At 66.4% G+C, this 57,671-nt stretch carries 48 protein-coding genes and 1 tRNA gene (2 of these 49 cut by a window edge); 18 read left to right on the top strand and 31 right to left on the bottom strand.

The annotated features are described in order from the left end of the window. From WDLP6_RS10125 to WDLP6_RS10100, 6 genes are all read right to left on the bottom strand, one after another. Positions 1–522, bottom strand: partial view of a hypothetical protein gene (locus WDLP6_RS10125; protein WP_162592225.1) — the 5' portion only. The gene continues 123 nt to the left of window position 1, outside the view; only the first 522 of its 645 coding nucleotides appear in the window; the start codon lies at positions 520–522; its stop codon lies off the left edge, out of view. After that, entirely contained in the window at positions 519–1,619 is a 1,101-nt protein-coding gene (gene zapE, locus WDLP6_RS10120) for a cell division protein ZapE (protein ID WP_162592224.1), read from the bottom strand. The genes WDLP6_RS10125 and zapE overlap by 4 nt, the downstream gene beginning before the upstream one ends. 1 nt (position 1,620) lies before the next feature. Then, on the bottom strand, positions 1,621–3,051 hold the full coding sequence (gene lpdA / locus WDLP6_RS10115; RefSeq protein WP_162592223.1) for a dihydrolipoyl dehydrogenase: 1,431 nt from the start codon (positions 3,049–3,051) through the stop codon (positions 1,621–1,623). A 10-nt stretch (positions 3,052–3,061) separates the two neighbouring features. After that, positions 3,062–4,339 (bottom strand): 2-oxoglutarate dehydrogenase complex dihydrolipoyllysine-residue succinyltransferase, encoded by a 1,278-nt coding sequence (gene odhB / locus WDLP6_RS10110; RefSeq protein WP_162592222.1) that lies wholly within the window; start codon positions 4,337–4,339, stop codon positions 3,062–3,064. A 61-nt stretch (positions 4,340–4,400) separates the two neighbouring features. Further along, positions 4,401–7,271, bottom strand: a complete 2,871-nt coding sequence (locus tag WDLP6_RS10105; protein ID WP_162592221.1) for a 2-oxoglutarate dehydrogenase E1 component — start codon at positions 7,269–7,271, stop codon at positions 4,401–4,403. Positions 7,272–7,440: 169 nt separating this feature from the next. Further along, entirely contained in the window at positions 7,441–9,405 is a 1,965-nt protein-coding gene (locus WDLP6_RS10100) for a propionate--CoA ligase (RefSeq protein WP_269475593.1), read from the bottom strand. A 90-nt stretch (positions 9,406–9,495) separates the two neighbouring features. On the opposite strand from WDLP6_RS10100, the gene WDLP6_RS10095 reads away from it, so the two are divergent. Both WDLP6_RS10095 and WDLP6_RS10090 read left to right on the top strand, forming a co-directional pair. Further along, a complete protein-coding gene (locus WDLP6_RS10095; protein ID WP_162592219.1) occupies positions 9,496–10,581 on the top strand; it encodes a TRAP transporter substrate-binding protein in 1,086 nt (361 codons plus the stop codon). Further along, positions 10,578–13,610, top strand: coding sequence for a bifunctional diguanylate cyclase/phosphodiesterase (locus WDLP6_RS10090; RefSeq protein ID WP_162592218.1), 3,033 nt, complete (start codon positions 10,578–10,580; stop codon positions 13,608–13,610). Before WDLP6_RS10095 ends, WDLP6_RS10090 begins: the two co-directional genes overlap by 4 nt. A gap of 27 nt (positions 13,611–13,637) precedes the next feature. Here the strand turns inward: WDLP6_RS10090 and WDLP6_RS10085 are convergent, their stop codons facing one another. Beyond that, a complete protein-coding gene (locus WDLP6_RS10085; RefSeq protein WP_162592217.1) occupies positions 13,638–14,237 on the bottom strand; it encodes an isochorismatase family protein in 600 nt (199 codons plus the stop codon). 140 nt (positions 14,238–14,377) lie between these two features. Between WDLP6_RS10085 and WDLP6_RS10080 the strand changes: the two genes are divergently transcribed. Together WDLP6_RS10080 and WDLP6_RS10075 are read left to right on the top strand one after the other, a co-directional pair. Beyond that, positions 14,378–16,030: a 4-hydroxyphenylacetate 3-hydroxylase family protein gene (locus tag WDLP6_RS10080; RefSeq protein WP_162592216.1), complete on the top strand. Its 1,653-nt coding sequence runs from the start codon at positions 14,378–14,380 to the stop codon at positions 16,028–16,030. Between the two features lie 6 nt (positions 16,031–16,036). Beyond that, complete coding sequence (locus tag WDLP6_RS10075; RefSeq protein WP_232077017.1) at positions 16,037–16,822, top strand: alpha/beta fold hydrolase; 786 nt, start codon at positions 16,037–16,039, stop codon at positions 16,820–16,822. 5 nt (positions 16,823–16,827) lie between these two features. Here WDLP6_RS10075 and WDLP6_RS10070 read toward each other — a convergent pair whose 3' ends face one another. After that, a complete protein-coding gene (locus WDLP6_RS10070; protein ID WP_443083451.1) occupies positions 16,828–17,295 on the bottom strand; it encodes a PQQ-dependent sugar dehydrogenase in 468 nt (155 codons plus the stop codon). A 253-nt stretch (positions 17,296–17,548) separates the two neighbouring features. Here WDLP6_RS10070 and WDLP6_RS10065 point away from each other — a divergent pair, with 253 nt between their 5' ends. Continuing rightward, the gene (locus WDLP6_RS10065) at positions 17,549–18,100 is read left to right on the top strand and encodes a C40 family peptidase (protein WP_162595039.1); all 552 of its coding nucleotides are present in this window, start codon (positions 17,549–17,551) and stop codon (positions 18,098–18,100) included. Positions 18,101–18,175: 75 nt separating this feature from the next. Here WDLP6_RS10065 and lpdA (WDLP6_RS10060) read toward each other — a convergent pair whose 3' ends face one another. The 4 genes from lpdA (WDLP6_RS10060) to aceE are packed head-to-tail and all read right to left on the bottom strand — an operon-like array spanning position 18,176 to position 25,004. Continuing rightward, on the bottom strand, positions 18,176–19,999 hold the full coding sequence (lpdA, locus tag WDLP6_RS10060) for a dihydrolipoyl dehydrogenase (RefSeq protein WP_162592215.1): 1,824 nt from the start codon (positions 19,997–19,999) through the stop codon (positions 18,176–18,178). Further along, positions 19,996–20,586: an MFS transporter gene (locus WDLP6_RS10055; protein ID WP_162566871.1), complete on the bottom strand. Its 591-nt coding sequence runs from the start codon at positions 20,584–20,586 to the stop codon at positions 19,996–19,998. The genes lpdA (WDLP6_RS10060) and WDLP6_RS10055 overlap by 4 nt, the downstream gene beginning before the upstream one ends. Continuing rightward, entirely contained in the window at positions 20,583–22,241 is a 1,659-nt protein-coding gene (gene aceF, locus WDLP6_RS10050) for a dihydrolipoyllysine-residue acetyltransferase (protein ID WP_162592214.1), read from the bottom strand. The genes WDLP6_RS10055 and aceF overlap by 4 nt, the downstream gene beginning before the upstream one ends. Before the next feature lie 36 nt (positions 22,242–22,277). Then, on the bottom strand, positions 22,278–25,004 hold the full coding sequence (aceE, locus tag WDLP6_RS10045) for a pyruvate dehydrogenase (acetyl-transferring), homodimeric type (RefSeq protein WP_162592213.1): 2,727 nt from the start codon (positions 25,002–25,004) through the stop codon (positions 22,278–22,280). Positions 25,005–25,210: 206 nt separating this feature from the next. Here aceE and WDLP6_RS10040 point away from each other — a divergent pair, with 206 nt between their 5' ends. From WDLP6_RS10040 to WDLP6_RS10020, 5 genes are all read left to right on the top strand, one after another. Further along, complete coding sequence (locus tag WDLP6_RS10040; protein WP_162592212.1) at positions 25,211–27,754, top strand: PAS domain-containing sensor histidine kinase; 2,544 nt, start codon at positions 25,211–25,213, stop codon at positions 27,752–27,754. Further along, positions 27,751–28,380, top strand: a complete 630-nt coding sequence (locus tag WDLP6_RS10035; protein ID WP_162566867.1) for a response regulator transcription factor — start codon at positions 27,751–27,753, stop codon at positions 28,378–28,380. The genes WDLP6_RS10040 and WDLP6_RS10035 overlap by 4 nt, the downstream gene beginning before the upstream one ends. Before the next feature lie 77 nt (positions 28,381–28,457). Beyond that, positions 28,458–29,315, top strand: a complete 858-nt coding sequence (locus tag WDLP6_RS10030) for a bifunctional methylenetetrahydrofolate dehydrogenase/methenyltetrahydrofolate cyclohydrolase (RefSeq protein ID WP_162592211.1) — start codon at positions 28,458–28,460, stop codon at positions 29,313–29,315. A 45-nt stretch (positions 29,316–29,360) separates the two neighbouring features. Next, positions 29,361–31,409 carry a M3 family metallopeptidase gene (locus tag WDLP6_RS10025; RefSeq protein WP_162592210.1) on the top strand — a complete coding sequence of 683 codons (2,049 nt, stop codon included), beginning with the start codon at positions 29,361–29,363 and terminating at the stop codon, positions 31,407–31,409. 60 nt (positions 31,410–31,469) lie between these two features. Continuing rightward, complete coding sequence (locus tag WDLP6_RS10020) at positions 31,470–32,102, top strand: glutaredoxin family protein (protein ID WP_162592209.1); 633 nt, start codon at positions 31,470–31,472, stop codon at positions 32,100–32,102. A 12-nt stretch (positions 32,103–32,114) separates the two neighbouring features. Here WDLP6_RS10020 and rpiA read toward each other — a convergent pair whose 3' ends face one another. Beyond that, the gene (gene rpiA, locus WDLP6_RS10015; protein WP_162592208.1) at positions 32,115–32,816 is read right to left on the bottom strand and encodes a ribose-5-phosphate isomerase RpiA; all 702 of its coding nucleotides are present in this window, start codon (positions 32,814–32,816) and stop codon (positions 32,115–32,117) included. 40 nt (positions 32,817–32,856) lie between these two features. Here rpiA and WDLP6_RS10010 point away from each other — a divergent pair, with 40 nt between their 5' ends. Beyond that, entirely contained in the window at positions 32,857–33,924 is a 1,068-nt protein-coding gene (locus tag WDLP6_RS10010) for a quinone-dependent dihydroorotate dehydrogenase (RefSeq protein ID WP_162592207.1), read from the top strand. Positions 33,925–33,956: 32 nt separating this feature from the next. On the opposite strand, the gene WDLP6_RS10005 is transcribed toward WDLP6_RS10010, so the two are convergent. From WDLP6_RS10005 to uvrB, 13 genes are all read right to left on the bottom strand, one after another. After that, positions 33,957–34,670, bottom strand: a complete 714-nt coding sequence (locus tag WDLP6_RS10005) for a phage holin family protein (RefSeq protein ID WP_162592206.1) — start codon at positions 34,668–34,670, stop codon at positions 33,957–33,959. 75 nt (positions 34,671–34,745) lie between these two features. After that, the gene (locus WDLP6_RS10000) at positions 34,746–35,054 is read right to left on the bottom strand and encodes a glycine zipper domain-containing protein (RefSeq protein WP_162566860.1); all 309 of its coding nucleotides are present in this window, start codon (positions 35,052–35,054) and stop codon (positions 34,746–34,748) included. Between the two features lie 135 nt (positions 35,055–35,189). Continuing rightward, a complete protein-coding gene (locus tag WDLP6_RS35030) occupies positions 35,190–35,426 on the bottom strand; it encodes a hypothetical protein (protein ID WP_232077016.1) in 237 nt (78 codons plus the stop codon). A gap of 116 nt (positions 35,427–35,542) precedes the next feature. Continuing rightward, positions 35,543–35,617: transfer RNA gene (locus WDLP6_RS09990), tRNA-Val, on the bottom strand. A gap of 62 nt (positions 35,618–35,679) precedes the next feature. Further along, positions 35,680–36,399 carry a DNA polymerase III subunit epsilon gene (gene dnaQ / locus WDLP6_RS09985; RefSeq protein WP_162592205.1) on the bottom strand — a complete coding sequence of 240 codons (720 nt, stop codon included), beginning with the start codon at positions 36,397–36,399 and terminating at the stop codon, positions 35,680–35,682. Then, positions 36,399–36,737, bottom strand: coding sequence for an ISC system 2Fe-2S type ferredoxin (fdx, locus tag WDLP6_RS09980; RefSeq protein ID WP_162592204.1), 339 nt, complete (start codon positions 36,735–36,737; stop codon positions 36,399–36,401). The genes dnaQ and fdx overlap by 1 nt, the downstream gene beginning before the upstream one ends. 8 nt (positions 36,738–36,745) lie before the next feature. Next, positions 36,746–38,602, bottom strand: coding sequence for a Fe-S protein assembly chaperone HscA (gene hscA, locus WDLP6_RS09975; protein ID WP_162592203.1), 1,857 nt, complete (start codon positions 38,600–38,602; stop codon positions 36,746–36,748). A 4-nt stretch (positions 38,603–38,606) separates the two neighbouring features. Then, entirely contained in the window at positions 38,607–39,125 is a 519-nt protein-coding gene (hscB, locus tag WDLP6_RS09970) for a Fe-S protein assembly co-chaperone HscB (RefSeq protein ID WP_162592202.1), read from the bottom strand. A gap of 160 nt (positions 39,126–39,285) precedes the next feature. Continuing rightward, a complete protein-coding gene (gene iscA, locus WDLP6_RS09965; protein ID WP_012747263.1) occupies positions 39,286–39,609 on the bottom strand; it encodes an iron-sulfur cluster assembly protein IscA in 324 nt (107 codons plus the stop codon). 1 nt (position 39,610) lies between these two features. Beyond that, positions 39,611–40,027, bottom strand: a complete 417-nt coding sequence (gene iscU, locus WDLP6_RS09960; RefSeq protein WP_162566855.1) for a Fe-S cluster assembly scaffold IscU — start codon at positions 40,025–40,027, stop codon at positions 39,611–39,613. A gap of 22 nt (positions 40,028–40,049) precedes the next feature. Then, the gene (locus WDLP6_RS09955; RefSeq protein ID WP_162592201.1) at positions 40,050–41,270 is read right to left on the bottom strand and encodes an IscS subfamily cysteine desulfurase; all 1,221 of its coding nucleotides are present in this window, start codon (positions 41,268–41,270) and stop codon (positions 40,050–40,052) included. Positions 41,271–41,352: 82 nt separating this feature from the next. Further along, positions 41,353–41,889, bottom strand: a complete 537-nt coding sequence (gene iscR / locus WDLP6_RS09950) for a Fe-S cluster assembly transcriptional regulator IscR (RefSeq protein WP_162566853.1) — start codon at positions 41,887–41,889, stop codon at positions 41,353–41,355. Between the two features lie 216 nt (positions 41,890–42,105). Next, positions 42,106–44,238 (bottom strand): excinuclease ABC subunit UvrB, encoded by a 2,133-nt coding sequence (gene uvrB, locus WDLP6_RS09945; protein WP_162592200.1) that lies wholly within the window; start codon positions 44,236–44,238, stop codon positions 42,106–42,108. 107 nt (positions 44,239–44,345) lie between these two features. Between uvrB and WDLP6_RS09940 the strand changes: the two genes are divergently transcribed. The 4 genes from WDLP6_RS09940 to WDLP6_RS09925 all read left to right on the top strand — a co-directional run bounded on the left by WDLP6_RS09940 (position 44,346) and on the right by WDLP6_RS09925 (position 48,374). Then, on the top strand, positions 44,346–45,542 hold the full coding sequence (locus tag WDLP6_RS09940) for an amino acid aminotransferase (RefSeq protein WP_162592199.1): 1,197 nt from the start codon (positions 44,346–44,348) through the stop codon (positions 45,540–45,542). Positions 45,543–45,677: 135 nt separating this feature from the next. Next, the gene (locus WDLP6_RS09935; RefSeq protein ID WP_162592198.1) at positions 45,678–47,093 is read left to right on the top strand and encodes a polyhydroxyalkanoate depolymerase; all 1,416 of its coding nucleotides are present in this window, start codon (positions 45,678–45,680) and stop codon (positions 47,091–47,093) included. 13 nt (positions 47,094–47,106) lie between these two features. Continuing rightward, a complete protein-coding gene (locus WDLP6_RS09930) occupies positions 47,107–47,748 on the top strand; it encodes an RnfABCDGE type electron transport complex subunit B (protein WP_162592197.1) in 642 nt (213 codons plus the stop codon). Continuing rightward, entirely contained in the window at positions 47,745–48,374 is a 630-nt protein-coding gene (locus tag WDLP6_RS09925) for a LysE family translocator (protein ID WP_162592196.1), read from the top strand. Before WDLP6_RS09930 ends, WDLP6_RS09925 begins: the two co-directional genes overlap by 4 nt. A gap of 96 nt (positions 48,375–48,470) precedes the next feature. Here WDLP6_RS09925 and WDLP6_RS09920 read toward each other — a convergent pair whose 3' ends face one another. From WDLP6_RS09920 to scpA, 5 genes are read right to left on the bottom strand one after another with little or no spacing between them, the layout of a single operon-like run. Next, positions 48,471–48,950 carry a VOC family protein gene (locus tag WDLP6_RS09920; RefSeq protein ID WP_162592195.1) on the bottom strand — a complete coding sequence of 160 codons (480 nt, stop codon included), beginning with the start codon at positions 48,948–48,950 and terminating at the stop codon, positions 48,471–48,473. Next, positions 48,947–50,995: an acetyl-CoA carboxylase biotin carboxylase subunit gene (locus tag WDLP6_RS09915; protein ID WP_162592194.1), complete on the bottom strand. Its 2,049-nt coding sequence runs from the start codon at positions 50,993–50,995 to the stop codon at positions 48,947–48,949. The genes WDLP6_RS09920 and WDLP6_RS09915 overlap by 4 nt, the downstream gene beginning before the upstream one ends. Positions 50,996–51,009: 14 nt before the next feature. Continuing rightward, on the bottom strand, positions 51,010–52,542 hold the full coding sequence (locus WDLP6_RS09910) for an acyl-CoA carboxylase subunit beta (RefSeq protein ID WP_162566845.1): 1,533 nt from the start codon (positions 52,540–52,542) through the stop codon (positions 51,010–51,012). Positions 52,543–52,552: 10 nt separating this feature from the next. After that, positions 52,553–53,620, bottom strand: coding sequence for a methylmalonyl Co-A mutase-associated GTPase MeaB (gene meaB, locus WDLP6_RS09905; protein WP_162592193.1), 1,068 nt, complete (start codon positions 53,618–53,620; stop codon positions 52,553–52,555). Positions 53,621–53,622: 2 nt separating this feature from the next. Then, positions 53,623–55,782: a methylmalonyl-CoA mutase gene (scpA, locus tag WDLP6_RS09900; RefSeq protein ID WP_162592192.1), complete on the bottom strand. Its 2,160-nt coding sequence runs from the start codon at positions 55,780–55,782 to the stop codon at positions 53,623–53,625. Positions 55,783–55,906: 124 nt separating this feature from the next. Here scpA and WDLP6_RS09895 point away from each other — a divergent pair, with 124 nt between their 5' ends. The 3 genes from WDLP6_RS09895 to WDLP6_RS09885 form a co-directional block, all read left to right on the top strand. Beyond that, positions 55,907–56,554 (top strand): GntR family transcriptional regulator, encoded by a 648-nt coding sequence (locus tag WDLP6_RS09895; protein ID WP_162592191.1) that lies wholly within the window; start codon positions 55,907–55,909, stop codon positions 56,552–56,554. A 175-nt stretch (positions 56,555–56,729) separates the two neighbouring features. Then, positions 56,730–57,467 carry an SDR family NAD(P)-dependent oxidoreductase gene (locus WDLP6_RS09890; RefSeq protein WP_162592190.1) on the top strand — a complete coding sequence of 246 codons (738 nt, stop codon included), beginning with the start codon at positions 56,730–56,732 and terminating at the stop codon, positions 57,465–57,467. Positions 57,468–57,507: 40 nt separating this feature from the next. Continuing rightward, positions 57,508–57,671 carry the 5' portion of a transporter substrate-binding domain-containing protein gene (locus WDLP6_RS09885; protein ID WP_162592189.1) on the top strand. Its footprint extends 679 nt past the window's final position, so 164 of the gene's 843 nt are visible here — the first part of the coding sequence; the start codon lies at positions 57,508–57,510; the stop codon falls past the right edge of the window.

The following is a 57,671-nucleotide window of genomic DNA, read 5'->3' as shown; positions in this document are numbered from 1 at the left end:
CGCCTGTGCACGGCGGTTCGCCGCATCGGCCTCGTGCTCAGCATGCTCACGCTGCTTGTTGTCGAACTCCCGTTGCCGTTCGGCTGTCTCGGAGGCCGCCGCCGCCCGGCTCGTTGCGTGGTCGGCCGCGCGCTGCTCGCGGTCCTGCTGCGACTTGATCGACTGCTCGCGCTTGTCCGCCGCATCTGGCGGCCGGGTGCCGTTCCTGTTCTGTTCGAGCCGATCGAGTTCGGCGGCGCCGCGACGCTTGCGCTCGATGTCGTTGATCTCGGTTTCCTGGCGCTTGATGTTGTCGGTCTCCACACGACGCTGGCGCCGCGCCTCCTCCAGGCAGCCCTCGACCGCGAACTTCTTGTAGCAGGCGGCTTCCTCCTTGGAGAACTTCGCCTCGGCCGCCCTGCGCTCCTGCGCCAGCCGATCGCGCTCGGCCCCCAGGTCGGTGTTGCCGACCGTGGCGCTGGTCTGCGCCCACAGCGGCGCGACAGACAGGCCGATCAACAGGGCAAGGACAATGTTCTTCATGTGAGTCGGGTGTCGACGATGCGGCGCTCGAGCGCAAGGAATTCCGCCGACTGCATTTCGTTGAGCCTGGAGACGGTGCGTGGAAATTCGTGGGCCAGCGGACCCTCGGTGTACAAGACCTCGGGCGGCACTTCGGCAGACATCATGAGCTTCACGCGCCGATCGTAGAACACATCCACCAGCCAGGTGAAACGACGTGCTTCAGAGGCCATCCGCACCGGCATGTGCGGCACGTCCGACAGCAGCACGGTGTGGAACTGCGTCGCGATCTCGAGGTAGTCGTTCTGCGAGCGCGGGCCGCCGCACAGGGTCTTGAAGTCGAACCAGACCACGCCGCCCGCCTTGCGCCGCGCGTGGATCTCGCGCGATTCGATGTGCAGCACCGGATTCTCGTCGGCGCTTTCGGCGAGACGCTCGAAGGCCTTGCGCATCTCCTTGTCGGCCGCCGCACCGTTGGGCGTGAGGTAAAGCCGCATCTCGCCCAGCGCGAGCCCGCGGTAGTCGACGCCGTTGTCGACGCTGATGACTTCGAGACGCTCGTTCAGCAGTGCGATGGCCGGCAGGATGCGGCCGCGGTGCAGGCCGTCCGGATAGAGATCGTCGGGCTTGAAGTTGGAGGTGGTGACGAAGCCCACGCCGTTGTCGAACAGCGCCACCAGCAGCCGATGCAGGATCATCGCGTCGGTGATGTCGGCGACGTGAAACTCGTCGAAGCAGATCAGCTTGTAGCGTTTCGAGATGCGCAGCCCGAGCTCGTCGAGCGGATTGACGGTGCCCTGCAGCTCGGCCAGCTCGCGGTGCACCTCGCGCATGAACTCGTGGAAATGCAGGCGCGTCTTTCGCCTGAGCGGGACCGCGTTGTAGAAGCAGTCCATCAGGAAGCTCTTGCCGCGCCCGACCCCGCCGTACATGTAGACCCCGCGCGGGATCTCCGGCCGGTTGATCAGTTTCTTGAACGCATTCGAGCGCTGAGCCTTGTAGTCGGCCCATTCGTTCGCGCAGCGCTCGAGCGCCTCCACGGCGCGCAGCTGCGCGGGGTCGCTCTTGTAGCCCCGCGCAGCAAGCTCCGCCTCGTAGGCTTGCCGGACGCTCGACACCTCAGAAGTTCAGCGTGCGTTTGTCGACGGCAAGGGCCGCTTCCTTGGTCGCCTCCGACAGCGAGGGGTGCGCATGGCAGATGCGTGCGATGTCCTCGGCACTGGCCTTGAACTCCATCGCGACCACGGCCTCGGAGATCAGCTCGCTGACCATCGGGCCGACCATGTGCACGCCGAGGATCTCGTCGGTCGTGGCATCGGCCACGAACTTGACCATGCCCGTCGTGTCGCCCAGCGCGCGCGCGCGGCCGTTGGCCAGGAAGGGAAAGCTCCCCGCCTTGTAGGCACGGCCGCTGGCCTTGAGCTGCTGCTCGGTCTGGCCGACCCATGCGATCTCGGGCGAGGTGTAGATCACCCACGGGATGGTGTTGAAGTTGACGTGCCCATGCTGGCCCGCGATGCGTTCGGCCACGGCCACGCCCTCTTCCTCGGCCTTGTGCGCGAGCATCGGGCCGCGCACCACGTCGCCGATGGCCCAGACGTTGGGCAGGTTCGTCCTGCATTCGTCATCGACGACGATCGCGCCGCGCTCGTCGAGCTTCAGTCCGACCGCGTCGGCCGCCAGGCCGGTGGTGTTGGGCACGCGGCCGATGGAGACGATCAGCTTGTCGACCTCGAGCGACTGGGCGCCGCCCTTGGCGTCGGTGTAGGCAATGCTGACGCCCTTCTTGCCGGACTTGATCTCTCCGACCTTGACGCCGAGTTCGATCTTCAGGCCCTGCTTGTCGAAAGCCTTCTTGGCTTCGCGCGCGATCTGTTCGTCGACCGCGCCGAGGAAGGTCGGCAGCGCTTCGAGCACTGTGACCTCGGCGCCGAGCCGGCGCCAGACCGACCCCATCTCCAGCCCGATCACGCCAGAGCCGATCAGCCCCAGCTTCTTCGGCACGCCGCCAATGCGCAGTGCGCCGTCGTTCGACAGGATGTTCTCTTCGTCGAAGGCTGCGCCCGGCAAGGGCCGCGCGTTCGATCCCGTCGCGACGATGACGTGCTTGCCCGTGATGCTTTCCTCGGCGGCACCGGCGACCTTGACCTCGTAGCCGCCCTCGGCCGCCTTCACGAACGAGCCGCGGCCATGGAAGAAGCTGATCTTGTTCTTCTTGAAGAGATACACGATGCCGTCGTTGTTCTGCTTCACGACGGCATCCTTGCGTGCCAGCATGCGGTCGAGGTCCAGCGTCAGGCCTTCGACCTTGATGCCGTGGTCTGCAAAACTGTGACCAGCATGCTCGTAGTGCTCGGACGACTGCAGCAGCGCCTTGGACGGGATGCAGCCGATGTTGGTGCAGGTGCCGCCCAGCGCCGGGCCGCCCTTGCCGTTCTTCCACTCGTCGATGCAGGCGACATTGAAGCCGAGCTGCGCCGCGCGAATCGCCGCGACATAGCCGCCGGGGCCACCACCGATGACGATGACGTCGAATTGCTTGTTGGACATCCGGTGCTCCTCAGATGTCGAACAAGAGGCGCGACGGATCTTCGAGCGCTTCCTTCATCGCGACCAGTCCCAGCACGGCTTCGCGGCCGTCGATGATGCGGTGGTCGTAGCTCATCGCGAGGTAGTTCATCGGACGCACCACGATCTGGCCGTTCTCGACCACGGCGCGGTCCTTGGTCGCGTGCACGCCGAGGATGGCCGATTGCGGCGGGTTGATGATCGGCGTCGAGAGCATCGAACCGAAGGTGCCGCCGTTGGAGATCGAGAAGGTGCCGCCGGTCATTTCCTCGATGCCGAGCTTGCCGTCCTTGGCCTTCTGGCCGTATTCGGCGATCTTCTTCTCGATGTCGGCAAAGCTCATCTGGTCGGCATTGCGCAGGATCGGCACCACCAGGCCGCGCGGCGAACCGACCGCGATGCCGATGTCGAAGTAGCCGTGATACACGATGTCGTTGCCGTCCACCGAGGCGTTGATCACCGGGTACTTCTTGAGCGCATGCACCGCGGCCTTGACGAAGAAGCTCATGAAGCCGATCTTGACGCCGTGCTCCTTGGTGAAGGCGTCCTGGAACTTCTTGCGCATCTCCATGACCGGCGCCATGTTCACCTCGTTGAAGGTGGTCAGGATCGCATTGGTCGATTGCGATTGCAGCAGACGCTCGGCGATGCGGGCGCGCAGGCGGCTCATCGGCACGCGCTCTTCGGGGCGCTCGCCGAGGTCGGGCGCGCGCGCGGGAGCGGCGACCCGCGGCAGCGCAGTCTTCGGTGCGCCGGTCGGAATGACCGCGGCCGGTGCCGGTGCCGGCACCTTGGCCGGCGTGCCGCCTGCCACCGCACCGAGCACGTCGCCCTTGGTCACGCGGCCGTCCTTGCCGGTGCCGGCCACGTCGCGGGTCTGCAGGTTGTTGTCGGCCAGCAGCTTGGCCGCTGCGGGCATCGCCACGTCGGACTTCGACCCTCCGGTCGATGCAGCGGCAGCGGCCTGCGCCGGAGCGGCCGCAGGAGCAGCAGCGGGTGCCGCGGCGGGCGCTGCTGCGCCGGCCTTGCCTTCGGTGTCGATCTTCGCGATCACCTGCTCGGCCGCGACCGTCGCGCCGTCGGGCTGGACAATCTCGGCCAGCACGCCGGCATACGGCGCCGGCACTTCGAGCACCACCTTGTCGGTTTCGATCTCGATCAGGATTTCATCGATGGCGACGGCTTCGCCGGCCTTCTTCTTCCAGGTGAGCAGGGTGGCTTCGGCCACCGATTCGGACAGCTGGGGGACTTTGACTTCTACGATAGACATGGGGAGGCAGCTCCGCTTCGCGTTCTTGTGTTGAATGAGAGAGATGAAGAAACCGCGCGACTCACTTGGTCAGCACGAAGCCCTTGAGCTTGCCGAACGCACCGTCGACCAGCGCCTTCTGTTGTTCCTGGTGAAGATGCGAGTAGCCGACCGCCGGCGAGGCCGAGGCCGCGCGGCCCGAATAGCCCAGGCGCTGGCCTTCCTGCATGTTCTCGTGGATGTAGTGCTGCACGAAGAACCAGGCGCCCTGGTTCTGCGGCTCGTCCTGCGACCAGACCACGTCCACCAGATTGGGGTACTTCTTGAGCTCGGCGGCGAAGGCCTTGTGCGGGAAGGGATAGAGCTGTTCGACGCGCACGATCGCCACGTCATCGCTGCCCCGTTCCTCGCGCTTCTTGGCCAGGTCATAGTAGACCTTGCCCGAGCATGCGACCAGGCGCTTGACCTTGTCGGCCTTCAAGTCCCGGCTGTCGGGGATGACCGTCTGGAAGCCGCCCTTGGTGAACTCGGACAAGGGCGAGGTCGCATCCTTGTTCCGCAGCAGCGACTTGGGCGTCATGATGACCAGCGGCTTGCGCAGGTTGCGCACCATCTGCCGGCGCAGCACGTGGAAGATCTGGCTGGCCGTCGTCGGCTGCACGATCTGCATGTTGGCATCGGCCGCGAGCTGCATGAAGCGCTCCAGGCGTGCGGAGCTGTGCTCCGGGCCCTGGCCTTCGTAGCCGTGCGGCAGCATCAGCGTGATGCCGTTGACGCGGCCCCACTTGACCTCGCCCGAAGCAATGAACTGGTCGATGACGACCTGTGCGCCGTTGACGAAATCGCCGAACTGCGCTTCCCAGATCACCAGCGTGTTCGGGTCGTTGGATGCATAGCCGTACTCGAAGGCCAGCACGGCCTCTTCGGACAGGATCGAGTCGATGACGACGAAGGGCGCCTGGTTGTCGGCCACGTTCTGCAAGGGCGTGTAGGTGCCGGTGTCGTACTTCTCGCGGTTCTGGTCGTGCAGCACCGCATGCCGGTGCGTGAAGGTGCCGCGTCCGCTGTCTTCGCCCGACAGGCGCACCGGGTAGCCGCTGGCGACCAGCGAGGCGAAGGCCATGTGCTCGCCCATGCCCCAGTCGACGTTGGCGTCGCCGCGGCCCATGGCGGCGCGGTCGTCCAGCACCTTCTTGACCAGCGGATGGACGGTGAAGTTGTCCGGCGCCTTGGTGATGCGTTCGGCCAGGCGCTTCCATTCCGCGGTGGGAATGGCGGTGTCGCCGGCATCGGTCCACTTCTTGTTGAGGAAGGGACTCCAGTCGACCGCATACTTGCTCTTGAAGTTGGTCAGCACCGGGTCGGAGGTGTTCTTGCCGGCATCGAAGGCGGCACGCTGCGCCTTGACCATGTCGTCGCCGAGCGTGGCGCCGAGGCCCTGGGCCGCGAGCTTGTCGGCGTACAGCTTGCGCGTGCCCGGGTGGGCGGCGATCTTCTTGTACATCAGCGGCTGGGTCAGCGAGGGCGTGTCCTGCTCGTTGTGGCCGAGCTTGCGGAAGCAGATGATGTCGACCACCACGTCCTTCTGGAACTCCATGCGGAAGTCGAGTGCGAGCTGCGTCGCGAGGACCACCGCTTCGGGGTCGTCGCCGTTCACGTGCAGCACCGGCGCCTCGATCATCTTGACGATGTCGGTGCAGTACAGCGTGGAGCGGCTGTCGCGCGGATCGCTGGTGGTGAAGCCGATCTGGTTGTTGATCACGATGTGCACCGTGCCGCCCGTGTGGTAGCCGCGCGTCTCGGCCAGGGCCAGCGTTTCCATCACGACGCCCTGGCCCGCGAAGGCCGCGTCGCCGTGCACGATGACCGGCAGCACCTGCTTGCCGAGCGGGTCGGCGCGGCGGTCCATGCGCGCGCGCACGGAGCCTTCGACCACCGGGTTCACGATCTCGAGGTGCGACGGGTTGAAGGCCAGGCTCAGGTGCACCGGGCCGCCGGGCGTGGTGACGTCGGAGCTGAAGCCCTGGTGGTACTTGACGTCGCCGCTGGGCAGTTCCTCGGGCGCCGTGTGGTCGAACTCGGCGAACAGGTCGGCCGGCAGCTTGCCGAGCGAATTGACCAGCACGTTGAGGCGTCCGCGGTGCGCCATGCCGATCACGATTTCCTGCACGCCCTTGGCGCCGGCATCGTTGATGAGTTCGTCCATCGACACGATGAAGCTTTCGCCGCCTTCGAGCGAGAAGCGCTTCTGGCCGACGTACTTGGTGTGGAGGAAGCGCTCGAGGCCTTCGGCCGCGGTCAGGCGCTCGAGGATGTGCTTCTTCTCTTCCGTGTTGAGCTGCGGGTTGGTGCGGGCGCTCTCGAGCTTCTGCTGCCACCAGCGCTTCTGCCCCTGGTCGGTCATGTACATGTACTCGGCGCCCATCGTGCCGCAATAGGTTTCGCGCAGCGCATTGAGCAGGTCGCGCAGGGACATCGTGTCCTTGCCGAAGAAGGTGTTGCTGGTGTTGAACACCGTCTCGAGATCGGCATCGGTGAAGCCGTAGAACGAGGGCTCGAGCTCCGGAATCGCAGGACGCTCGGCGCGCTTGAGCGGATCGAGGTCGGCCCAGCGGGCGCCGACGTTGCGGTAGGCGGCGATCAGCTGCTGGACGGCGGTGCGCTGGCGGCCGAGTTCGGAGTCGGCCCCGCTGGCGACCACGACCTTGGTCGTGCCCTGCTTGGCGCGTTCGGCGAAGGCGTTGACGACCGGCAGGTGCGGCACGTCGCGCGCATTGCTGCCGTCGGTGGCGGGCACGTGCTGCAGCGCGTCGAAGTAGGAGCGCCAGTTGTCGGGCACGCTGCCCGGGTTGGAGAGGTAGTTCTCGTACATCTCTTCGACATAGGGCGCATTGCCGCCGAAGAGGTAGGTATTGCCTTGGTAGGCGCTGTAGACGGACGAAGAATCGCTCATATTCCGCTGACCTTCGCTTCCCTGCGGGAAGCACTAGCTGGTTTGAGAAACCTTCCGCGACACGGCTGAACCGATTGGCGGATGCGACTGTGGCTGGGGAAGGGCCTAGGTACCTTCGCATTGTGCCACGTCACCCATGTGACGGCAGTTGCGGGCTTCTCAAGAAGCGTCAGGCCGCGAGCAGTTGCCGGATCTGCTCGAGTGCGGCCGGATCGTCCATGGTGGTGAGGTCGCCGGGGTCGCGCTGCTCGCACACGGCCTGGATTGCGCGCCGCAGCAGCTTGCCGCTGCGCGTCTTGGGCAGCGCGCCCACGAAGCGAACCCGCGAAGGCCGCGCCAGTGCGCCCAGCTGGTCGGCCACGCGCTTCATGATGTCGCCTTCGAGCTTGTGCGCCGCCGCGGCATCCGCCAGCGCCGCGCCGTCTTTCGGCACGACGAAGGCCATCGCGACCTGCCCCTTGAGCGCATCGGCGACACCGACCACCGCGACCTCGGCAACGCCCTTGTGACCGGAGACGCATTCCTCGATCTCGCGCGTGCCCAGCCGGTGGCCGGCAACGTTGATCACGTCGTCGGTGCGCCCTAGGATGTAGAAATAGCCGTCCTCGTCGCGGATGCCCCAGTCGAAGGTCGAGTACACCAGCTTGCCGGGCACGGTCTTCCAGTAGGTGTTGAGGAAGCGCTCGTCGTCCCGCCAGATGGTCTGCATGAAGCCCGGCGGCGTCGGGCCTTCGATCACGACCACGCCCTTCTCGTGAGCGCCCGTCAGTTCTTCGCCGGTCGACTCGTGAAGGATCTTCACATTGAAGCCGTACATCGGAATGCCGGGGCTGCCGAACTTGCTCGGCGTGGCTTCGACGCCATTGGCCACGGTGAGGATCGGCCAGCCCGATTCGGTCTGCCAGTAGTTGTCGATGACCGGCACGCCCAGACCCTCGGCGATCCAGCGCCCGGTCGGCTCGTCGAGTGGCTCGCCCGCCAGGAACAGCGCGCGCAGGCTGGAGAGATCGTATTTCTTGAGCAGCGCGGGATCCTGCTTGCGCAGCACGCGCACCGCGGTCGGCGCGCTGAACATCACGGTGACCTTGTACTTCTCGACCAGACGCCACCAGATGCCGCCATCGGGCTGGCCGTCGAGGCCTTGCGTGGGCAGGCCTTCGTACATGAGGGTGGCCATGCCGGCGATCAGCGGCCCGTAGACGATGTAGCTGTGGCCGACGACCCAGCCGATGTCGCTGGTCGAGAAGTAGGTTTCGCCGGCGCGGCCGTCGAAGATGTGCTTCATGCTGGCGGCCAGCGCGACCGCGTAGCCGCCGGTGTCGCGCTGCACGCCCTTGGGTTTGCCGGTGGTGCCGCTGGTGTAGATGGTGTAGCTGATGTCGGCGGCATCGAGCCAGGTGCAGGGCACCTGGGCATCGCGATGGGCCTCCAGCAAGGGGGCGGCCAGGTGGTCGCGCCCTTCGACCAGGTCCATCGGGGCCAATCCGCGATCGGTGAGCAGCACGGACGCGGGCTTGTGCCGGGAGATCCGGATCGCTTCGTCGAGCAGCGGCTTGTAGGGCAGCACCTTGCCGCCGCGCGAGCCGGCATCGGCGCTGACGATCAGCTTGGGGGTCGCATCGTCGATGCGCGAGGCCAGCGAGACGCTGGCGAAGCCGCCGAAGACCACGCAATGGATGGCACCGATGCGCGCGCAGGCCAGCATCGCGAAGGCGGCCTCGGGGACCATCGGCATGTAGATCAGCACGCGGTCGCCCTGGCCTACGCCGAGGGCGATGAAGCTGGCGGCCATGCGCTGCACTTCGACATGCAGCTCCTTGAAGCTGAAGGTCTTCTCGGTGCCGGTTTCGGTGGAGACGAAGATGAGTGCAGGCTGATCGCCGCGCGTGGCCAGGTGGCGGTCCACCGCGTTGTGACAGAGGTTGGTGCGGCCGCCGACGAACCAGTTGGCGAATGGCGGCTTGCCGGCATCGAGGATCTGCTGCGGCGGCGTGTGCCAGTCGATCAGCCTGGACTCTTCGGTCCAGAAGGCTTCAGGTGTCTCGATGGAACGGCGGTAGAACTCGGCGTAGCGGCTCATGGGCACTTGTCTCCTGCGATGGTTTCTTCCAGCGACTTTACCTCTGCGGTCGATCCTTCGTACGCATCATGGCGCGATGAAAAACACACGCTGCGCCGCACGAATTCTTGACGCGCCGGCTGCAAACGGCACCATGATCAAGTCATGAACACACGCGACGGCCTGTCCGCCTGGCACTGCTTGCTTTTAGCTTACACGACCGTTGTTCTTCTCGGCCTGGCGGCGGCCACTTGCGCCGCCCAGCCCGCACCGGCGCAGCGGCTTCGCATCGTCGGCGGCCTGGCGGGCGTCAGCCAGTTCACACGCCACGAAGAGCGCTTCTGGACCCGTGACCTGACCCGCCTGAGCGGCGGAAAGTACGGCGCCAGCATCGTTGCGTTCGACCAGGCCGGCGTGCCCGGGCAGGAAATGCTGAACCTCATGAAGCTGGGTGTCGTGCCCTTCGGCAACGCGCTGCTGAGCCAGGTCTCCTCCGAGTATCCGGAACTGGGCACGCCGGACATGGCCGGCCTCAGCCCCGACATGCCGGCGCTGCGCCGCGTCGTGGCGGCGTTCCGGCCCTACCTCGGAGACACCTTGCGCGAGCGCTACGGGGTCGAACTGCTCGCCGTCTACGTCTATCCGGCGCAGGTCCTTTTCTGCAAGCAACCCTTGACGCAGCTGTCCGATCTCGCGGGCAGGCGCACCCGGGTGTCCGGCCCGACACAGGCCGACTACATCCGCGCACTCGGCGGCATCCCGGTCGTCACCGAGTTCGCCGACCTGATGTCCCACATGAATTCGGGCAACACGGAATGCGCAGTGACCGGCGCGATGTCCGGCAACATGCTGGGCCTGCATCGGGTCACCCGGTCCCTCTACACACTGCCGATCAGCTGGGGGCTTGCCGTGTTCGGCGCCAACCAGGAAACGTGGAATGCACTGCCTTCGGATCTGAAGGCGCTGCTGCGCAGCGAGCTTCCCAAACTGGAGACCGCGGTCTGGGCCGAATCCGAGCGCGAAACCGGCGAAGGCGTGTCCTGCAACACGGGCGCGGCGACGTGCACGCGAGAAAGCAGGGGCACGATGACCGAGTCGCGTCCCTCGGCGGAAGATCGCCGCCGGAGCAAGGAGATCTTCGCCGCCAGCGTGCTGGCGGGCTGGGTCGCGCGATGCGGACCGACGTGCGCCCAGGTCTGGGACCAGACCGTCGGGCCGGTGGTCGGATTCAAGGCGCCTGCGGTCCAGTGAACAAGCACCTGCCCCATCGGGCCACCGCCTTGATCTACGGTGTCGCGTCGCTGTTCGTGATCGCCGTCCTCGCCGCCGCCGCCGCGATGATGTGGCAGACGCGCCAGAAGGCGATCGCCGACAGCGAAAGCCAGGCCGCGCGCTTCGTCGGTGGCTCCGAAGCGGCGCTCAACCGCGGCCTGCTGAGCGTCGACATGCTGCTCGCGGGTCTCGGACAGCTCGCGCAGATGTCCGATGCCGCCAGCGTCGCGGCCGACCTGGCCCGGCCCGAGGCGGTGCAGCTGATGGACGGCGTCGTGCGGCAGAACCTGCTGGTCCGGTACATGGCGTTCCTGTCGCCTGGCGGGCGCGTGATCACGTCGTCCGACCGCCGCGGCGCGAAGCTGGCCGTGCAGTTGCCCGACGGCTTCCTGCAGCAGGTGCTCGCGCAACCCGTGTCCACGCTGGCGGTCAGCACGCCCTCGATCAGCCTGTCGAGTTCGCAGAAGGTGCTCTATTTCGCGCGCGTCCTGCGGCTCGTCGACGGCAGCAAGGCGGTGGCGCTGGCGGAAGTGCAGCTCTCGCTGCTCACCACGATCCTCACGCAGGGCGCCGACATCCGCGGAATGGAAGTCACGCTCGAGCGCGATGGCGGCGAGATGCTGGCCAGCAAGCCGCCGCGCGACGACCTCTCGGGCCGGACCATCGCGCCAGCCTTGCGCGAGCAGGCCAGCGACGGACACCCGGTGCGCATGGCCGCGCGCCTCAGCGGCGAACCTGCGATCGTCGTCGCGCGACCCACGCTGCACCGGAACCTGCTGATCGTGGCCAGCATTCCGCTGCGCTTCGCGTTGCAGGGCTGGCGCCGGGACAGCGCCTTCATCCTGGGCGCGGCCCTCGTCTTCACGCTGATGATCCTGGCCGTCAGCGTCTTCACCCATCTGCAGTTGCGGCGGCAATGGCGCTCGCGCGCCGAACTGCTTCGTTCCAAGGCGACGCTGGACCAGGCGCTGGAATCCATGATGGATGGCTTCGTCCTGCTCGATCCGCACGATCGCGTGCTGACGTGGAATCGGCGCTTCGTCGACCTCTTTCCATGGGCCCGGGCGCTGATCGAGCCCTTGTTGCCCTTCGATCGCATCGCCCTGCGGATGATCGCGCAGCATTCGGCCGAACGCCCCGCGCCCGGAGAGCCGGGCGGTGCAAGGTTGCAGTTGCAGGGGCCGATCGAAGGCGAGCAGGAGGTCGTCTTTCCGGACGGCCAAGTCATCCTTTCCATTCGCAGCCGCACGCCCGACGGCGGGTCGGTCTGCGTGTACCGCGACGTCACGGAAAAGAAGCGCCAGACCGCCGACATCGTCGAGGGCAAGGCACAGTTGCAGGCGACGCTCGATGCACTGCCGGACGTGCTGCTCGAGGTCGGCCTGGACGGGCTTTGCCGCCGCTTCCACTTGCCGCGCAACGAGGTGCCCGGCATCGATGTGCAGGATCCGGTCGGAAAGAAGGTGCCCGAGCTGCTGCCGGGCGACGCCGCCGTCGAGGTGATGGCCGCACTGCACGACGCTTACGTGTCGGGCTTCTCCAAGGGGCGGCAGTTCGAACGCCGGGCCGCGGGGGGAACGACCTGGTTCGAGATCTCCGTCTCGCGCAAGTCGATCGGCCAAGGACCGGACACGCGTTTCATCGTCATCCTGCGCAACATCACCGACAACAAGCTGGCGGCGCGCGAGATCGAGCACCTCGCGTTCTACGACGGCCTGACGGGCCTGCCCAATCGCCGCCTTCTTCTGCATCGCCTGCAGGCGGCCATTGATTCCAACCACCGTCGCTCGCGCCGGGGCGCACTGCTGTTCCTGGACCTGGATCACTTCAAGACGCTCAACGATGCCTCGGGACATGCCATCGGCGATCTGCTCCTGAAGCAGGTGGCGGCCCGGCTTCAGGCCGGCTTGCGCGAAGGCGACACGGTGGCGCGGCTGGGCGGCGATGAATTCGTGGTGCTGCTCGAGAATCTCGGCGACGAGCCCGACTCCGCGACCATGCAGGCCGCGACGGTAGCCGACGCCCTCCTCGCCGAACTCGACCTGCCCTATCAGCTCACCGCGGCGCGGCAGTTCCACAGCACCTGCAGCATCGGCGTGGTGGTCTTTCGTGGGCAGCAGCACTCGCTCGAAGACCTGCTCAAGCAGGCCGACATTGCGACCTACTACGCCAAGACCGCGGGCGGCAACACCGTGCGCTTCTTCGAGGCCGCCATGCAGGCGACGATCACCGCCCGCGCGACGCTCGAGAGCGAGTTGCGCACCGCACTGGCCGCCGACCAGTTCGTGCTGCACTACCAGAGCCAGGTGACATCGGAAGGCCGCATCGTCGGCGCGGAAGTGCTGATCCGATGGCAGCATCCGGCGCGGGGCCTGGTGCCGCCCGCGGGATTCATCGATCTGGCGGAAGACACGGGGCTGATCGTGCCCATCGGTCTCTGGGTTCTGGAGGCGGCATGTGCGCAACTCGAGCGCTGGAGCCACCAGCCGGCGCGCCGTGATCTTCAGCTTGCGGTGAATGTCAGCGCGCGGCAGTTCCGCGAGGACGACTTCGTCCTGCAGGTGAGCGAGGTACTCGAAAGAACCGGCGCCGATCCGACGCGGCTCAAGCTCGAACTCACGGAAAGCCTGCTGCAGGACAAGGTGGCGGAAATGATCGGCAAGATGAAGGCGCTCGCGGAGATCGGCATCCATTTCTCGATGGACGATTTCGGCACCGGCTATTCATCGCTCTCCTACATGACGCAGCTGCCGCTCGACCAGATCAAGGTCGACAAGTTCTTCGTGCACAGCATCGGCATCCATCCCAAGGTCGAACTGATCATCCAGACGATCATCGGCATGGCCCGCAACCTGGAGCTCGAGATCGTGGCGGAGGGCATCGAGACACCCGAGCAACTCGCCTTTCTCAAGAAGCATGGATGCATGCTGTACCAGGGCTATCTGTTCGGCAAGCCCGTGCCGCTGCAGGCGTTCGAGTCCCACCTGGACCTCGAGACGGTGGACTGAGTCCGGCAGCGAAGGATTGCGGTCCGGTCAGCGGATCAACGCCTGCAGCTCCCTGAAGCGGGGGTGCTCGGCCGTACGCAGCCACTCGAAGCCGACCATCTCGGTGGTGACGAGCTCCGCGCCGGCGCCGGCAAGCCGATCGAAGGCCGCATCGCGATTGCGTTCGGTGCGCGAGCTGCAGGCGTCGGTCACGACCCAGACTTCGAATTCGTCCTCGATCAGGTCGAGCGCGGTTTGCAGCAGGCACACATGCGCTTCGCAGCCGGCGATGACGATGGTGTTGCGTTCCTCGGCCGTGGCCGGCTTCTGCAGATGCTTGGGCAGGCTGCGCGCGTTGCCTTGCGGCGCCTTCGCCGGCGCCCGCAGCCATTCGCCCAGGCCTTCTTCGGCACCGCTGAAATGCATCTTGGCGAGCGTGCGCTGGCACAGGGCGCGGATGTCGGCCGGGTTCTCGCCGAGCTTCGACGGATTCTGCTCGGTACCCCAGACCGGGACATCCACCAGCTGCGCGATCTTGCCGAGGCGCACCGCGTTCTTCGTCACGGCATCCGCCTCGAAGATCGCCGGCATCAGGCGCGCCTGGTAGTCGACCAGGACCAATTGGGATTGCGAGGGATCGAGCAGCATGGGGCGAGTGTCTTGGATTCGAAAAGCGCAGGGCTGAACCGTACCACCGAACAGGTCGGACTGCCTCGGTGAATCGAACGATCGATGTTCAAATCCAATGGGCAACTCAATGGACAACCGATTCAGCCAGGAAGACCATGATGAACGCACCTTCGGCCGCACCGGCCCTGATGTCCGGCCACGAGTTTCGCGAATCGCTGCGGCGCTACAGTCCGACGGTCTTCGTCGACGGGCGACGTGTCGACAGCGTCGCCGACGAGCCGGCCTTTCAACCCGGCATCAATGCCATCGCGCTGACCTACGACTACGCATTGAAGGCGCAGTACGCGCCGCTGATGACGGCCGTGCAGCACACCAGCGGCAAGCGGGTGAACCGGCTGTCGCACATCAATACCAGCTCGGGCGACCTGCTGAACAAGCTGGAGGCCGTGCGCCTGGTCTGCCAGGAAACCGGCTGCGCCCAGCGCTACCTGACGCACGACGCGCTGAACGCCATCGCGCAGGTGTCGGCACGCATCGACGACGCACGCGGCGGCAGCGAGCACAGGGAGCGCTTCACCGCCTACCTGCATCGCATCCAGGACCAGGACCTGACGCTCGGCGTCGCGATGACCGATGCCAAGGGCGACCGCAGCCGGCGTCCGCACGAGCAGGCCAACGTCGACAGCTACGTCCACATCGTCGAGCGCAACGCGGTGCGCAACGGCGTGCGCGGCATCGTGATCTCCGGCACGAAGGCGATCGTGACGGGGGCGCCCTACGTCCATGAGCTGCTGGTCATGCCCTGTCGCAACATGGGCCGGGAAGACGCCGACTTCGCGGTCTGCTGCGCTGTGCCGCTCGACGCAGCGGGCCTCACGATCATCGCGCGGCCCGCGGGCCGTCCGGGCGAAAAGCTCGAGCACGGCGATGCGCTGTTCAGCCGCAAGTACGGCCAGAGCACGGGCGTGTGCCTGTTCGACCGGGTCTTCGTTCCCTGGGAGAACGTGTTCTATGCCGGCGAGTGGGAGCACAGCGGCCACCTCACTTACAGCTACGCCACCCACCATCGGCACAGCTGCATCGGCGCGCGCGCCGGCTTCGGCGACCTGCTGATCGGCGCCGGCGCGCTGATGTGCGAGGCCAATGGTTTCGACCCCGGCCGCGAGACGCATCTGCGCGAGCAGATGGTCGAGCTCATCACCATCACCGAGAGCTTCTTCGCCTGCGGCGTCGCCGCCAGCGTGTATGCCAAGGCCGACACGCACTGCGAGGTCTTCATGCCCGATGCCGTGTTCAGCAACATCGGCAAGCTGCTGCTGGCCACCAGGATCTACGACATGCACCGCATCGCGCACTACGTGAGCGGCGGCCTGATCGTCACCTTGCCTGGGCCGGACGAGGACCACAATCCCGAAACCGCCGCGCGGCTGTCCGAGGTCTTGCGCGCCAACCCGGACGTGCCTTATGCGCAGCGCATCGAGACGGCGCGCTTCATCGAAGACCTCACTGCCGGCTACCAGGGCGGCTGGTACAGCGTGATCAGCCTGCACGGCGGCGGCTCGCCGGCCGCGATGAAGCAGGAGATCTACCGCAACTATCCGCTCGGCTCGAAGGTGGAGCTGGTGGAACGCATCCTCGAGCGCGGCATCGCCGCCGACGGATCGCCGGCCGCCGCGCCGCACGATCCGGCCCGCGCGATCACCCGCAACCGCCAGCCGGGCAAGTGCTGCGACACCGGCTGCACGACGCCGGGCCAGCCGGTGATGGTCGACCTGCCGGTGCTGCCCTCCCTTGCGGCAAGGCCGAACTGAGCCGCCGTGAAGCACGTTGGGCAGTCGGCGATGCGTGCGCTGCTCGCAGCCACCGGTGCCCTGTCGCTGCTGCTCGGCGGCTGTGGCCTCTGGCGGTCGGCCAAGATGCCGATGGACAGCACCCTGTCGAAGAGCAGCTGCACCGCGAGCGCCGGGACGCTGCTGGTGATGCTGCCGGGCGCGTATTCGCGTCCCGACGAGTTCGTGCGCGAGGGCCTCCTCGCCGCACTCGATGAACGCCGTCTTGCCGTCGATGTGCTGCGCGTCGACGCGCACCTCGGCTACTACAACAACGGCAGCATCTTCGAGCGCCTGCAGGCGGACGTGTTCGCGCCGGCCCGCGCGCAGGGCTACCGATCGATCTGGATCCTCGGCATCTCGGCCGGCGGCCTCGGCGCGCTGGGCTACGCCGAGATGCATCCCGGCGAGATCGCCGGGATCGTGGCGCTGGCGCCGTACCTCGGCGAACGGCTGACCAGCACCGAGATCGCGAATGCGGGCGGGCTGGCACGCTGGCGCGCACCTGTCGGTCCTCTGTCGAACGACAAGGGCGAACAAAGGCTTTGGCGATGGCTGCAGCGCTATGGCACGCGCGCCAGTTCGCCCGATCTGCCGCCGCTCTACCTCGGCCATGGGCAGAGCGATCGTTTCGCTTTCAGCCACCAACTGCTGGCCGCCGTGCTGCCGCCCGAGCGCGTGTTCACGACCGAGGGCGGCCACGACTGGCCGCAGTGGCGGCGTCTGTGGCGCCGCATGCTGCCGACGCTGCGGTTGCCGGCCTGCCCTGCCTGAATGAATCAATCGGGCCGAAGACGGATCAACTTGCCGTTGGATTCGTCGGTCAGGATGTAGAGCAGTCCGTCCGGGCCTTGCTGCACGTCACGGATGCGCTGCTGAGCCTCGGCCAGCAGCTTGTGCTCGACCGCGACCTTGCCGATGCGCACGATCTTGCCGAGATGTTTGTCGAGCTTCTGCGCGTCCTCCTTGCGGATGAAGCCTTCGCCCAGCGTGAGGAACAGCGTGCCATCCTTCGCCTCGACGATGCGGCAGCCGAAATGGTTCTGGCTCGCCACCTTGGGCCGTTGACTGAAGATGACCCTGACATCTTCGAGCCGGCTGGCGTCCGCCGGCAGTTGGGCGCGTGCAAGCGCCGTGCTGTTGGCCGACCGATCCGCGGGTTTTCGAGGCCGGAGACCAGGACTTCCGGCGTCGGGTCCGCCGCTGCAGCGCCCGCCATCAGCGCAGCCAGAGCCACCTGACCCCAGCCGCGCAGCGGCTTGAAAAAGGGCGCATGCAATTCCTCGAAAAATCAGGCAATCAAATCATTCGACTTTGACTCCGAGATTTCTAATAACTTTAGGGTTACAAATTACCGAACAACTTATCAGTCATAACTTGAGCTTTACATTTCCCTTCGTGAGAAATTGAAAAAACCCTAGGCTAGACAATGAGTTGCATGCAAAATCCCGAATTCACCTGAAATTGACACCACGGTTTGTCATCCATATCCTACGCGCCATGCGTTTTTTTCTCCTACCCGCCTGCCTCCTGATCGCCTTTGCCGCACACGCAGCGCCTCCACAAGGTACCGATGAATTGGACCCGGCCCTTGCCGGCAAGGGATTGATGGGCCAATTCCATCAGGTTCGCCAAACCGTCGTCGACCGCACCTCCGACCTCGTCGTTACCGCCATCGGTTTTCTCGGCGTGCCCTACCGGCGCGGCGGCAACAACGCCGAAACCGGCTTCGATTGCAGCGGCTTCGTGCGCGCGATGTACAACCAGACCGTCGGCCATCTGCTTCCCCGCCGTGCCGTCGAGCAGGCAGCCGCGACAGAGAAGATCGATCGCAGCGAACTCAAGCCCGGCGATCTCGTGTTCTTCAACACCATGCGCCGTGCCTTCAGCCATGTCGGCATCTATGTCGGCGACGGCAAGTTCATCCATTCGCCCAAGCCCGGCGCGGAAGTTCGCGTCGAAGACATGACGGGCAGCTATTGGCAGCGTCGCTTCGACGGTGCGCGCCGGGTTCTCGCCGCCCAAGGCGAAGTCAAAGGCAGCGGCGACTGAGTCGCGAAGTCCTGCCGCGCATAAAAAATCCCGCCTGCACGGCGGGATTTTTCATTGGCGCGGCGCGGCTGGCTGCTAGCGCTTGACCGGCGGCAGGTCCGTGCAGCTGCCATGTGCTGCTTCGGCCGCCAGGCCGATGCTCTCGCCGAGCGTGGGATGCGGATGGATCGTCTTGCCGATGTCGATCGCGTCGGCCCCCATCTCGATCGCCAGCGCGATCTCGCCGATCATGTCGCCGGCATGGGTGCCGACGATGCCACCGCCCAGGATCCGGTGCGACTCGGCGTCGAACAGCAGCTTGGTGAAGCCCTCGTCGCGACCGTTCGCGATCGCGCGGCCCGATGCCGTCCACGGGAACAGGCCCTTGTGGATCTTCACGCCCTCGACCTTGGCCTGGTCCTCGGTGAGGCCGACCCAGGCCACCTCCGGGTCGGTGTAGGCCACGCTCGGGATCACGCGCGCATTGAAGGCCGCGCTGGCGAGTTCCTTGTCGCCCTTCTGCTCGCCGGCGATCACCTCGGCCGCCACGTGCGCTTCGTGCACGGCCTTGTGCTCGAGCATCGGCTGGCCGACGATGTCGCCGACCGCGAAGATGTGGGGCACGTTGGTGCGCATCTGGACGTCGACGGGGATGAAGCCGCGCTCGCTGACGTTGACGCCCGCTTTTTCGGCGCCGATCTTCTTGCCGTTGGGACTGCGGCCCACCGCCTGCAGCACGAGGTCGTAGAGCTGCGGCTCCTTGGGTGCCTGCTCGCCTTCGAAGCTGACGCGGATGCCCTCCTTGGTCGCTTCGGCGCCGACGGTCTTCGTCTTGAGCATGATGTTGTCGAAGCGCGGTGCATTGAGCTTCTGCCAGACCTTGACCAGATCGCGGTCGGCGCCCTGCATCAGGCCGTCGAGCATCTCGACCACGTCGAGCCGTGCGCCCAGCGTCGAATAGACCGAGCCCATCTCGAGGCCGATGATGCCGCCACCCAGGATGAGCATGCGCTTGGGATCGACACCCAGTTCGAGCGCGCCGGTGGAATCGACGACACGCGGATCCTTGGGCATGAAGGGCAGATGCACGGCCTGGGAGCCGGCCGCGATCACGCAGTGGCGGAACTTGACGGTCTGCGTCTTGTCGGTGGTGGCCCGGCCGTCGCCGGTGGTTTCCTGGACCTTGACGTGGTACGGATCGATGAACTCGCCGACGCCGCGCACGGTGGTCACCTTGCGCATCTTCGCCATCGCGCCGAGGCCGCCGGTGAGTTTGCCGACCACCTTGTTCTTGCGCGCGAGCAGCTTGGCGCGATCGACCGTGGGCTCGCCGAAGCTCACGCCCAGGTCGGCGAAATGCTTGACCTCGTCCATCACGGCCGCCACGTGCAGCAGCGCCTTGGAAGGGATGCAGCCGACATTCAGGCACACGCCGCCGAGCGTGGCGTAGCGCTCGACCAGCACGACCTTCAGGCCCAGGTCGGCGGCACGGAAGGCGGCCGAGTAGCCACCCGGGCCGGCGCCGAGCACGAGCAGGTCGCATTCGACGTCGATGGCACCCCTGTAGGTCGATGCAGGTGCCGGGGCTGACGCTTGTGGTGCCGTTGGAGCAGCGGGCTTCGGCGCTGGCGCCGCAGAGGCAGGAGTCGACGCAGCCGGTGCGGGCGCTGCGGCCGCGCCCTCTGCCGCATCGAGCGTCAGCACCACCGAGCCCTCCTTCACCTTGTCGCCGACCTTCACGGCCACCGACTTGACCACGCCGGCATGCGACGAAGGGATCTCCATCGAGGCCTTGTCCGACTCCACCGTGATCAGCGACTGCTCGGCCTTCACCGTGTCGCCGGGCTGCACCAGCACTTCGATCACCGCGACTTCGTCGAAATCACCGATATCCGGCACCTTGACTTGTTGTTCGCTCATTGGGACACCTTGAGTTTGAGTGTGAGAACGTCGACCGGCCCGGCCGAATTGCGATCGAATTCGCAAGCCGCGGCCACGCCGGCCTCGGCCACGTCGCGCGCCGTGCGCGCCTTGTCATACGCCGCGTGCATCGCGCCGAGCGCGAAGCTGCGGCCCGAGCCAATGCTCCAGAAGCGCTTGAACTCGAACACCTCGCGGTAGCTGTAGATGCCGTAGATGCCGCTCGCGTTGGCCAGCAGCATCGTGAACTGGCTCGACTCGTAGGGCTCGTGCTCGTCTTCCTTGGTCTGCAGGAAGAACGATTCCTTGAGCACCGGATGCAGCAGCGTGAAGGTGCGGAAGATCTCGTCCTTGCTGCCGAAGCGAAGCGCCTCGGCCGGCTGTGCGGCCAGCGCATGCTGCAGCACCAGGAAGTGCGCCGCCGCGCCGGCGACCGCGAAGATGCTCTGCCCCGCCGCATCGTTGACCGTGAACAGCTTCTGGTTGGCCTCGGCGTGATGCGACAGCCGCGTGTCCCCGAAGGTCACGAGCGAATCCGCCGCCATCACGACTTGACCGCCTTTGCGGACGGCCACGACCGTCGTCATAGCAGAACGCGTCGGAAGTCGGCGAGGACCTGGCCCAGGTAGGCGTTGAAGCGTGCAGCCAGGGCGCCGTCGATCACGCGATGGTCGTACGACAGCGACAACGGCAGGGTCAGGCGCGGCTGGAAGGCCTTGCCGTCCCACACCGGCTTCATCGCGCTCTTGGACAAACCGAGGATCGCGACTTCCGGCGCATTGATGATCGGCGTGAAATGCGTGCCGCCGATGCCGCCGAGCGAGCTGATCGAGAAGCAGCCGCCCTGCATGTCGGCCGAGCCGAGCTTGCCGTCGCGCGCCTTCTTGGCGAGTTCGCCCATTTCCTGGCTGATCTGCAGCACGCCCTTCTTGTCGGCATCCTTGAGCACGGGCACGACCAGGCCGTTGGGCGTGTCGGCCGCGAAGCCGACGTTGTAGTACTGCTTGTAGACCAGGGTGTCGCCATCCAGGCTGGTGTTGAACTCGGGAAACTTCTTCAGCGCCGAGACCACAGCCTTGATCACGAAGGCGAGCATCGTGACCTTGACACCGGACTTCTCGTTCTCCTTGTTGGTCGACACGCGGAAGGCTTCGAGTTCGGTGATGTCGGCTTCGTCGTTGTTGGTGACGTGCGGGATCATCACCCAGTTGCGATGCAGGTTGGCGCCGCTGATCTTCTTGATGCGCGACAGCTCCTTGCGCTCGACCGTGCCGAACCTGGTGAAGTCGACCTTGGGCCATGGCAGCAGGCCGAGGGCTTCGCCGCTACCGCCGCCGGCCGGCGTCTTGGATGCCGAGGCCTTGGTGCTCGCGGCGCCGCTCATCACCGCCTTGGTGAAGTTCTGGACGTCTGCCTGGGTAATGCGGCCCTTGGGCCCGCTGCCCTTGACCTCTTCGAGCGGCACGCCGAGTTCGCGCGCGAACTTGCGCACCGAGGGCGATGCGTGCGGCAGATGGCCGGAGGGCGCTACGGTGGGATCGTGCGCAGGTGGCGGAGCAGCCGCGGCCTGGCCTTGACTCCCTCCCCCTCCGGGGGAGGGTTGGGGTGGGGGCACCGCGGCCGACGCAGCGGGCGCAGCGACAGTGGCTGCCGCAGGCGCCGCCTGCGCCCCTTGGAGCACTGCAACCAGATCGCCGATGTTGACCGTATCACCGACCTTGACCTTGAGCTCCTTGAGCACCCCGGCCGCAGACGACGGAATCTCCATCGAGGCCTTGTCCGACTCGACCGTGATCAGCGACTGCTCGACCTGGATGGCGTCGCCCACCTTCACCAGCACCTCGATGACGGCGACGTCCTTGAAGTCGCCGATGTCGGGCACCTTGACCTCGACCGGACCGGCAGCAGCTGCTGCCGGTGCGGCACTCGCCGCCGAAGCCGGTGCCGGCGCAGGCGCCGCAGCAGGCGTGGCAGCCGCCGGTGGTGCCGCGGCAGGCGCCGCAGCCTCGCCTTCCAGCACCAGCACGACCGACCCTTCCTTGACCTTGCTGCCGACCTCGACCTTGAGCTCCTTCACGACGCCGGCCTGGCTCGACGGGATTTCCATCGAGGCCTTGTCCGATTCCACCGTGATGAGCGACTGCTCGGCCTTCACCGTGTCGCCCACCTTCACCAGCACCTCGATCACCGCGACTTCGTCGAAATCGCCGATGTCCGGCACCTTCACTTCCACTGTTGCCATATCGTGTCTCCCGCCCTAGAGGCGCAGTTGATTGTTTTATGCGTAGAGCGGGTTGATCTTCTCGGCGTTGATGCCGTACTTCTGGATGGCGTCGGCCACCTTTTGCGCGGGCAAGGCACCGTCCTCGGCGAGTGCCTTGAGCGCGGCCACCACGATGAAGTGGCGATTGATCTCGAAGTGCTCGCGCAGCTTGTTGCGGAAATCGCTGCGCCCGAAGCCGTCGGTGCCGAGCACCTTGTAGTTGCGGCCCTTCGGAATGAAGGGACGGATCTGCTCGGCATAGGCCTTCATGTAGTCGGTCGACGCGACCACCGGCCCGCCGCTCGGTGCGAGCTGCTGCGCGACGAAGGACACGCGTGCCTCGTCCGTCGGATGCAGCAAGTTCCAGCGATCGGCCTCCTGGCCGTCGCGCGTGAGTTCGTTGAAGCTCGGGCAACTCCACACGGCGGCGCTCACGCCCCAGTCCTTCTCGAGCAGTTCCTGCGCCGCGATGCTCTCGCGCAGGATCGTGCCGCTGCCGAGCAGTTGCACCGTCGGCACCTCTTTGCCCTTCGCGGCCTTGATCGAGGGAGCCTGCCGGCACAGGTACATGCCCTTGATGATCTGCTCCTCGGTGCCGAGCTGGAGGCCAGGCATCGGGTAGTTCTCGTTGAGCAGCGTGATGTAGTAGTAGACGTTGTCCTGCTTCTCCACCATCCGCTTCAGGCCGTGGTGCAGGATGACGCCGACTTCATGCGCGAAGGTCGGGTCGTAGCTCACGCAGTTCGGGATGGTGTTGGCCAGGATGTGGCTGTGGCCGTCCTCGTGCTGAAGCCCTTCGCCGTTGAGCGTCGTGCGGCCCGAGGTGCCGCCCAGCAGGAAGCCGCGCGCCTGCATGTCGCCAGCGGCCCAGGCCAGGTCGCCGATGCGCTGGAAGCCGAACATCGAGTAGTACACGTAGAACGGCACCATGATCCGGTTGTTGGTGCTGTACGACGTGGCGGCAGCGATCCAGCTCGACATGCCGCCGGCCTCGTTGATGCCTTCCTGCAGGATCTGGCCGGCCTTGTCTTCCTTGTAGTACATGACCTGGTCCTTGTCGACCGGTGTGTACTGCTGGCCCGCGGGGTTGTAGATGCCGATCTGGCGGAACAGCCCTTCCATGCCGAAGGTGCGTGCTTCGTCGACCAGGATCGGCACCACGCGCGGGCCCAGGGCCTTGTCGCGCAGAAGCTGCGTGAGGAAGCGCACGTAGGCCTGCGTGGTCGAGATCTCGCGGCCCTCGGCCGTCGGTTCCATCACGGCCTTGAAGGTCTCGAGCGCGGGCACGGTGAAGCTCTCGTCGGCCTTGGTGCGGCGATGCGGCAGATAGCCGCCGAGGGCCTTGCGGCGCTCGTGCAGGTACTTCATCTCCGGCGTGTCGTCGGCCGGCTTGTAGAACGGCAGATCGGGCAACTGGCTGTCCGGAATCGGAATGTTGAAGCGGTCGCGGAAGGCCTTGATGTCCTCGTCGCCGAGCTTCTTGGTCTGGTGAACGTTGTTCTTGCCCTCGCCGATCTTGCCCATGCCGAAGCCCTTGACGGTCTTGATCAGCAGCACCGTGGGCTGGCCCGTGTGCTTGACGGCCGCATGGAAGGCGGCATACACCTTCTGCGAATCGTGCCCGCCGCGGCGCAGGTTCCAGATGTCGTCGTCGCTCATCTTGGCGACCATCTCCAGCGTGCGCGGATCGCGGCCGAAGAAGTTCTTGCGCACGTAAGCGCCGTCGTTGGCCTTGAAGGACTGGTAGTCGCCGTCGTTGGTCTCCATCATGATCCTGCGCAGCGCGCCGTCCTTGTCGCGCGCCAGCAGCGGATCCCAGCCCGCACCCCAGATGAGCTTGATGACGTTCCATCCCGAGCCGCGGAATTCGCCTTCGAGCTCCTGGATGATCTTGCCGTTGCCGCGTACCGGGCCATCCAGGCGCTGCAGGTTGCAGTTGATGACGAAGACCAGGTTGTCGAGCTTCTCGCGTGCGGCCAAGCCGATGGCGCCGAGCGATTCGACCTCGTCCATTTCACCGTCGCCGCAGAACACCCAGACCTTGCGGTTCTCGGTGTTGGCGATGCCGCGGGCGTGCAGGTATTTGAGGAAGCGGGCCTGGTAGATCGCCATCAGCGGGCCAAGGCCCATGGACACCGTGGGGAATTGCCAGAACTCGGGCATGAGCTTCGGATGGGGATAGCTCGACAGGCCCTTGCCGTCGACCTCCTGGCGGAAATTCAGCAGTTGCTCTTCGCTCAGGCGGCCTTCGAGGTAGGCGCGTGCATAGATGCCGGGCGAGACGTGGCCCTGGATGTAGAGGCAGTCGCCGCCGTGGTTCTCGCTTTCGGCATGCCAGAAGTGGTTGAAGCCGGCGCCGAACATGCTCGCCAGCGATGCGAAGGAGCCGATGTGGCCGCCCAGGTCTCCGCCCTCCTCGGGATGGTGGCGGTTCGCCTTGACCACCATCGCCATCGCGTTCCAGCGCATGTAGGAACGCAGGCGCTCTTCGATCTCGAGGTTGCCGGGAGAGCGCTCTTCCTGGTCCGGCTCGATCGTGTTGACGTAGGCCGTGTTGGCCGAAAACGGCTTGTCGATGCTGTGCTGGCGCGCATGCTCGAGCAGTTGCTCCAGCAGGAAGTGCGCGCGGTCGGGACCTTCGCTCTCGATGACGGCGGACAGGGCGTCCATCCATTCGCGCGTCTCCTGCGCATCGGGATCGTTCGCGGCCGAGCCGAACAGGTTCTCGGGATTTGCCGACATGCGTGTCTCCTTTTTCTCGAAGGGGTTGTGGCTGTAATTTAGTGCCGTATCCGGCGACGCAGGAAGTTTCTCATAGAAATATGAGAATTTCAAATCGTGCATGCAGATTTCTTATCGTGAGATATCGAATGAGATGGCCTCTTTCGAAACCATGTCGGCCAGCCGCAGCGCATCCCTCTCGCGGGCCTTGCCCCTAAACTTGCCCGATGCCCTTTTCCTCTCCGATCGAGGCTGCGCGCAGCGCGGTTCATGCGTCGCCGCTGTCCTGGTGGCGCCGCTGGTGGCGTCGGCAGACACCCGTGCTGCAGGATGCGGTCGCGATGCTGGCGCCGATGGCCGCGGTGCTGCTCTTCCTGGCCGCCATCGTCGCGGCCTTCTGGTATCTGCGCGCCGAAGAAATGGAGCGCGGACAGGAGTCGGTCAAGCGTGACGTGGAGTACGCGCAGCAGCGCGTGCGGCTGCGGCTGCTGGAGCGGCAGGAGCAGCTCATGCGCATCGCGCGCGATGCCTCTACCCACGAGATCGACGCCACCGAATTCACCAGCCGTGCGGAGTCCCTGGTCAGCCAGTTCCCGGAACTGCAGGCCGTCAGCTGGATCGACGACCGGCGTCGCTTCAAGGCCGCCTACGCCGCGCCCAGCGTACATCCCGCGCAGCAGCACGCCATCGGCGAAGTACTTCGGCCCGGCGAGATCGAGAGCAACTACGCGCTGGCGCGCGAGCTGCGCCAGCCGGTGTTCTCGCAACCGCTCGCGGGCGGCGACCCGCCGGCCATGCTGCAGTTGCACATCCCGCTGTACGACCAGGGCCTGTTCGCCGGCGTGGTGCTGGGCGAGTTCTCGATCGACGGGCTGCTGCGCTACGGCATGCCCTCGGAAGTCTCGGCCCGCTATGCGGTGTCGCTGCTCGATGCCAAGGGCGGCCTGATCGCCGGCAACACGGTCGCCAGTCCGCGCGAGTCCGCGCGGCGGCTTCTGCCCTGGATGGTGCGCACCAGTGAATACGAGGTCCCTGTCTCGCCGGTCGGCAATGCGCTGCTGCTGCGCGCGCAGGCGTACCGCACCTCGCAGGGCGTGGTCGGCAACGGGCTGTTCTGGCTGGTGGGTGCACTCAGCGTGCTCACCAGCTGGATGCTGATCGGAACCTGGCGCCACACGCGGCGCCGGCTGCAGGCGCAGCAGGCGCTGGTGGCCGAAACCAACTTCCGCCGCGCGATGGAGAACTCGATGCTCACCGGCATGCGCGTGCTCGACCTCGAGGGCCGCATCACCTACGTCAACGCGGCCTTCTGCGCCATGACCGGCTGGAACGAGAACGAGCTGGTCGGCCAGACGCCGCCCTTTCCCTACTGGCTCGAATCCGATCGCGAGGTCATGAACGAACGGCTCGAGGAAGAGCTGCACGGCCGCGCGCTGCCCGGCGGTTTCCAGGTCCGGGTGAAGCGCCGCAACGGCAGCGTCTTCAACGCGCGGCTCTACGTGTCGCCGCTGATCGATGCGCGCGGGCACCAGACCGGATGGATGACCTCGATGACCGACATCACCGAGCCCACGCGCATCCGCGAGCAGCTCTCGGCCTCCTACGAACGCTTCACCACCGTGCTCGAAGCGCTGGACGCGTCGGTATCGGTCGCACCACTCGGCAGCGAGGAGCTGCTGTTCGCCAACAAGCTTTATCGGCTCTGGTTCGGCTCCGACACCGTGGGGCATCTGGGCATGGTCGCGCAGGCCGGCGTGCCGGCCTCGCATGCCCACGAGGAAGACCTCGACGACGTGGATCCGTTCGCCGGCCTGCCGACCGATCAACTGACCACCGCCCAGCCGGCCAACAACGAGATCTTCGTGCCCGAGCTGGGCAAGTGGCTCGAGGTGCGCTCGCGCTACCTGACCTGGGTCGACGGCCGCCTGGCGCAGTTGGTGATCGCGACCGACATCACGCCGCGGCGCGATGCCGAGGACCTCTCCGCCGCGCAGGCCGACCGCGCGCAGGCCGCCAGCCGGCTGATCACGATGGGTGAGATGGCCTCCAGCGTCGCGCACGAACTCAATCAGCCGCTGACCGCCATCACCAACTACTGCAACGGGATGATGTCGCGCATCCGGGGTCAGCAGATCGACTCGGACGCGCTGCTCGCCGCACTCGACAAGACCGCCAAGCAGGCGCAGCGCGCGGGCCAGATCATCCAGCGCATCCGCTCCTTCGTGAAGCGCAGCGAGCCGAACCGCACGCCGGCCGAGGTCGCGACCATGGTGAGCGAGGCGGTCGAACTCGCGGGCATCGAACTGCGGCGTCGCAACGTGCGCCTCAACCACTACGTCGCCGCGCGGCTGCCGATCGTTCGCGTCGACCCGATCCTGATCGAGCAGGTGATGGTCAACCTGCTGAAGAACGCGGCCGAGTCGATCGACCTCGCCAACCGTCCGCTCGCGCGCCGCAGCGTCGAACTGCGCGTGCTGCCGAAGATCATCGACGGTCAGAACGCGGTCGAGTTCTCGGTACAGGACACGGGCATGGGCCTGGCGCCCGAAGTGATGGACCGGCTCTATGAAGCCTTCTTCTCGACCAAGCCCGAAGGCATGGGCATCGGGCTCAACCTGTGCCGCACCATCGTCGAGTCGCACCGCGGCCGGATGCAGGCGGAGAACATCTACAATGGTCCGGATGTCGTCGGATGCCGTTTTTCCTTCTGGATTCCGGTGTTGGACGCTATCGATTCCGTAGCAAGCAACGAGGCGAAGGTACCCGCATGAGTTTGATTCCGAAGAAGGGCACGGTCTATGTCGTCGACGACGACGAAGCGGTCCGCGATTCGTTGCAATGGCTGCTCGAAGGCAAGGACTACCGGGTTCGATGCTTCGATTCGGCCGAATCCTTTCTCTCGCGCTACGACCCGCGCGAAGTGGCCTGCCTGATCGTCGACATCCGCATGGGCGGCATGTCGGGCATCGAGCTGCAGGACCGGCTGATCGAGCGTCGCTCGCCGCTGCCGATCGTCGTCATCACCGGCCACGGCGATGTGCCGATGGCGGTCGACAGCATGAAGAAGGGCGCGATGGATTTCATCCAGAAGCCCTTCAACGACGAGGCGCTGGTGGCGCTGGTCGAACGCATGCTCGAACACGCGCGCGGCGCCTTCGCGCAGCACCAGCAGTCCGCCAGCCGCGACGCGCTGCTGTCCAAGCTCACCGGCCGCGAAGCGCAGGTGCTCGAACGCATCGTCGCCGGCCGGCTCAACAAGCAGATCGCCGACGACCTCGGCATCAGCATCAAGACGGTGGAGGCGCACCGCGCCAACATCATGGAAAAGCTCAACGCGAACACGGTGGCCGACCTGCTCAAGATCGCATTGGGACAGGCGGCCTCGGCCAAGGCCTAGCCGCTGCCATCCCGACCACCCGACATCGACTTCACGCCTGCGCCAAGCGGGCGTTTTTACTTGGAGAACTGAAAACGATGACAGCCCAACTGATCGACGGCAACGCGCTCTCGCAGCGGCTCCTGGCCGACGTTGCCACGCGCGCGGCCGCGCTCACCGCGCGCGGCATCACACCGGGCCTGGCGGTCGTGCTGGTCGGCAACGACCCGGCCAGCGAGATCTACGTCGGCAAGAAAGTGAAAGCCTGCCAGGAGCGCGGCCTGCGCTCGGTGCTGGAGCGCTACCCCGCCGAGTTGAGCGAAGCCGACCTGCTCGCGCGCATCGCGGCACTGAATGCCGATCCGGCGATCCACGGCATCCTGGTGCAGATGCCGCTGCCCAAGCACATCGATCCGGCCAAGGTCATTGAGGCCATCGCGACCTCGAAGGACGTGGACGGCTACTCGGTGCTCTCGGCCGGCGAGCTGATGGCAGGGCTGCCGGGCTTTCGTCCCTGCACGCCTTACGGCTGCGTGAAACTGATCGAGAGCACCGGCATCGGCCTCAAGGGCAAGCACGCGGTGGTGATCGGCCGCAGCAACACGGTCGGCAAGCCGATGGCGCTGCTGCTGCTGCAGGCCAACGCGACCGTGACGGTGTGCCACAGCGGCACGCCGGACCTCGGCCACCACACGCGCCAGGCCGACGTGGTCGTGGTCGCGGTCGGCCGGCGCAACACGCTGACGGCCGACATGGTGAAGCCGGGTGCCGTCGTGATCGACGTCGGCATGAACCGCAACGAACACAACAAGCTCGCCGGCGACGTCGACTTCGCCGGCGTGCGCGAGGTGGCCGGCTACATCACGCCGGTGCCCGGCGGCGTGGGGCCGATGACCGTGACGATGCTGATGGTCAACACCGTCGAGTCCGCCGAACGCCAGGCCGCCAAGGCCTGACGCCCACGCCTTGAATCCGCGCCTCATCGCCGCCAGATGGATCCCATGACCAATCCGCTCCTCGACTTCTCCGACCTCACCCCGTTCGACCGCATCAAGCCGGAGCATGTCGCACCGGCCGTCGACGCCCTGCTCGCCGATGCCGAGGCCGCACTGCAGACGGTGACCGCGCCGGAATTCCCTGCCGAGTGGAGCGCCATCGCGAAGGTGCTGGACGTCGCGTCCGAGCGCTTCAGCCGCGCCTGGGGCGCGGTCGGCCATCTCAATGCCGTGGCCGACACGCCCGAGCTGCGCGCCGCCTACAACGAGGCGATGCCCCGCGTCACCGCCTTCTGGACAAGGCTGGGCTCCGACGAACGTCTCTATGCCAAGTACAAGGCCATCGATGTCGCCACGCTGAACCCCGAACAGCGCCAGGCCCATCGCTACGCGATCCGCAACTTCGTACTCGGCGGCGCCGAGTTGCAAGGGGCGGCCAAGACACGCTTCGCCGAGATCCAGGAGCGGCAGGCCGAGCTGAGCCAGAAGTTCAGCGAGAACGCGCTCGATGCGACCGATGCCTTTGCCTACTACGCCCAGCTGGGCGAACTCGATGGCCTGTCCGAGGACGTGGTCAGCACCGCGCGCGCTGCCGCCGAAGCCGAGGGCAAGGAAGGCTACAAGCTCACGCTCAAGATGCCGTGCTACCTGCCGGTGATGCAATTCGTCAGGAGCAGTGCGCTGCGCGAGACGCTCTACCGCGCCTACGTCACGCGCGCCAGCGAGTTCGGCGATCCGGCTTTCGACAACACCGCGCCGATCCGCGAGATCCTCGCGCTGCGCCAGGAAGAAGCCAGGCTGCTCGGCTATCCCAACTTCGGCGAGCTCTCCATCGTGCCGAAGATGGCCGAGTCGGCCGCGCAGGTCATCCAGTTCCTGCGCGATCTGGCGACCAAGGCCAAGCCCTACGGCGAACGCGACCTGGCCGACCTGCGCGTGTTCGCGGCCGAGCAGCTCGGCATCGTCGATCCGCAGCCCTGGGACTGGACCTACGTCGGCGAAAAGCTCAAGGAAGCGCGCTATGCCTTCAGCGAACAGGAGGTCAAGCAGTACTTCCCGGCGCCCAAGGTGATGGCGGGCCTGTTCAAGATCGTCGAGACGCTGTTCGAGGTGTCGATCGTGCGCGACAGCGCGCCCGTCTGGCATCCGAGCGTCGAGTTCTACCGCATCGAAAGGGCCGGCCAGAAGGTCGGCCAGTTCTACCTCGATCCGTCCGCACGCGCCGCCAAGCGCGGCGGCGCCTGGATGGACGACGTGCGCGCCCGCTGGCTGCGCCCCGACACCGGCGTTCTGCAGACGCCGATCGCGCAGCTGGTGTGCAACTTCGCCGACGGCGTCGACGGCAAGCCGCCGCTGCTCACGCACGACGACGTGACCACCCTCTTCCACGAATTCGGCCACGGCCTGCACCACATGCTCACGCAGATCAACGAGCGCGACGTCTCGGGCATCAGCGGCGTCGAGTGGGACGCGGTCGAACTGCCGAGCCAGTTCATGGAGAACTTCTGCTGGGAGTGGGACGTGCTGCGGCACATGACCTCGCAGGTCGACACCGGCGAGCCGCTGCCGCGCACGCTGTTCGACAAGATGACGGCCGCCAAGAATTTCCAGAGCGGCATGCAGACGCTGCGCCAGATCGAGTTCGCGCTGTTCGACATGCTGCTGCACACTGCGTACGACGCGGCCGCAGCCCAGCCGGGCGACGTGATGGCCTTGCTGGGCAAGGTGCGCGACGAGGTCGCGGTGCTGCCCGCGCCGCCCTTCAGCCGCACGCCCAACACCTTCAGCCACATTTTCTCGGGCGGCTACGCGGCCGGCTACTACAGCTACAAGTGGGCCGAGGTCCTGAGCGCCGATGCCTATGCCGCGTTCGAGGAAACGGCCGGCGCCGATGGCGAGCCCAGCATCGAGACCGGGCGCAGATACCGTCAGGCGATTCTCGAAGCCGGCGGCAGCCGCAGCGCAATGGAATCGTTCAAGGCCTTCCGCGGCCGCGAGCCGCAGCTCGACGCGTTGCTGCGTCATCAGGGCATGGCCGAGGCGCAGCCCGCCTGAGGCCATCCGATGCCGCCGGAGCCTGAGATACTTCGGCCATCCGATCACGGGGAGTCATCGATGAAATTCAGCACTTACCTTTCGGCGCTCAGCCTGCTGCTGGTGGCGGCCGGCGCGCTCGCGCAGCCGGTCTACCGCCATGTCGACGGCAATGGCAAGGTCAGCTTCTCCGACCAGCCGCCGTCCGCCGATGCGCGGCCCGCGGCGCCGAGACCCGGCATCTCCCCGAACGCCAACGCGGAACTGCCCTATGAACTGCGGCAGATCGTGCAGCGCTACCCCGTCACGCTCTACACCGGCGACGAGTGCGGCGCCTGCAGCGCAGGCCGCTCGCTGCTGATCACGCGCGGCGTGCCCTTCGACGAGCGCACCATCAAGTCCAACGCGGACATCGATGCGCTGCAGCGCCTGAGCGGACAGAACTCGCTGCCGCTGCTGGCCATCGGCTCGCAGCAGCTGAGGGGCTTCTCGGACGCGGAATGGTCGCAATACCTCGACGCCGCCGGCTATCCGAAGAGCACCCAACTGCCGGCCAGCTATCGCAATCCGCCGGCGCAGCCGCTGGTCGCGCAACAGCCGGCCGCACGACCCGCCGCGGCGGCAACACCGGCACCCGCAGCGCCGGGACCGGCCGCCGCGCCTGCGGCCGCGACCGGGCCGACGCCCGGCAATCCCGCCGGCATCAAGTTCTGAGCGGCCGGCCGCTCAATCGAAGCGCAAGGTCTCCACACCCGCCGCGGTGCCCAGCAGACACACGTTGGCCCGCTGGTGCGCGAACACGCCGACGGTGACCACGCCAGGCCATTGGTTCACCTCGGTCTCGAAATCGAGCGGGTCGCTGATGCGCAGGCCGGTCACATCGATGATGTGCTGGCCGTTGTCGGTGACCAGCGGCACGCCATCCTTCTCGCGCACCTGTGCCAGCCCGCCCATCCGCGCGAACTGCCGCATCACGCGCTGCACCGCCATCGGGATCACCTCGACCGGCAACGGAAAGGCGCCGAGCGTGTTCACGCGCTTGGACGCATCGGCGATGCAGACGAAGCGCCGCGATTGCGCCGCGACGATCTTCTCGCGCGTGAGCGCGGCGCCGCCGCCCTTGATCATGTAGCCGCGGCCATCGATCTCGTCGGCGCCGTCGATGTAGACGGCCAGTTCCTCGACCTCGTTGCTGTCGAAGACCGGAATGCCCAGCGCGCGCAGACGTTCGGTCGATGCGGTGGAACTCGAGACTGCGCCCCGGATATCGCCCTTGATCGCCGCCAGCGCATCGATGAACTTGTTGACCGTCGAGCCGGTGCCGACGCCCACGATCTCGCCCTTCACCACATAGTCCAACGCGGCGCGGCCGACCAGGGCCTTGAGTTCGTCCTGCGTCAGGACGGAAACGGGAGCGGGTGATGTCATCGGGGAGAATCCTTGGCTGTCTGAAGCCGAGAATTATCCAATGCCCTTGCTGCTGCCTTCCTCGCTCTACGTCTTTGCCCGCCCCTTCCTGTTCGGCTTCGACCCGGAGCATGCCCACGAGCTCACGCTCGACGCACTGGCGCGCACGCAGAACACGCCGCTCGCCTGCGCCTATGCGGCGCCTCGCACCGAGGACCGGGTTCGGCTCGCCGGCCTGTCGTTCCCCAACCGGGTCGGGCTCGCCGCGGGACTCGACAAGAACGCACGCTGCATCGACGCCTTCGCGGCCATGGGCTTCGGCTTCGTCGAGGTCGGCACCGTCACGCCCAAACCGCAGCCGGGCAATCCGAAGCCGCGCATGTTCCGGCTGCCGCAGCGCGATGCGCTGATCAACCGGCTCGGCTTCAACAACGACGGACTCGAAGCCTTCGTCGCGAACGTGCGACGGGCACGCTTTCGCCGCAGCGACACGAAGGCGCCGATGCTGCTGGGCCTCAACATCGGCAAGAACGCATCGACGCCGATCGAACGCGCAGTCGACGATTACCTGATCTGCCTGGATGGCGTCTACCCGCATGCCGACTACGTGACGATCAACATCTCGAGCCCCAACACGGCCAACCTGCGCTCGCTCCAGAGCGATGCGGCGCTCGACACGCTGCTCGGCGCCATGGCGGACAAGCGCGAGGCCCTCACCGCACGGCAAGGCAAGCGGGTGCCGCTGTTCGTCAAGATTGCGCCCGATCTCGACGAGGCGCAGGTGGGCGTCATCGCCGCCGCGCTGCGGCGCCACGGCATGGATGGCGTGATCGCGACCAACACCACGCTGGCGCGCGATGCGGTCGCGGGATTGCCGCATGCGGACGAGGCCGGCGGCCTGTCCGGCGCACCCGTGAGGGACGCCAGCAACCGCGTGATCGGCCAATTGCGCGCGGCACTGGGTGCCGATTTTCCGATCATCGGCGTCGGCGGCGTTCTCAGCGCGGCCGACGCCCGCGGCAAGATCGCCGCCGGCGCGGACCTGGTGCAGATCTACACCGGCCTGATCTACCGCGGCCCGGCACTGGTGCGCGAAGCCGCCCAGGCGCTGCGCCGGCGCGAGGCCTGAGCGACGGCGCGCCTGTTGTCGTCAGCAGCGCATCAGCGCATCCGCCACAACACCGGAACGACGACGGCAGCCCAGCGCAGCAGGCGTCGCGGCCCGAGCACCGCGACGGCGGCCGCGGTGGCGACGCCGGTGGCGACGGGATGTTCGCGCGCGATCCGCAGTGCGGTGCCGCCGATGGATTCATCCGCGGGCGGTGCTGCTTCGGCTGCAGCCCTCTGCGCCGCCTGCGCGGCATCGGCCGGAGAGCCCTGCAAGGTCGCAATGCGCTGGCGCTGCCGCGCGATGCGCGCCAGCAGCTCTTCGCGGCTGGCAGGCCGGGCTTCGCGCGAGCTCTCGGCGTGATGGTCCATGCCGAAACGGTCGTGGAACCATGCCAGGTCGCGCTCGAACTCGCGACGCGCCGGCTCGAAGGCGTCTGATGACGCGCGCAGCTGGGACAGCAGCGCCAGCACGGCCACCAGCCAGAGCCCGCTCCACACCGCGGCCACCGACCAGGCCGCCGTGACGCGGTACGGCGTGTCCCAGAAATGGACGACGACCGCGACCGACAGCAGCGCGATCGCGATCGTGGTCAGTCCGATCACCGCGATCACCAGGCCCAGCACCAGCTGCAGGCGCTTCTTTTCTTCGCCCCAGGCGAGCTGGATCAGCTGAACGCGGTCCTGGGCCGCCAGTGCGCCCTCTCCCGCCGCGATGCGCCAGCGGCGCAGGTAGCGGTCAAGCCCGAGGAGCGAGAGCAGCCTCATGCCCAGCCTCCGCGCGGGCCCGCAGGCCCACGGCAGGATGATGTGGATGCTCGCCGCGCGCCGGGTGCCGCACGCTCAGCGGCGACCAAGCAGCAGGCCCACCAGCACGCCCACCGCCAGCGCGGCGCCGGCGATCTGCCACGGCTCGTCGTGGGCATAGGCGTTGGCCGTATTGGCCGCCTCGCGCGCCTTCTTGGCGGCAATCCGGCTCTTCTCCGCCGCGAGCTCGCGAGCGATGGCGAGCTTGCTGTCGATACGCTGGCGCAACGCCTTGATGTGCGGCACGGAGTCGAGATCCTTGCTCGCGAGTACGCCGCGGACGTCGCTGGCGATGTCTTCAGCGACGGCGTTGGCCGCCGCGTCGAGATTGCTGGATGCAGTCATTCAGGGGTCCTCCTCGATGAGGCCGGCACCGCGCCGGCCATTCCACGCCGGTGAGCGGCGTGGCATTCCATGGTACATGGCCGCGCGTGCCTGCGACAGCGCCGGCGTCCGTTGCGAATGATCGGAAGGCGCAGATCAGGCCATCGCCGTCATGCGCCCATGCCGCCGCCAGCAGAACGCGGCCGCACGCATGACATCGCGGTGGACCCGCAGCAGCCGCACATGGGAGCGAGAGCGCTCCGGCTGCAACGGGAAAGGACTCTCGGGATCCGTGGGATTCCCGGGCGGAGGCGTCGGCCCTTCGTCGGGTTCGACCGGAAGATCCGGCGGATCGGGCGTGATGGGTGTCGGAAGCTCGGGACTGGTGGCCATGGCGATGCTCCTTGATCCCGCCTGTATGACGCGCACTGTCGAGCATGGCCGCAAGCGCACGACCGCAGTTTGCGTCGGCGGGAGCCGACACATCTTAGAACCGAAAGGATGGAATGTGGTGGGCGGTGGAGGTTTCGAACCTCCGACCCCAGCAGTGTGAATGCTGTGCTCTACCCCTGAGCTAACCGCCCGTGGCGCCATCGCAGATGGCGCCGCTGGTTTCGCTCGCCCTGCAGCGGCGCGAAGCCTTGGATTATGCCACAGCGCCTTCGCTGTTCTTGCGAAAGAGGGTGCGGCCGTTGCTCGCCTTGTCGAGCTGTTTCAGCAGCTCCTCGTGGGCGGCCAGCTCGTGCTCGGTCGCGACCAGCACGGGCAGCTCGAAGCGGCTCAGGTCGACGGCGACGACGGCACCCAGGACCGGCTCGTTGGAGGCCACGTCGATCAGCAGCGCGTCCTGGCCGCGCGTCAGGTTGATGTAGACGTCGGCCAGCAGCTGCGCGTCGAGCTTGGCGCCGTGGAAGGTGCGGTTCGACCGGTCGACACCGAAGCGGTCGCACAGCGCATCGAGCGAATTGCGCTTGCCCGGATACACCATCTTCGCCATCGCGAGCGTGTCGGTGACTTCGCCGACGAAGCTGCGCAGGAGCGGCAGGCCGGCGAGCTCGAGTTCCTTGTTGAGGAAGCCGACGTCGAAGGCCGCGTTGTGGATGATCAGCTCGGCATCGCGCAGGTACTCGACGATGTCGTTGGCGAGCGTCGCGAACTTGGGCTTGTCGCGCAGGAAGTCGGTGGTCAGGCCATGGACCTTGAGCGCATCCTCGTGGCTCTCGCGCTCGGGGTTGAAGTAGATGTGGAGGTCGTTGCCGGTGAGCTTGCGGTTGAACAACTCCACGCATCCGAGTTCGATGATGCGGTCGCCGTTCTCGGCGGACAGGCCGGTGGTTTCGGTGTCGAGAACGATCTGGCGCGACATCAGTGGTTCTCCTTCGCGTGGTTGATCGAGTACTTCGGAATTTCGACGGTCACGTCGGTCTGCGCCAGTATCGCCTGGCAGCTCAGCCGCGACTGAGGCTCGAGCCCCCAGGCGCGGTCGAGCAGATCTTCCTCGCCCTCTTGCGCCTCGTTAAGCGATTCGAGTCCCTGGCGCACGACCACGTGGCAGGTGGTGCAGGCGCAGCTCATCTCGCACGCATGCTCGATGTTGATGTGGTTCTCGAGCAGCGCCTCGCAGATCGAGGTGCCCGCGGGCGCGCTGATCTCGGCGCCCTGCGGACAGTATTCGGAATGAGGAAGGATCTTGATCGTGGGCATGAAGACTTCTAGAGAGATTCGATCCGCCGGCCCGAGAGCGCATGCGCGATGCCCGCGTTCATCCGCTCGGCGGCGAAGGCTTCGGTTCCGTCGGCCAGGGCCTGGGTCGCGGCTTCGACGACTGCCGCATCGTCGGCCGAGCGGGCCGTGCGCAGTGCGTCCATCAAGGCTTCGATCGCGCCGCGCTCCGCGGCGGACAGCAGCTCGCCATCGGCATCCAGCGCGCTCTGCGTGGCCAGCAGCATGCGATCGGCATCCACGCGCGCCTCGACCAGTGCGCGCGCCTGCATGTCCTGCTGCGCGGTCGAGAAGCTCTCCTGCAGCATGGTCGCGATCTGGTCGTCGGATAGACCGTAAGACGGCTTGACGGTGACATTCGCTTCCACGCCGCTGCCCTGCTCCTTCGCGCTCACGCTCAACAGGCCGTCGGCGTCGACGGTGAAGGTGACGCGAATGCGTGCGGCGCCCGCCGCCATCGGCGGAATGCCGCGCAACTCGAAGCGCGCGAGGCTGCGGCAATCGGCCACGAGGTCGCGCTCGCCCTGCACCACGTGCAGCGCCAGCGCGGTCTGGCCGTCCTTGTAGGTCGTGAAGTCCTGCGCCATCGCGGTCGGAATGGTCTGGTTGCGCGGCACGATGCGCTCGACCAGGCCGCCCATGGTCTCGAGGCCGAGCGACAGCGGGATCACGTCGAGCAGCAGCAGGTCGCCCGTGCCGCCGTTGCCGGCGAGCTGGTTGGCCTGGATCGCTGCGCCGAGCGCAACGACTTCGTCGGGGTTCAGGTTGGTGAGCGGCTCGCGGCCGAAGAAGTCGGCGACGGCGCGACGGATCTGCGGCATGCGTGTGGCGCCGCCGACCAGCACGATGCCTTGCAACTCTTCGCGCTGCAGCCTGGCGTCGCGCAAGGCCTTGCGCACCGCCGCGATGGTGCGCGCCGTCAGCGCGGCGGTTGCCGTCTCGAATTGCGCGCGCTGGAGATCGACTTTCACGTCGCCGCCTGCGAGTTTCGCCGTGAACATGGTCGACTCGTGCGCCGACAGTGCTTCCTTGGCGGCACGTGCTGCAGTCAGCAGCACGGCCTTGTCGGTGTCGTTCTGCGCCTGGATGCCGGCCTGCGAAGCCACGAGATCGGCGAGCGCATGGTCATAGTCGTCGCCGCCGAGGGCCGAATCGCCGCCCGTGGCGATCACCTCGAACACGCCCTGCGTGAGCCGCAGGATCGAGATGTCGAAGGTGCCGCCGCCCAGGTCGTAGACCGCGTAGACGCCTTCGCTCGCGTTGTCGAGCCCATAGGCGATCGCGGCAGCAGTCGGCTCGCTGATGAGGCGCAGCACGTTGAGGCCGGCGAGCTGCGCCGCATCCTTGGTCGCCTGTCGCTGGCCTTCGTCGAAATAGGCAGGCACCGTGATGACGGCGCCGTAGAGCTCGTCGTCGAAGGTGTCCTCGGCGCGATGGCGCAGGGTCGCAAGGATCTCGCCGCTCACTTCGACCGGCGATTTCTCGCCCGCCACGGTCTGCACGTGGACCATGCCAGCGTCGCCCGCGAGGCCATAGGCCATCGCATCGCGATGGGCGATGTCCTGCAGGCCGCGGCCCATCAGCCGCTTGACCGAGGTGATGACGTTCGCAGGATCGACGCTGCGCGCCGCCAGCGCATCGAAGCCGATCTGGCGGCGGTCCTTGTCGAGATAGCGCACGGCCGAGGGCAGCACGACGCGGCCCTCGGTATCAGGCAGGCATTCGGCCACGCCGCTGCGCACCGCCGCAACGAGCGAATGCGTGGTGCCGAGGTCGATGCCGACCGCGATGCGCCGCTGGTGCGGGTCGGGGGCCTGGCCCGGTTCTGAGATCTGGAGCAATGGCATGGCGCTATTGTCCCCACTGGTCGGACTTGGCCTCGACGTCCTCGGCAAAGCGCTCTATGAACATGAGGGCTCTCACCTGGCGCGACGCAGCCGGATAGTCGCCCTTCTCGTCGATCAGCCAGTCGAGCGAGGACAGCGCGCGTGCGCGGCCGGCTTGGACTTCGGTTCGCAGCGTGTCGAGCGCCGAGGCGTCCTTCACCTCGGCAAGCGCCTCGCGCCATTCCATCTGCTGCATCAGGAAATCCGGCGGCATCGCCGTGTTCTTCTCGGCATTCACCGGAGAACCGTTCAACTCGCACAGATAGCTCGCGCGCCGCAGCGGATCCTTGAGCCGCTGGTAGGCCTCGTTGATGCGAACCGACCACTGCATCGCCACCCGCTGCGCCGCAGCGCCCTGCGCCGCGAACCGATCGGGATGCGCCTCCCGCTGCAGTTCCTTCCAGCGCGCGTCCAGCGCCACACGGTCTTGCGCGAAGGTGGCAGGCACTGCAAACAGTTCGAAATCGTTGTCGTCGAGTTTCATGGCAAAAAAATACCGCCAACAACATCAAGTGGCGGCGACGTAATTCGTGAGACACCGCGGATCCGGCCTAGCCGGGCCGCTGGTGTCGCCCCCGGTAGGGGGTTGGCGAAGCGACACGAAGTGCGCGAAGCCTGGGGGCGAGCAACAACCTCGGGGCGAGCTAAATCCGGAAGCTCTCGCCGCAACCGCACCGGTCGCGCTCGTTCGGGTTGATGAACTTGAAGCCCTCGTTGAGCCCTTCGCGCACGAAGTCGAGTTGCGTGCCGTCGATGTAGGCCAGGCTCTTCGGATCCACCAGCACCTTGACGCCATGGTCTTCGAACACCACGTCCTCGGGCGCGAACTCGTCCACGTACTCGAGCTTGTAGGCCAGCCCCGAGCAACCGGTGGTCTTCACGCCCAGCCGCACGCCCACGCCCTTGCCTCGCTTGCCGAGGTAGCGGGTCACGTGGCGCGCGGCGGCTTCTGTCAAGGTGACTGCCATGTCAGTGAACAGCTTCCGTCGTCGTTGCCACGGCCGCGCCGTGCTTGGCCTTGTAGTCGTTGACCGCTGCCTTGATCGCGTCCTCGGCGAGGATCGAGCAATGGATCTTGACCGGCGGCAAGGCCAGTTCCTCGGCGATCTGGGCGTTCTTCAGCGCCGCCGCTTCGTCGAGCGTCTTGCCCTTGACCCATTCGGTCACGAGCGAAGAAGACGCGATGGCCGAGCCGCAGCCGTAGGTCTTGAAGCGCGCATCCTCGATCACGCCGGTTTCCGGATTGACCTTGATCTGCAGCTTCATGACGTCGCCGCAGGCGGGCGCACCGACCATGCCGGTGCCGACCGAGTCGTCGCCCTTTTCGAAGGAGCCGACGTTGCGGGGATTTTCGTAGTGGTCGATGACCTTGGATGAATATGCCATGGGGTTACCTCTTGGATCGTTGTCAGTGCGCCGACCATTGGATCGTGCTGATGTCGATGCCGTCCTTGAACATCTCCCACAGCGGGCTCAGCTCGCGCAGCTTGGCGACGTTGTGCTTGATGGTCGAGACGGCATAGTCGATTTCTTCTTCGGTCGTGAAACGGCCGATGGTCATGCGCAGGCTGCTGTGCGCGAGTTCGTCGCTGCGGCCCAGCGCGCGCAGCACGTAGCTGGGCTCGAGGCTGGCCGAGGTGCAGGCCGAGCCGCTCGACACCGCCAGGCCCTTGATGCCCATGATCAGCGACTCGCCCTCGACGTAGTTGAAGCTGATGTTCAGGTTGTGCGGCACGCGGTGCTCGAGGTTGCCGTTGATGAAGACCTGTTCGACGTCCTTCAGACCGTCGAGCAGCCGCTGCTGCAGCGCGCGGGCCTTGGCGATGTCTTCCTTCATCTCGAGCTTGGCAAGGCGGAAGGCCTCGCCCATGCCGACGATCTGGTGCGTGGGAAGCGTGCCCGAACGCATGCCGCGCTCGTGCCCGCCGCCGTGCATCTGGGCTTCGAGCCGCACGCGCGGCTTGCGGCGCACGTACAGCGCGCCGATGCCCTTGGGGCCGTAAGTCTTGTGCGAGGCCAGGCTCATCAGGTCGACAGGCAGGGTCTTGAGGTCGATATCCACCTTGCCAGTGGCCTGCGCTGCGTCGACATGGAAGATCACGCCCTTCGCGCGGCAGGCATTGCCCAGCGCGACGATGTCCTGGATCACGCCGATCTCGTTGTTCACGAGCATGACGCTTGCGAGGATGGTGTCGGGACGGATCGCCGCCTTGAACTTCTCGAGGTCGAGCAGCCCGTCTTCCTCGACGTCGAGATACGTGACTTCGAAGCCCTGGCGTTCGAGATCGCGCATCGTGTCGAGCACGGCCTTGTGCTCGGTCTTGACGGTGATCAGGTGCTTGCCCTTGCCCTTGTAGAACTGCGCGGCGCCCTTGAGCGCGAGGTTGTCCGACTCGGTCGCGCCGGAAGTCCAGACGATCTCGCGCGGATCGGCACCGATCAGGTCGGCCACCTCGGCGCGTGCCTTTTCGACCGCCTCCTCGGCTTCCCAACCCCAGGCGTGGCTGCGCGATGCCGGATTGCCGAAATGCTCGCGCAGCCAGGGAATCATCGCGTCGACGACACGCGGATCGACAGGCGTGGTCGCGCCGTAATCAAGGTAAATCGGAAAATGAGGAGTGACGTCCATGGCTGGCTCGGGCTGGCGTGGGTTTATCTTTTGTCGTGACGGCATCGAGACGGATCGGCCGGCGCCCGAAGGCGCCGCCGGATCACGACTTGGCGAAAGCGTTGCCGAGTGCGAACACAGAATTGGGCGCATTGACCCGGATCGGCTTGACCACCGGCTGCGCCGAGATCGCGCGCTTGACGGCCGGCTTGTTCTCGATCTGCACGCCCTTGGCGAGCTGGTCGTCGACCAGCTTCTGCAGCGTGACGGAGTCGAGGAACTCGACCATGCGCTGGTTCAGCGAGGCCCAGAGCTCGTGCGTCATGCAGCGGCCGGCTTCGCCGAGACAGTTTTCCTTGCCGCCGCATTGGGTGGCATCGATCGGCTCGTCGACCGAGACGATGATGTCGGCGACCGTGATGTCCGCCGCCTTGCGCCCCAGCGAATAGCCGCCGCCGGGGCCGCGAGTCGACTCGACCAGCTCGTGCCGGCGCAGCTTGCCGAACAGTTGCTCCAGGTAGGACAGGGAAATCTGCTGCCGCTGGCTGATCGCGGCCAGCGTGACGGGACCGGTGTTCTGGCGCAGTGCCAGATCGATCATGGCTGTGACCGCAAAACGGCCTTTGGTAGTGAGACGCATCGCAAGCTCCTTTGAGTGCTTACCGTTGAAATGACACCGCGGCGGGTAGCTCTGGTGACGCCGTCTCCGCCCTTCCCGACCCGATACCGCTGGTGACCCAATCGGTAGGAGCCGGTCCTTCATCGCGAAGTTCTTTTGTTGTTGAGTATTTCACTCAAGTATAGCAGAAGGCCACGCGTCCTGCTCGGGTAAACCCGATTGCAGCCTGAAGGGGTGTCAGGCGGTCGCGTCGCCCGGCGGCGGGATGGCGATGTTGTCGTGCACGGAAGCCCCGAAGGCCTGCTCGCGCAGCAGCGCCAGCTGGTCCCGCACGCGCGCCGCCTTTTCGAATTCGAGGTTGCGGGCGTGCTCCAGCATCAGCTTCTCGAGGCGCTTGATCTCGCGGGAAATGTCCTTCTCGCTCATGTCCTCGACCCTGGCGCGCTCCAGCTCCAGCTTGGCGTTTTCCTTGTTGGTCTTCTCGCTGTAGACGCCGTCGATCAGGTCCCGCACCTGCTTGACGATGCTGCGCGGCGTGATGCCGTTGGCTTCGTTGTGGGCGATCTGCTTGGCGCGCCGGCGCTCGGTTTCGTCGATCGCCTTCTTCATCGAATCCGTCATGCGATCGGCGTACAGGATGGCCTTGCCGTTCAGATTGCGCGCCGCGCGGCCGATGGTCTGGATCAGCGAGCGCTCGGCACGCAGGAAGCCTTCCTTGTCGGCATCGAGGATCGCGACCAGCGACACCTCGGGAATGTCGAGGCCCTCGCGCAGCAGATTGATGCCCACCAGCACGTCGAAGGTGCCGAGCCGCAGATCGCGCAGGATCTCGACCCGCTCCACCGTGTCGATGTCGCTGTGCAGGTAGCGCACCTTGACGCCATTGTCGCCCAGGTAGTCGGTCAGCTGCTCGGCCATGCGCTTGGTGAGGGTGGTGATCAGCACGCGCTCGTGCTTGTCGACCCGCATGCGGATCTCCTGCAGCACGTCGTCCACCTGGTGCGTGGCCGGCCGCACCTCGACCTCGGGATCGATCAGCCCGGTGGGCCGGACCAATTGTTCGACGACGTTGCCCGCATGGTCTTTCTCGTACTGCGCCGGCGTGGCCGACACGAAGATCGCCTGGCGCATGCGCGTCTCGAATTCATCGAACTTCAGCGGCCGGTTGTCGAGCGCCGAAGGCAGCCGGAAGCCGTATTCGACCAGCGTGGTCTTGCGCGCCCGGTCGCCGCTGTACATGCCGTTGAGCTGGCCGATCATCTGGTGGCTCTCGTCGAGGAACATGAGCGCGTCCTTCGGCAGGTAGTCGGTCAGCGTCGCCGGCGGATCGCCGGGCGCTGCGCCCGACAGGTGGCGCGTATAGTTCTCGATGCCCTTGCAGTGCCCGATCTCGGCCAGCATCTCGAGATCGAAGCGCGTGCGCTGCTCCAGCCGCTGTGCCTCGACCAGCTTGCCCTGCCCGACGAATTCCTTGAGCCGCTCGCCGAGTTCGATCTTGATGGTGTCGACCGCGGCCAGCACCTTGTCGCGCGGCGTCACGTAATGGCTCGACGGATAGACCGTGAAGCGCGGAATCTTCTGACGGATGCGCCCCGTGAGCGGGTCGAAGAGCTGCAGCGTTTCGATCTCGTCGTCGAACAATTCGATGCGGATCGCCAGCTCGCTGTGCTCGGCCGGAAAGACATCGATGGTGTCGCCGCGCACGCGAAAGGTCCCGCGCGAAAAATCCTGTTCGTTGCGCGTGTACTGCATGCGGATCAGCCGGCCGATCACGTCGCGCTGGCCGACCTTGTCGCCCGTGCGCATGATGAAACGCATCTGCGTGTAGTCCTCGGGCGTGCCGATGCCGTAGATGGCGCTCACGGTGGCCACGATCACGGTATCGCGCCGCTCCAGCACGCTCTTGGTAGCCGACAGGCGCATCTGCTCGATGTGCTCGTTGATCGAGCTGTCCTTCTCGATGAACAGGTCGCGCTGCGGCACGTAGGCCTCGGGCTGGTAGTAGTCGTAATAGCTGACGAAATACTCGACGGCGTTCTTCGGGAAGAACTCGCGGAATTCGCTGTAGAGCTGCGCCGCCAGCGTCTTGTTGGGCGCGAACACGATGGCCGGCCGGCCCAGCCGTGCGATCACGTTGGCCATGGTGAAGGTCTTGCCCGAGCCGGTCACGCCCAGCAAGGTCTGGAACACCTCGCCGTCCTGGACGCCCTCGACCAGCCCCGCGATCGCCGCGGGCTGGTCCCCCGCGGGCGGATAGGGCTGGTACAGCTCGAAGGGAGAGCCCGGGAATTTGATGAACTCGCCCTCCTTCGCGGGCCCGACGGGATCGGCCTGCTGCGGCTTGGGAATGACTTCAGAGATTTCTGGCATGGCGTGGACCCTGTGAGCTGGCGGCGCGGCCGGTAAAATTCAAGGCAACCGGAAAGCGTAACGCAGGTCCGGTGTTCCCGCGAATCGATCACCCCAAAGGACTTTCCATGTCAATGTTCACCGCCGTCGAGATGGCGCCGCGCGACCCGATCCTGGGCCTCAACGAGCAATATGCCGCCGACAGCAATCCCAACAAGGTCAACCTCGGCGTCGGCGTGTACTACGACGACAACGGCAAGCTGCCGCTGCTGGCATGCGTGCAGAAGGCCGAACAGGACATGATGAAAGCGCCCACCGCGCGCGGCTACCTGCCGATCGACGGCATCGCGGCCTACGACAACGCGGTCAAGGGGCTGGTGTTCGGCATCGACAGCGAACCGGTCAAGTCCGGCCGCGTGGCCACCATCCAGGGCCTGGGCGGCACCGGTGGCCTCAAGGTCGGCGCCGACTTCCTCAAGCGACTCGCACCCGACGCCAAGGTGCTGATCAGCGACCCGAGCTGGGAAAACCATCGCGCGCTCTTCACGCAGGCCGGCTTCAAGGTCGAAAGCTACCCCTACTACGACGCAGCGAAGCGCGGCATCGACTTCGACGGCATGCTGGGCGCGCTGAAGGCTGCGCCGGCCGGCACCATCGTCGTGCTGCATGCCTGCTGCCACAACCCGACCGGCTACGACATCACGGCCGCGCAATGGGACCAGGTGGTCGCCGCCGTCAAGGCGAACAAGCTGACCGCCTTCCTGGACATGGCCTACCAGGGCTTCGGCTATGGCCTCGAGGAAGACGGCGCTGCGATCGGCAAGTTCGTCGACGCGGGCCTGACCTTCTTCGTCTCGACCTCGTTCTCCAAGAGCTTCAGCCTCTACGGCGAACGCGTCGGCGCGCTGTCGGTGCTGTGCGAGAACAAGGAAGAGGCCGCGCGCGTGCTGAGCCAGCTCAAGACCGCGATCCGCGCCAACTACAGCAACCCGCCGACGCACGGTGGCGCGGTGGTCGCGGCGGTGCTGGGCAATGCCGAACTGCGCGCGCTGTGGGAAAAAGAGCTCGGCGAGATGCGCGTGCGCATCAAGGCCATGCGCCAGAAGCTGGTCGACGGCCTCAAGGCAGCCGGCGTGAAGGAGGACATGAGCTTCATCACCACGCAGATCGGCATGTTCAGCTATTCGGGCCTCAGCAAGGCGCAGATGGTGCGCCTGCGCGAGGAGTTCGGCGTCTACGGCACCGACACCGGCCGCATGTGCGTCGCCGCGCTCAACAGCAAGAACATCGACTACGTTTGCCAGAGCATCGCCAAGGTTCTCTGAGCATCGGCGGGCCGCTGCGGGCCAAAGATGTCACGGCCGGCCGGCGGGACTGGGGCTCATCCTCTATATCCTGTCCGGCCCTGCTGATATATTGCACTGCAGCAGTAACTACCCAGTTAATTCTCCGGTCCTCCGATGCTCTATCAACTCTATGAAGCGCAGCGCTCCCTGATGGAGCCGTTCGCCGACTTCGCCCAGGCCGCCTCCAAGCTCTATGGCCAGGGCGCCGTCTTCGGGCAGACGCCGATGGCGCAGCGCATGGCCGCCGGATACGACCTGATCTACCGGCTGGGCAAGGACTACGAGAAGCCCGAGTTCGGCATCAAGACGGTGAAGGTCGGCGGCGACGACGTCGTGGTCCAGGAAAGCGTCGAGATCGAGAAACCCTTCTGCGAGCTGCGGCGCTTCAAGCGCTTCACCGACGATGCCGACACGCTCCGCACGCTCAAGAGCCAGCCCGTGGTGTTGATCGTCGCACCGCTGTCGGGCCACTACGCGACGCTGCTGCGCGACACGGTACGCACCATGCTGCAGGACCATAAGGTCTACATCACCGACTGGACCAACGCGCGCCTGGTGCCGCTGTCCGAAGGCGAATTCCACCTCGATGACTATGTCAACTACATCGAGGAATTCCTGCGCCACCTGCAATCGAAATACGGCCACTGCCATGTGATCAGCGTCTGCCAGCCCACCGTGCCGGTGCTGGCTGCGGTGTCGCTGATGGCCAGCCGCGGCGAAGGGACGCCGCTGTCGATGACCATGATGGGCGGCCCGATCGATGCGCGCAAATCGCCCACAGCCGTCAACAACCTGGCGACGAACAAGAGCTTCGAGTGGTTCGAGAACAACGTGATCTACCGCGTGCCCGACAACTTCCCGGGCGTCGGCCGCCGTGTCTACCCGGGCTTCCTGCAGCACACCGGCTTTGTCGCGATGAACCCGGACCGCCATGCCAGCAGCCACTACGACTACTTCAAGGACCTGATCAAGGGCGACGACGCGAGCGCCGAAGCCCACCGCAAGTTCTACGACGAATACAACGCCGTGCTCGACATGGATGCGGACTACTACCTCGAGACCATCCGCACGGTGTTCCAGCAGTTCGAACTCGTGAACGGCACCTGGGACGTGAAGAGCGCCGACGGCCTGCTCGAGCGCGTGCGCCCGCAGGACATCCGCTCGACCGGCCTTCTGACCATCGAAGGCGAGCTGGACGACATCTCCGGCTCCGGCCAGACCCGCGCCGCGCACGACCTGTGCACGGGCGTCGCCGCGTCGAACCATCGGCACTACGAGGTCAAGGGCGCAGGCCACTACGGCATCTTCAGCGGACGCCGCTGGCGCGATCTCGTCTATCCGGAGGTGAAAGCCTTCATCGCCGCGCACGACAAGCCGCAAAAGGCCACCACCCGCGCGGCAGCCACCGGCGAGGACGCGCTCAAGCCCGCGACGGCGCCCCGGCGTACCGCCGTCAAGGCGGCGCTACCAGCCACGCGCAGGAAGGCATCCCCGGCAGCGGCCCGCCGGCCCCGCGCGACCGCGCGCTGAGCACCACTGCGTGGTGAACACGCCGGCCGCACGCATCCTCGAGGCCCTGCCGCAGACGCAGTGCACGCGCTGCGGCTACCCGGATTGCGCCGGCTATGCGCAGGCCATCGCTTCCGGCGAGGCTGGCATTCACCAATGCCCACCCGGCGGCGCCGAAGGCGTGCAGCGGCTGTCGCGCCTCACCGGCCAGCCGGCGCAGCCGATCGATCCGCGGTTCGGCACCGAAGGCCCACGCGCGCTGGCCGTGATCGACGAAGCCTGGTGCATCGGCTGCACGCTGTGCCTGGACGCCTGCCCGACCGACGCGATCCTCGGAATCCACAAGCGCATGCATACGGTGATCGAGGCGCACTGCACGGGTTGCGAGCTCTGCATTCCGGCCTGCCCCGTCGACTGCATCTCGCTCGAAGTCGCGACGCCGGGCCGCAGCGGCTGGCAGGCCTGGTCCCAGGCCGAGGCGGATCATGCACGGGCGCGCTACGAAGCCCATCGCACGCGGCATGCGAAGAAGCCATCGCCGCGCAGCGCCGCCGCCTCGGACGTGCCCGCAGACACGATGAATCCCTCGGAGCGCAAGCGGGCCATCGTCGACGCGGCGCTGGCCCGCGCCCGCGCCGCGGCCGCATCGAAGGCCAAGGACAGGAAGACCCCATGACGACCGACACGCTGATCCTCTACGCGCTCGCCTCGCTCGCGCTCGCCATCACGCCGGGGCCGACCATGCTGCTCGCGCTGTCCAACGGCATCGCCGGTGGGATGCGGGCGGCGGCATGGGGCATTGCGGGTGCCTCGCTCGGCGCCTGCGTGCTGATCACCGTCGTCGCGCTTGGGCTGGGATCGCTGCTCGCCGCATCGGAGTGGCTGTTCAACGCGATCCGCATCGCCGGTGTCGCCTACCTCGTCTGGCTCGGCATCAAGCTGTGGCGCACCCAGCCGCTCGACCTCGGCGCGATGCTGTCGTCGACAGAACCCTTGCGGGGCCGGGTGGCCTTCCGACGCAGCCTCACGGTCGCGCTGTCGAACCCGAAGACGCTGCTCTTCTTCGCGGCCTTCCTGCCGCAATTCGTCTCGATCGCAGAGCCGCAGGGCCCGCAGTACCTCGTGCTTGGCGCATGCTTCGTCGCCATCGACACCTGCGTGATGCTGGGCTACGCCGGCGCGGGCACGCAGGCAGTGCGCAGGCTGTCGCAACGCAGCCTGCAGCGCATCCACCGCGGCTGTGCGGCCGGCATGTGGGCGCTGGCCGCGACGCTAGCGATCTGGCGCCGTCCCGGTGGCTGACTCGCCCCCAGGCTTGCCCACTTCGTGTGGCCGCCAACCCCCTTCCGGGGGCAACACCGGCGGCCCGGCGGAGCCGGTTCCGCGGTGTTTCTGAACCTAGCCTGCCGCGAGGGCCGAGAAGGCTTTGATCACTTCGGGCGGTGCTTGCACCATCTCGATCAGCACGCCTTCGCCCGCGATCGGGAATTCCTCGTTGCCCTTGGGATGCAGGAAGCAGATGTCGAAGCCGGCCGCGCCCTTGCGGATGCCGCCCGGCGCGAAACGCACGCCCTGCGCGGCGAGCCACTCGACCGCCTTCGGCAGATCGTCGATCCATAAGCCGACGTGATTGAGCGGCGTGGCATGCACCGCGGGCTTCTTGTCGGGATCGAGCGGCTGCATGAGATCGACCTCGACCTTGAACGGGCCGCTGCCGATCGCGCAGATGTCCTCGTCGACGTTCTCGCGCTCGCTCCTGAACGTGCCGGTGACTTCGAGCCCCAGCATCTCGACCCAGAGCTTCTGAAGACGGGTCTTGTCGGTACCGCCAATGGCGATCTGCTGGACGCCCAGCACCTTGAAGGGACGTGTCGTCATGCGAACTCCATGATCACCTGGTCCACCGACAGCGACTCGCCCTTGGCGGCCGAGATCGCGCCGACCACGCCATCCTGCGTGGCGAACAGCACGTTCTCCATCTTCATTGCCTCGATCACTGCGAGCTTCTCGCCGGCCTGCACCTGCTGGCCCGACTGCACCGAGACCTCGACCAGCAGCCCCGGCATCGGCGACATCAGGAACTTGCTCAGGTCCGGCGGCGCCTTGTAGGGCATCAGCTTCAACAGCCGCGCGCCCAGCGGCGACAGCACCACGGTCTCGATCTGCGTGCCGTTGTGCGAGATGCGCAGGGCCAGCGGATTCTTGCCCGCGCCGCGCTCGACCTGCGCGACGAAGGCGCGGCCATTGACCGTGCCTTCGACCCGGATGCTGCCGAGCGATGCACCGCTGTCGATCTTGTAGTTGTGGGCGCCGACCGCGACGACGCTGGCGCCGGTCTGGCCGTGGAAGTCCGTCACCGAGACGGGCGTGTGCACATGCTGGCCTTGCACATCCAGCGAGACAACCACGAACTGCTCGCCCACCTTCACGCCATGCCCTTCGAGCTGGCCGCTGATGCCCGAGGCGCGCGCACGGTAGCGCCGGTGCACATAGGCCGCCAGCGCGATCAGGAAGTCCGGATCGTCATGCGGCACGTCTTCGGCATGGAAGCCTTTGCCATAGTGCTCGGCGATGAAGCCCGTATTGAAATCGCCGGCCACGAACTTCGGATGCGCGAGCAGCGCCGCCTGGAACGGGATGTTGCTGCTGATGCCGCGGATCACGAAGCCGTTGAGCGCCTCGCGCATCATCGCGATCGCGTGCGCGCGGTCGCGCCCGTGCACGATCAGCTTGGCGATCATCGAGTCGTAGAACATCGGAATCTCGCCGCCGTCATAGACGCCGGTGTCCACGCGCACGCCGTAGAGATGCCCGGTATCGGCCGCGAACATCGTCTCCTTCGGCGGCTGGAAGCGCACCAGCCGGCCGGTCGAGGGCAGGAAGTTGCGAAACGGATCCTCGGCATTGATGCGGCACTCGATGGCCCAGCCCTCGCGCTTCACGTCCTTCTGCGCCAGCGGCAGCTTCTCGCCGGCGGCGACGCGGATCATGAGCTCGACCAGGTCGAGCCCGGTGATCGCCTCGGTCACCGGATGCTCGACTTGCAGCCGCGTGTTCATCTCCAGGAAGTAGAAGCTCTGGTCTTTGCCGACCACGAATTCCACCGTGCCTGCGCTCTGGTAGTTCACCGCCTTGGCCAGTGCCACGGCCTGTTCGCCCATGGCCTTGCGCGTGGCATCGCTGATGAAGGGCGACGGCGCTTCCTCGATCACCTTCTGGTGGCGCCGCTGGATCGAGCATTCGCGCTCGTTGAGGTAGATCACGTTGCCGTGCGCATCGCCGAGCACCTGGATCTCGATGTGGCGCGGCTCCTCGACGAACTTCTCGATGAACACGCGGTCGTCGCCGAAGCTGTTGCGTGCCTCGTTGCGGCAGGAGGTGAAGCCCTCGAACGCATCCTTGTCGTTGTAGGCCACGCGCAGGCCCTTGCCGCCGCCGCCGGCCGAGGCCTTGATCATCACCGGGTAGCCGACGTCCCGGGCGATCTCGACGGCGCGCTCGGCGGTCTCGATCGCATCGTTCCAGCCCGGAATCGTGTTGACCTTGGCCTCCTTCGCGAGCTTCTTCGAGGCGATCTTGTCGCCCATCGCCGCGATCGAATGGTGCTTGGGACCGATGAAGACGATGCCCTCCTCCTCGACCTTGCGCGCGAAGGCTTCGTTCTCCGACAGGAAGCCGTAGCCGGGATGCACCGCCTCGGCGCCGGTCTTCTTGCAGGCCGCGATGATGCGGTCGGCCTGCAGGTAGCTCTCGCGGCTCGGCGAGGCGCCGATGTGCACGGCCTCGTCCGCAAGCTCGACGTGGCGCGCGTCCTTGTCGGCATCGGAATACACGGCGACCGTGAGGATGCCGAGCTTCTTCGCGGTCTTGATGACGCGGCAGGCGATTTCGCCGCGATTGGCAATCAGGATCTTCTTGAACATGTTCTTGTCCCGTTTCAGAGGGGGATGTTCCCGTGCTTGCGCCACGGATTGTCTAACTTCTTCTCGCGCAGCATCACCAGGCTGCGGCAGATGCGCTTGCGCGTTTCGCTCGGCAGGATCACGTCATCGATGTAGCCGCGCGTGCCGGCCACGTAGGGATTGGCGAAGCGCGCCTTGTATTCGGCCTCGCGCGCGGCGAGCTTCTCGGGGTCGTTCTTGTCCTCGCGGAAGATGATCTCGACCGCGCCCTTGGCGCCCATCACCGCAATCTCGGCGCGCGGCCAGGCCAGGTTGACGTCACCGCGCAGGTGCTTGGACGCCATCACGTCGTAGGCGCCGCCGTAGGCCTTGCGCGTGATGACGGTGATCTTCGGCACCGTGCACTCGGCGTAGGCATAGAGCAGCTTGGCGCCGTGCTTGATGATGCCGCCGTACTCCTGGCTGGTGCCGGGCATGAAGCCGGGCACGTCGACGAAGGTCACGACCGGGATGTTGAACGCATCGCAGAAGCGCACGAAGCGCGCCGCCTTGATCGACGACTTGATGTCCAGGCAGCCGGCCAGCACCAGCGGCTGGTTGGCGACGATGCCGATGCTCTGGCCTTCCATGCGCGCGAAGCCGATCACGATGTTCTTCGCGTAGTCGGGCTGCAGCTCGAAGAAGTCGCCGTCGTCGACCACCTTGGCGATCAGCTCCTTCATGTCGTAGGGCTTGTTCGGGTTCTCGGGCACCAGCGTGTCCAGCGATGCGTCGGCACGCTCGGCCGGATCGCCGCTCGGGCGCACCGGCGGCTTCTCTCGGTTGTTGAGCGGCAGATAGTTGTAGAGCCGGCGCAGCATCATCAGCGCCTCGACGTCGTTCTCGAAGGCCATGTCGGCCACGCCGCTCTTGGTTGTGTGGGTGGACGCGCCGCCCAGTTCCTCGGCCGTCACGTCCTCGTGCGTCACGGTCTTCACCACCTCGGGGCCGGTGACGAACATGTAGGAGCTGTCCTTGACCATGAAGATGAAGTCGGTCATGGCCGGCGAATACACGGCGCCGCCCGCGCAAGGGCCCATGATCATGCTGATCTGCGGCACCACGCCCGAGGCCATCACGTTGCGCTGGAACACCTCGGCATAGCCGCCGAGCGAGGCCACGCCTTCCTGGATGCGCGCGCCGCCCGAATCGTTGAGGCCGATGACGGGCGCGCCGACTTTCATCGCCTGGTCCATCACCTTGCAGATCTTCTCGGCATGCGCTTCGCTGAGCGCGCCACCGAAGACGGTGAAGTCCTGACTGAAGATGAACACCAGGCGGCCGTTGATCATGCCGTAGCCGGTGACCACGCCATCGCCGGGGATCTTGTTGTCGTCCATGCCGAAGTCGCTGGAGCGGTGCTCGACGAACATGTCCCACTCTTCGAAGGTGTTGTCGTCGAGCAGCAGTTCGATGCGCTCGCGCGCCGTCAGCTTGCCCTTGGCATGCTGGGCGTCGATGCGCTTCTGCCCACCGCCGAGCCGCGCCTGCGCGCGCCGGTTTTCGAGTTGTTCGAGGATTTCTTTCATGGGCGTCCCGTCAAGGTGTTGTCGTTGTTCCCGCCTGGGCGGCGAGAAGATTTCGTGCCGCGGTCGATGCGGGCAAGGTGCCCGCCGCAACCTGGGCGATGGCCTGTGGCAGAAGCTCGCGCACCTGCGGATGATGGCGAAAGGCATGCTTGAGCCCGGCGTCGATGCGCTCCCACATCCACGCGAGCGCTTGTTTTTCGCGGCGGCTCGCGAGCTTGCCGTTGGCCGCCTGCATCGTCCTGAACTGCGTGACTGCGTCCCAGAAGGCATCGATGCCGGTGCCGGCCAGCGCGCTGAGCTGGATCACCCTCGGTTGCCAGAAGCGCACTTCGGCCTCGGGCGTGCCCGGTGCGGCGTGAGCGGCCTGCATCGCCTGTGCGTGCGCGGGATTGCCATGGTGGCCGAAGAGGCGCAGCGCCGAGGTGATCTGGGCCTGGGCGCGGGTGGCTGCGTCCTTGTCGAGGTCGGCCTTGTTGATGACGACCAGGTCGGCCAGCTCCATCACGCCCTTCTTGATCGCCTGCAGGTCGTCGCCGGCATTGGGCAGTTGCAGCAGCACGAACATGTCGGTCATGCCGGAGACCGCGGTTTCGCTCTGGCCGACGCCCACCGTCTCGACGATCACGATATCGTAGCCCGCGGCTTCGCACACCAGCATCGCCTCGCGCGTCTTCTCGGCCACGCCGCCCAGCGTGCCCGACGAAGGGCTCGGCCGGATGTAGGCGCGCTCGTGCACCGAGAGCTTTTCCATGCGCGTCTTGTCGCCGAGGATCGAGCCGCCGGAGACGGTGGACGAAGGGTCGACCGTGAGCACCGCGACGCGATGGCCGCGCCCGATCAGGTACAGCCCCAGCGTCTCGATGAAGGTCGACTTGCCGACGCCGGGCACGCCCGAGATACCGAGCCGGAACGACTGGCCCGTGTGCGGCAGCAGCGCGGTGAGCAGCTCATCGGCTTGCGCGCGATGGTCGGCGCGCGTCGATTCGAGCAGCGTGATCGCCTTGGCGATCGCGCGGCGCTGCGGCGCACCTTCCGCCGCCAGCGCTTCGACGGTGACCGGGGTTCGAACCACCGGCATGTTCAGGCCGTGACCGCGGCGCGGATCTGCTCCAGCACATCCTTGGCACTCGCAGGTATCGGCGTGCCCGGCCCGTAGATGCCTTTCACACCCGCCTCGTAGAGGAAGTCATAGTCCTGACGCGGAATCACACCGCCGACGAACACGATGATGTCGTCGGCGCCCTGCTTCTTCAGCTCCTGGATGATGGCGGGCACCAAGGTCTTGTGGCCTGCGGCCAGCGTGCTCACGCCGACCGCATGCACGTCGTTCTCGATCGCCTGGCGCGCGCACTCTTCCGGCGTCTGGAACAGCGGCCCCATGTCGACGTCGAAGCCCAGGTCGGCGAAGGCGGTGGCGACCACCTTCGCGCCGCGGTCGTGGCCGTCCTGGCCGAGCTTGGAGATCATCACGCGCGGGCGCCGGCCCTGCTCTTCGGCAAAGGCCGCGATCTCGTGCTGCAGCGCTTCCCAGCCCTCGGCCGAGTCGTAGGCCGCGGCATAGACGCCGGTGACCTTCTGCGTGTCGGCGCGATGGCGGCCGTAGATCTTTTCGAGCGCATCGCTGATCTCGCCGACCGTGGCGCGCAGGCGCACGGCCTGGATGCTGAGCGCGAGCAGATTGCCTTCGCCGCTTTCGGCCGCGGCGGTCAGCGCGTCGAGCGCGACCTGCACGGCGGCGGCGTCGCGCTTCTCGCGGATCGCCTTGAGCTTGGCGATCTGGCCGTCGCGCACCTTGACGTTGTCGATCGACAGGCTGTCGATCGCATCCTCGGACTTGAGCTTGTACTTGTTGACGCCCACGATCACGTCCTTGCCGGAGTCGATGCGCGCCTGCTTGTCGGCCGCGGCGGCCTCGATCTTGAGCTTGGCCCAGCCGCTGTCGACCGCCTTGGTCATGCCGCCCATGGCCTCGACCTCTTCGATGATGGCCCAGGCCGCATCGGCCATGTCCTGCGTGAGCTTCTCCATCATGTAGCTGCCGGCCCACGGGTCGATCACGTTCGTGATGTGCGTCTCTTCCTGAATGATGAGCTGCGTGTTGCGCGCGATGCGCGCGCTGAACTCGGTAGGCAGCGCGATGGCTTCATCGAGCGCATTGGTGTGCAGGCTCTGCGTGCCGCCGAACACCGCTGCCATCGCCTCGATCGTGGTGCGCACGACGTTGTTGTACGGGTCCTGCTCGGTCAGCGACCAGCCCGAGGTCTGGCAATGCGTGCGCAGCATCAGGCTCTTGGGATTCTTCGGCTCGAACTCCTTCATGATCCGGCACCACAGCAGCCGCGCCGCGCGCATCTTGGCGACTTCCAGATAGAAGTTCATGCCGATGGCCCAGAAGAAGCTCAGCCGGCCGGCGAAGCCGTCGACGTCGAGGCCCTTGGCCAGCGCTGTCTTCACGTACTCCTTGCCGTCGGCCAGCGTGAAGGCCAGTTCCAGCGCCTGGTTGGCGCCGGCTTCCTGCATGTGGTAGCCGCTGATCGAGATCGAGTTGAACTTCGGCATGTGCTCGGCCGTGTACTCGATGATGTCGCCGATGATCCGCATGCTCGGCGCGGGCGGGAAGATGTAGGTGTTGCGGACCATGAACTCCTTGAGGATGTCGTTCTGGATGGTCCCGCTCAGCTGGTCCTGCGCCACGCCCTGCTCTTCGGCCGTCACCACGTAGCCCGCCAGCACTGGCAGCACGGCGCCATTCATCGTCATCGAGACGCTGACCTTGTCGAGCGGGATTCGGTCGAACAGGATCTTCATGTCCTCGACCGAATCGATCGCCACGCCGGCCTTGCCGACGTCGCCCGTCACGCGCGGATGGTCGCTGTCGTAGCCGCGGTGCGTGGCGAGGTCGAAGGCCACGCTGACGCCCTGGCCGCCCGCCGCCAGCGCCTTGCGGTAGAAGGCATTCGATTCCTCGGCGGTCGAGAAGCCGGCGTACTGGCGGATGGTCCACGGGCGCACCGCGTACATCGTGGCCTGCGGGCCGCGCAGGTAGGGCTCGAAGCCCGGGAGTGTGTCGGTGTACCTCAGGCCTTGCAGATCGGCCGCGGTGTAGAGCGGCTTGACGGCGATGCCGTCGGGCGTGATCCAGTTCAACGCGTTCACGTCGCCGCCCGGCGCGGACTTGGCGGCGGCCTTGCCCCAGGCCTCGAGGGTGGCGGTTTGAAAGGTGGGTTCGGGTTTGCTCATGGGCGCCGCTTTGCAGGTCGTGCGAGTGGGTGGGAGTGTGTTCGCTGGGTCGAAACAGTTCAAGGCGAGTCTAACCCATCCGTAATTATTAATTCAAAGTCCTGAGTTGCGGTACATTCCGATCATGTCCGCCCTCACCCTCACCCCGCGCGCCCTCTATGAGGAGGTGGCGGAGCTGCTGCGCCAGCGCATCTTCAATCGCGAGCTCCAGCCCGGCAGCTGGATCGACGAACTCAAGCTGGCAGAGGAATACGGCATCAGCCGCACGCCGCTGCGCGAGGCGCTGAAGGTGCTGGCGGCCGAAGGCCTGGTGACGATGAAGGTGCGGCGCGGCGCCTATGTGACGGAGGTGTCCGAGAAGGATCTGGCGGACGTCTACCACCTGCTCAGCCTGCTCGAAAGCGATGCCGCGGGCGTCGTCGCCGAACGGGCCTCCGCCGCCGAGCTGGCCGAACTCGAGGCGCTGCATGCCCAGCTCGAGGCCGCGGCCAGGCCGGGCCATGTCGACCGCGAGCACTTCTTCGCGCTCAACGAGCGCTTCCACATGCGCCTGCTCGCCATCGCCGACAACCGCTGGCGCGACCAGATGGTGGCCGACCTGCGCAAGGTGATGAAGCTCAACCGCCACAACTCGCTGCTCAAATCGGGGCGCATCGGCGAATCGCTGAAGGAGCACCGCGACGTCATGGCCGCGCTCAAGGCGCGCGACCCGGCAGCCGCGATGGCACGCATGCAGGCACACTTCCGCAGCGGGCTGGAAGCAGCGGCCTGACAGCATCCGCGATGCGCGTTTGCCCGCGCAGATGAGACTTGTGTTTGCTAGCACAATGCTTGCTTTGCATCGCAGATGGCAGTTTTCGAATGAGCGCAGCGCCGGGCCGCCCCAAGCAAGCTCGCGCCCCCTCGGGGGGCAGTGAGGACACGCCAGTGCCGAACATGGGGGCGACATGAGCAGTGTGGTTGTGACCGGCGCCGGCTCCGGCATCGGAGCGGCGACATGCCGCCGCCTGGCCGCACAAGGCATCGACCTCGTGATCCACACCGGCAGCCAGCGCGCTGCGGCCGATGCGGTGTCGCAGCAATGCAGCGCGGTGCGCAGCACGGTGGTGGTCGGCGACATGGCGGCGCCGCAGACGGTCGACGCCCTGCTCGATGCGGCACGCGCGCTGGGCGGCCTGCGCGGCGTGGTCGCCAACGCGGGGTTCGCCGACAAGCGCACGCTCGCACAGCTGGACGACGAGATCGTCGAGCGCTCGCTGCGAACGATGGTGGTCTCGCTGGCCCACCTGCTGCGCAAGAGCCTGCCGATGCTCGAAGAGGCGGGCCAGGGCCGCTTCGTCGCGGTGAGTTCCTTCGTCGCCCACCGTTTCACGCTGGGCGCGTCCACCTTTCCGGCCACCGCCGCGGCCAAGGCCGGCGTCGAGGCGCTGGTCAAGGCGGCGGCCGCGGAAGTCGCCGCGCGCGGCGTGACGGTCAATGCCGTGGCCCCGGGCTATGTGCGCAAGGACCGGCCGAATGCCGGCGCGCTGACCGAGGAACAATGGCGCCAGGCGCTCTCGCGCGTGCCGGCGGGCCGGCTCGCGACGCCCGACGACATCGCGGCCCCGATCGCCTTCTTGCTGAGCCCGGAGGCGGCTTTCATCACCGGTCAGATCCTGCACGTCGATGGCGGCATGACCTTGTAGACAGCCCGCCGATTTTTTCAACCCGATGGAGAACGAACCCATGACAAACCGTCGCCACTTCCTCGCCAGCGTCGCCGCCGCCGGCGCCGCAACGACCTGGACCGCGCAGGCCTTCGCGCAGGCCGACACGACCGAAAGCGCATGGGCGCGCATCGAGCGCACCAAGGTCCTGCGCATGGGCGCGGTCACGGGCGCGGCGCCCTA

It is taken from the genome of Variovorax sp. PBL-E5 (genome assembly GCF_901827185.1).
Classification (GTDB): Bacteria; Pseudomonadota; Gammaproteobacteria; order Burkholderiales; family Burkholderiaceae_C; genus Variovorax.
The sequence above is the reverse complement of the archived record's forward strand: the minus strand, read 5'-3'. Positions and strand labels throughout refer to the sequence as shown.

Coding starts and splice junctions, on each gene's coding strand:
- lpdA (WP_162592223.1), bottom strand. CDS start 3,051: ATGTCCAACAAGCAATTCGACGTCATCGTCATCGGTGGTGGCCCCGGC.
- odhB (WP_162592222.1), bottom strand. CDS start 4,339: ATGTCTATCGTAGAAGTCAAAGTCCCCCAGCTGTCCGAATCGGTGGCC.
- WDLP6_RS10105 (WP_162592221.1), bottom strand. CDS start 7,271: ATGAGCGATTCTTCGTCCGTCTACAGCGCCTACCAAGGCAATACCTAC.
- WDLP6_RS10095 (WP_162592219.1), top strand. CDS start 9,496: ATGAACACACGCGACGGCCTGTCCGCCTGGCACTGCTTGCTTTTAGCT.
- WDLP6_RS10085 (WP_162592217.1), bottom strand. CDS start 14,237: ATGCTGCTCGATCCCTCGCAATCCCAATTGGTCCTGGTCGACTACCAG.
- WDLP6_RS10080 (WP_162592216.1), top strand. CDS start 14,378: ATGAACGCACCTTCGGCCGCACCGGCCCTGATGTCCGGCCACGAGTTT.
- WDLP6_RS10065 (WP_162595039.1), top strand. CDS start 17,549: ATGCGTTTTTTTCTCCTACCCGCCTGCCTCCTGATCGCCTTTGCCGCA.
- lpdA (WP_162592215.1), bottom strand. CDS start 19,999: ATGAGCGAACAACAAGTCAAGGTGCCGGATATCGGTGATTTCGACGAA.
- WDLP6_RS10055 (WP_162566871.1), bottom strand. CDS start 20,586: ATGACGACGGTCGTGGCCGTCCGCAAAGGCGGTCAAGTCGTGATGGCG.
- aceF (WP_162592214.1), bottom strand. CDS start 22,241: ATGGCAACAGTGGAAGTGAAGGTGCCGGACATCGGCGATTTCGACGAA.
- aceE (WP_162592213.1), bottom strand. CDS start 25,004: ATGTCGGCAAATCCCGAGAACCTGTTCGGCTCGGCCGCGAACGATCCC.
- WDLP6_RS10040 (WP_162592212.1), top strand. CDS start 25,211: ATGCCCTTTTCCTCTCCGATCGAGGCTGCGCGCAGCGCGGTTCATGCG.
- WDLP6_RS10035 (WP_162566867.1), top strand. CDS start 27,751: ATGAGTTTGATTCCGAAGAAGGGCACGGTCTATGTCGTCGACGACGAC.
- WDLP6_RS10030 (WP_162592211.1), top strand. CDS start 28,458: ATGACAGCCCAACTGATCGACGGCAACGCGCTCTCGCAGCGGCTCCTG.
- WDLP6_RS10025 (WP_162592210.1), top strand. CDS start 29,361: ATGACCAATCCGCTCCTCGACTTCTCCGACCTCACCCCGTTCGACCGC.
- WDLP6_RS10020 (WP_162592209.1), top strand. CDS start 31,470: ATGAAATTCAGCACTTACCTTTCGGCGCTCAGCCTGCTGCTGGTGGCG.
- rpiA (WP_162592208.1), bottom strand. CDS start 32,816: ATGACATCACCCGCTCCCGTTTCCGTCCTGACGCAGGACGAACTCAAG.
- WDLP6_RS10010 (WP_162592207.1), top strand. CDS start 32,857: ATGCCCTTGCTGCTGCCTTCCTCGCTCTACGTCTTTGCCCGCCCCTTC.
- WDLP6_RS10005 (WP_162592206.1), bottom strand. CDS start 34,670: ATGAGGCTGCTCTCGCTCCTCGGGCTTGACCGCTACCTGCGCCGCTGG.
- WDLP6_RS10000 (WP_162566860.1), bottom strand. CDS start 35,054: ATGACTGCATCCAGCAATCTCGACGCGGCGGCCAACGCCGTCGCTGAA.
- WDLP6_RS35030 (WP_232077016.1), bottom strand. CDS start 35,426: ATGGCCACCAGTCCCGAGCTTCCGACACCCATCACGCCCGATCCGCCG.
- dnaQ (WP_162592205.1), bottom strand. CDS start 36,399: ATGTCGCGCCAGATCGTTCTCGACACCGAAACCACCGGCCTGTCCGCC.
- fdx (WP_162592204.1), bottom strand. CDS start 36,737: ATGCCCACGATCAAGATCCTTCCTCATTCCGAATACTGTCCGCAGGGC.
- hscA (WP_162592203.1), bottom strand. CDS start 38,602: ATGCCATTGCTCCAGATCTCAGAACCGGGCCAGGCCCCCGACCCGCAC.
- hscB (WP_162592202.1), bottom strand. CDS start 39,125: ATGAAACTCGACGACAACGATTTCGAACTGTTTGCAGTGCCTGCCACC.
- iscA (WP_012747263.1), bottom strand. CDS start 39,609: ATGGCAGTCACCTTGACAGAAGCCGCCGCGCGCCACGTGACCCGCTAC.
- iscU (WP_162566855.1), bottom strand. CDS start 40,027: ATGGCATATTCATCCAAGGTCATCGACCACTACGAAAATCCCCGCAAC.
- WDLP6_RS09955 (WP_162592201.1), bottom strand. CDS start 41,270: ATGGACGTCACTCCTCATTTTCCGATTTACCTTGATTACGGCGCGACC.
- iscR (WP_162566853.1), bottom strand. CDS start 41,889: ATGCGTCTCACTACCAAAGGCCGTTTTGCGGTCACAGCCATGATCGAT.
- uvrB (WP_162592200.1), bottom strand. CDS start 44,238: ATGCCAGAAATCTCTGAAGTCATTCCCAAGCCGCAGCAGGCCGATCCC.
- WDLP6_RS09940 (WP_162592199.1), top strand. CDS start 44,346: ATGTCAATGTTCACCGCCGTCGAGATGGCGCCGCGCGACCCGATCCTG.
- WDLP6_RS09935 (WP_162592198.1), top strand. CDS start 45,678: ATGCTCTATCAACTCTATGAAGCGCAGCGCTCCCTGATGGAGCCGTTC.
- WDLP6_RS09925 (WP_162592196.1), top strand. CDS start 47,745: ATGACGACCGACACGCTGATCCTCTACGCGCTCGCCTCGCTCGCGCTC.
- WDLP6_RS09920 (WP_162592195.1), bottom strand. CDS start 48,950: ATGACGACACGTCCCTTCAAGGTGCTGGGCGTCCAGCAGATCGCCATT.
- WDLP6_RS09915 (WP_162592194.1), bottom strand. CDS start 50,995: ATGTTCAAGAAGATCCTGATTGCCAATCGCGGCGAAATCGCCTGCCGC.
- WDLP6_RS09910 (WP_162566845.1), bottom strand. CDS start 52,542: ATGAAAGAAATCCTCGAACAACTCGAAAACCGGCGCGCGCAGGCGCGG.
- meaB (WP_162592193.1), bottom strand. CDS start 53,620: ATGCCGGTGGTTCGAACCCCGGTCACCGTCGAAGCGCTGGCGGCGGAA.
- scpA (WP_162592192.1), bottom strand. CDS start 55,782: ATGAGCAAACCCGAACCCACCTTTCAAACCGCCACCCTCGAGGCCTGG.
- WDLP6_RS09895 (WP_162592191.1), top strand. CDS start 55,907: ATGTCCGCCCTCACCCTCACCCCGCGCGCCCTCTATGAGGAGGTGGCG.
- WDLP6_RS09890 (WP_162592190.1), top strand. CDS start 56,730: ATGAGCAGTGTGGTTGTGACCGGCGCCGGCTCCGGCATCGGAGCGGCG.